At 63.7% G+C, this 57,671-nt stretch carries 47 protein-coding genes and 2 pseudogenes (2 of these 49 cut by a window edge); 15 read left to right on the top strand and 34 right to left on the bottom strand.

What is annotated here, in order from left to right; all coding sequences use genetic code 11:
* The 7 genes from E5S69_RS09435 to E5S69_RS09405 all read left to right on the top strand — a co-directional run.
* Window positions 1-955, top strand: partial view of an acyl-CoA dehydrogenase family protein gene (locus E5S69_RS09435; protein WP_058697536.1) — the 3' portion only. Its footprint begins 212 nt before the window's first position; the window shows 955 of its 1,167 coding nt (coding positions 213-1,167); its start codon lies off the left edge, out of view; the stop codon is at window positions 953-955.
* A 9-nt stretch (window positions 956-964) separates the two neighbouring features.
* Window positions 965-1,840: a 3-hydroxyacyl-CoA dehydrogenase family protein gene (locus tag E5S69_RS32795; RefSeq protein ID WP_081050224.1), complete on the top strand. Its 876-nt coding sequence runs from the start codon at window positions 965-967 to the stop codon at window positions 1,838-1,840.
* A 1-nt stretch (window position 1,841) separates the two neighbouring features.
* The gene (locus E5S69_RS09425; protein WP_058697535.1) at window positions 1,842-2,507 is read left to right on the top strand and encodes a 3-hydroxyacyl-CoA dehydrogenase family protein; all 666 of its coding nucleotides are present in this window, start codon (window positions 1,842-1,844) and stop codon (window positions 2,505-2,507) included.
* 5 nt (window positions 2,508-2,512) lie between these two features.
* Window positions 2,513-3,625, top strand: a complete 1,113-nt coding sequence (locus tag E5S69_RS09420) for a CaiB/BaiF CoA transferase family protein (RefSeq protein ID WP_058697669.1) — start codon at window positions 2,513-2,515, stop codon at window positions 3,623-3,625.
* A gap of 12 nt (window positions 3,626-3,637) precedes the next feature.
* Window positions 3,638-4,627, top strand: a complete 990-nt coding sequence (locus E5S69_RS09415; RefSeq protein WP_058697534.1) for an NADPH:quinone oxidoreductase family protein — start codon at window positions 3,638-3,640, stop codon at window positions 4,625-4,627.
* A 111-nt stretch (window positions 4,628-4,738) separates the two neighbouring features.
* Window positions 4,739-6,283, top strand: coding sequence for a 3-hydroxyacyl-CoA dehydrogenase (locus E5S69_RS09410; RefSeq protein ID WP_058697533.1), 1,545 nt, complete (start codon window positions 4,739-4,741; stop codon window positions 6,281-6,283).
* Window positions 6,280-6,912, top strand: a complete 633-nt coding sequence (locus E5S69_RS09405; protein WP_143010700.1) for a hypothetical protein — start codon at window positions 6,280-6,282, stop codon at window positions 6,910-6,912. The genes E5S69_RS09410 and E5S69_RS09405 overlap by 4 nt, the downstream gene beginning before the upstream one ends.
* 82 nt (window positions 6,913-6,994) lie before the next feature.
* Here the strand turns inward: E5S69_RS09405 and E5S69_RS09400 are convergent, their stop codons facing one another.
* The 6 genes and pseudogenes from E5S69_RS09400 to E5S69_RS09375 form a co-directional block, all read right to left on the bottom strand.
* Window positions 6,995-8,029 carry a branched-chain amino acid ABC transporter permease gene (locus E5S69_RS09400; protein WP_081050223.1) on the bottom strand — a complete coding sequence of 345 codons (1,035 nt, stop codon included), beginning with the start codon at window positions 8,027-8,029 and terminating at the stop codon, window positions 6,995-6,997.
* The gene (locus tag E5S69_RS09395) at window positions 8,029-8,916 is read right to left on the bottom strand and encodes a branched-chain amino acid ABC transporter permease (RefSeq protein WP_058697531.1); all 888 of its coding nucleotides are present in this window, start codon (window positions 8,914-8,916) and stop codon (window positions 8,029-8,031) included. The genes E5S69_RS09400 and E5S69_RS09395 overlap by 1 nt, the downstream gene beginning before the upstream one ends.
* Before the next feature lie 14 nt (window positions 8,917-8,930).
* Complete coding sequence (locus tag E5S69_RS09390; RefSeq protein ID WP_058697530.1) at window positions 8,931-9,656, bottom strand: ABC transporter ATP-binding protein; 726 nt, start codon at window positions 9,654-9,656, stop codon at window positions 8,931-8,933.
* Window positions 9,657-9,669: 13 nt separating this feature from the next.
* Window positions 9,670-10,440, bottom strand: a complete 771-nt coding sequence (locus tag E5S69_RS09385) for an ABC transporter ATP-binding protein (RefSeq protein ID WP_058697529.1) — start codon at window positions 10,438-10,440, stop codon at window positions 9,670-9,672.
* A gap of 136 nt (window positions 10,441-10,576) precedes the next feature.
* Window positions 10,577-11,776, bottom strand: coding sequence for an ABC transporter substrate-binding protein (locus E5S69_RS09380; protein ID WP_058697528.1), 1,200 nt, complete (start codon window positions 11,774-11,776; stop codon window positions 10,577-10,579).
* A gap of 288 nt (window positions 11,777-12,064) precedes the next feature.
* A pseudogene (locus E5S69_RS09375) lies at window positions 12,065-12,245 on the bottom strand (electron transfer flavoprotein-ubiquinone oxidoreductase); the annotation flags it as partial.
* Here E5S69_RS09375 and E5S69_RS32785 point away from each other — a divergent pair.
* Entirely contained in the window at window positions 12,239-12,658 is a 420-nt protein-coding gene (locus tag E5S69_RS32785) for a tripartite tricarboxylate transporter substrate-binding protein (RefSeq protein WP_412459398.1), read from the top strand. The pseudogene E5S69_RS09375 and the gene E5S69_RS32785 sit on opposite strands and share 7 nt — an antisense overlap.
* A 297-nt stretch (window positions 12,659-12,955) precedes the next feature.
* On the opposite strand, the gene E5S69_RS09365 is transcribed toward E5S69_RS32785, so the two are convergent.
* The 3 genes from E5S69_RS09365 to E5S69_RS09355 all read right to left on the bottom strand — a co-directional run bounded on the left by E5S69_RS09365 (window position 12,956) and on the right by E5S69_RS09355 (window position 17,599).
* Window positions 12,956-14,617 carry a thiamine pyrophosphate-binding protein gene (locus E5S69_RS09365; RefSeq protein ID WP_143010699.1) on the bottom strand — a complete coding sequence of 554 codons (1,662 nt, stop codon included), beginning with the start codon at window positions 14,615-14,617 and terminating at the stop codon, window positions 12,956-12,958.
* 388 nt (window positions 14,618-15,005) lie between these two features.
* Window positions 15,006-16,124 carry a branched-chain amino acid ABC transporter substrate-binding protein gene (locus E5S69_RS09360; protein WP_058697525.1) on the bottom strand — a complete coding sequence of 373 codons (1,119 nt, stop codon included), beginning with the start codon at window positions 16,122-16,124 and terminating at the stop codon, window positions 15,006-15,008.
* A gap of 236 nt (window positions 16,125-16,360) precedes the next feature.
* Window positions 16,361-17,599: a PLP-dependent aminotransferase family protein gene (locus tag E5S69_RS09355; protein WP_058697524.1), complete on the bottom strand. Its 1,239-nt coding sequence runs from the start codon at window positions 17,597-17,599 to the stop codon at window positions 16,361-16,363.
* 687 nt (window positions 17,600-18,286) lie between these two features.
* Between E5S69_RS09355 and E5S69_RS09350 the strand changes: the two genes are divergently transcribed.
* On the top strand, window positions 18,287-19,186 hold the full coding sequence (locus E5S69_RS09350) for a helix-turn-helix domain-containing protein (RefSeq protein ID WP_058697523.1): 900 nt from the start codon (window positions 18,287-18,289) through the stop codon (window positions 19,184-19,186).
* Between the two features lie 118 nt (window positions 19,187-19,304).
* Here E5S69_RS09350 and pntB read toward each other — a convergent pair whose 3' ends face one another.
* The 11 genes from pntB to E5S69_RS09295 all read right to left on the bottom strand — a co-directional run bounded on the left by pntB (window position 19,305) and on the right by E5S69_RS09295 (window position 34,337).
* A complete protein-coding gene (pntB, locus tag E5S69_RS09345; protein ID WP_058697522.1) occupies window positions 19,305-20,762 on the bottom strand; it encodes a Re/Si-specific NAD(P)(+) transhydrogenase subunit beta in 1,458 nt (485 codons plus the stop codon).
* Between the two features lie 24 nt (window positions 20,763-20,786).
* Complete coding sequence (locus E5S69_RS09340) at window positions 20,787-22,409, bottom strand: Re/Si-specific NAD(P)(+) transhydrogenase subunit alpha (protein ID WP_058697521.1); 1,623 nt, start codon at window positions 22,407-22,409, stop codon at window positions 20,787-20,789.
* A gap of 434 nt (window positions 22,410-22,843) precedes the next feature.
* Window positions 22,844-24,637: an acyl-CoA dehydrogenase gene (locus tag E5S69_RS09335; protein ID WP_058697520.1), complete on the bottom strand. Its 1,794-nt coding sequence runs from the start codon at window positions 24,635-24,637 to the stop codon at window positions 22,844-22,846.
* Window positions 24,638-24,784: 147 nt separating this feature from the next.
* A complete protein-coding gene (locus E5S69_RS09330) occupies window positions 24,785-25,579 on the bottom strand; it encodes an enoyl-CoA hydratase-related protein (RefSeq protein WP_058697519.1) in 795 nt (264 codons plus the stop codon).
* A gap of 29 nt (window positions 25,580-25,608) precedes the next feature.
* Window positions 25,609-26,484 carry a DMT family transporter gene (locus E5S69_RS09325; protein WP_058697518.1) on the bottom strand — a complete coding sequence of 292 codons (876 nt, stop codon included), beginning with the start codon at window positions 26,482-26,484 and terminating at the stop codon, window positions 25,609-25,611.
* An 80-nt stretch (window positions 26,485-26,564) separates the two neighbouring features.
* Window positions 26,565-27,338 carry an enoyl-CoA hydratase/isomerase family protein gene (locus E5S69_RS09320; RefSeq protein WP_058697517.1) on the bottom strand — a complete coding sequence of 258 codons (774 nt, stop codon included), beginning with the start codon at window positions 27,336-27,338 and terminating at the stop codon, window positions 26,565-26,567.
* Complete coding sequence (badI, locus tag E5S69_RS09315) at window positions 27,335-28,135, bottom strand: 2-ketocyclohexanecarboxyl-CoA hydrolase (RefSeq protein WP_058697516.1); 801 nt, start codon at window positions 28,133-28,135, stop codon at window positions 27,335-27,337. The genes E5S69_RS09320 and badI overlap by 4 nt, the downstream gene beginning before the upstream one ends.
* 18 nt (window positions 28,136-28,153) lie before the next feature.
* Window positions 28,154-28,921: a glucose 1-dehydrogenase gene (locus tag E5S69_RS09310; protein ID WP_058697515.1), complete on the bottom strand. Its 768-nt coding sequence runs from the start codon at window positions 28,919-28,921 to the stop codon at window positions 28,154-28,156.
* A 27-nt stretch (window positions 28,922-28,948) separates the two neighbouring features.
* Complete coding sequence (locus tag E5S69_RS09305) at window positions 28,949-30,598, bottom strand: AMP-binding protein (RefSeq protein ID WP_058697514.1); 1,650 nt, start codon at window positions 30,596-30,598, stop codon at window positions 28,949-28,951.
* 28 nt (window positions 30,599-30,626) lie between these two features.
* On the bottom strand, window positions 30,627-32,657 hold the full coding sequence (locus tag E5S69_RS09300; protein ID WP_058697513.1) for an NADPH-dependent 2,4-dienoyl-CoA reductase: 2,031 nt from the start codon (window positions 32,655-32,657) through the stop codon (window positions 30,627-30,629).
* Between the two features lie 339 nt (window positions 32,658-32,996).
* Window positions 32,997-34,337: an MFS transporter gene (locus E5S69_RS09295; RefSeq protein ID WP_058697512.1), complete on the bottom strand. Its 1,341-nt coding sequence runs from the start codon at window positions 34,335-34,337 to the stop codon at window positions 32,997-32,999.
* Window positions 34,338-34,682: 345 nt separating this feature from the next.
* On the opposite strand from E5S69_RS09295, the gene E5S69_RS09290 reads away from it, so the two are divergent.
* The 3 genes from E5S69_RS09290 (at window position 34,683) to E5S69_RS09280 (ending at window position 37,295) form a co-directional block, all read left to right on the top strand.
* Window positions 34,683-35,675: an NADPH:quinone oxidoreductase family protein gene (locus E5S69_RS09290; protein WP_058697511.1), complete on the top strand. Its 993-nt coding sequence runs from the start codon at window positions 34,683-34,685 to the stop codon at window positions 35,673-35,675.
* A 78-nt stretch (window positions 35,676-35,753) separates the two neighbouring features.
* Window positions 35,754-36,164, top strand: a complete 411-nt coding sequence (locus E5S69_RS09285; RefSeq protein WP_058697510.1) for an HIT family protein — start codon at window positions 35,754-35,756, stop codon at window positions 36,162-36,164.
* A 207-nt stretch (window positions 36,165-36,371) separates the two neighbouring features.
* Entirely contained in the window at window positions 36,372-37,295 is a 924-nt protein-coding gene (locus tag E5S69_RS09280; RefSeq protein ID WP_058697509.1) for a LysR family transcriptional regulator, read from the top strand.
* A gap of 59 nt (window positions 37,296-37,354) precedes the next feature.
* Here the strand turns inward: E5S69_RS09280 and E5S69_RS09275 are convergent, their stop codons facing one another.
* From E5S69_RS09275 to E5S69_RS09235, 9 genes are all read right to left on the bottom strand, one after another.
* The gene (locus E5S69_RS09275; protein WP_058697508.1) at window positions 37,355-38,452 is read right to left on the bottom strand and encodes a branched-chain amino acid aminotransferase; all 1,098 of its coding nucleotides are present in this window, start codon (window positions 38,450-38,452) and stop codon (window positions 37,355-37,357) included.
* Between the two features lie 172 nt (window positions 38,453-38,624).
* On the bottom strand, window positions 38,625-39,326 hold the full coding sequence (locus E5S69_RS09270) for an ABC transporter ATP-binding protein (protein ID WP_058697507.1): 702 nt from the start codon (window positions 39,324-39,326) through the stop codon (window positions 38,625-38,627).
* Window positions 39,326-40,105, bottom strand: coding sequence for a high-affinity branched-chain amino acid ABC transporter ATP-binding protein LivG (gene livG / locus E5S69_RS09265; protein WP_058697506.1), 780 nt, complete (start codon window positions 40,103-40,105; stop codon window positions 39,326-39,328). Before livG ends, E5S69_RS09270 begins: the two co-directional genes overlap by 1 nt.
* A complete protein-coding gene (locus E5S69_RS09260; RefSeq protein ID WP_058697505.1) occupies window positions 40,102-41,361 on the bottom strand; it encodes a high-affinity branched-chain amino acid ABC transporter permease LivM in 1,260 nt (419 codons plus the stop codon). Before E5S69_RS09260 ends, livG begins: the two co-directional genes overlap by 4 nt.
* A gap of 7 nt (window positions 41,362-41,368) precedes the next feature.
* Window positions 41,369-42,295, bottom strand: a complete 927-nt coding sequence (gene livH, locus E5S69_RS09255; protein ID WP_058697504.1) for a high-affinity branched-chain amino acid ABC transporter permease LivH — start codon at window positions 42,293-42,295, stop codon at window positions 41,369-41,371.
* An 85-nt stretch (window positions 42,296-42,380) separates the two neighbouring features.
* Window positions 42,381-43,499 (bottom strand): branched-chain amino acid ABC transporter substrate-binding protein, encoded by a 1,119-nt coding sequence (locus E5S69_RS09250; protein ID WP_058697503.1) that lies wholly within the window; start codon window positions 43,497-43,499, stop codon window positions 42,381-42,383.
* Between the two features lie 88 nt (window positions 43,500-43,587).
* Entirely contained in the window at window positions 43,588-44,706 is a 1,119-nt protein-coding gene (locus tag E5S69_RS09245; RefSeq protein ID WP_058697502.1) for a branched-chain amino acid ABC transporter substrate-binding protein, read from the bottom strand.
* 149 nt (window positions 44,707-44,855) lie between these two features.
* Window positions 44,856-48,425: an indolepyruvate ferredoxin oxidoreductase family protein gene (locus E5S69_RS09240; protein WP_058697501.1), complete on the bottom strand. Its 3,570-nt coding sequence runs from the start codon at window positions 48,423-48,425 to the stop codon at window positions 44,856-44,858.
* Between the two features lie 25 nt (window positions 48,426-48,450).
* A complete protein-coding gene (locus E5S69_RS09235; protein ID WP_158577652.1) occupies window positions 48,451-49,191 on the bottom strand; it encodes an SDR family oxidoreductase in 741 nt (246 codons plus the stop codon).
* A gap of 263 nt (window positions 49,192-49,454) precedes the next feature.
* Between E5S69_RS09235 and E5S69_RS09230 the strand changes: the two genes are divergently transcribed.
* On the top strand, window positions 49,455-49,754 hold the full coding sequence (locus E5S69_RS09230; protein WP_058697499.1) for a DUF1330 domain-containing protein: 300 nt from the start codon (window positions 49,455-49,457) through the stop codon (window positions 49,752-49,754).
* Window positions 49,755-49,820: 66 nt separating this feature from the next.
* Complete coding sequence (locus E5S69_RS09225; RefSeq protein ID WP_058697498.1) at window positions 49,821-50,324, top strand: Lrp/AsnC family transcriptional regulator; 504 nt, start codon at window positions 49,821-49,823, stop codon at window positions 50,322-50,324.
* Between the two features lie 65 nt (window positions 50,325-50,389).
* Here the strand turns inward: E5S69_RS09225 and E5S69_RS09220 are convergent, their stop codons facing one another.
* Window positions 50,390-50,893, bottom strand: a complete 504-nt coding sequence (locus E5S69_RS09220) for a MarR family winged helix-turn-helix transcriptional regulator (RefSeq protein ID WP_058697497.1) — start codon at window positions 50,891-50,893, stop codon at window positions 50,390-50,392.
* A gap of 386 nt (window positions 50,894-51,279) precedes the next feature.
* Here E5S69_RS09220 and E5S69_RS09215 point away from each other — a divergent pair.
* Window positions 51,280-52,094 (top strand): annotated as a pseudogene (locus E5S69_RS09215) (electron transfer flavoprotein subunit alpha/FixB family protein); the annotation flags it as partial.
* An 88-nt stretch (window positions 52,095-52,182) separates the two neighbouring features.
* Here E5S69_RS09215 and E5S69_RS09210 read toward each other — a convergent pair.
* The 4 genes from E5S69_RS09210 to E5S69_RS09195 form a co-directional block, all read right to left on the bottom strand.
* Complete coding sequence (locus E5S69_RS09210; protein ID WP_058697496.1) at window positions 52,183-53,865, bottom strand: electron transfer flavoprotein-ubiquinone oxidoreductase; 1,683 nt, start codon at window positions 53,863-53,865, stop codon at window positions 52,183-52,185.
* A 99-nt stretch (window positions 53,866-53,964) separates the two neighbouring features.
* On the bottom strand, window positions 53,965-55,173 hold the full coding sequence (pcaF, locus tag E5S69_RS09205; RefSeq protein WP_058697495.1) for a 3-oxoadipyl-CoA thiolase: 1,209 nt from the start codon (window positions 55,171-55,173) through the stop codon (window positions 53,965-53,967).
* Window positions 55,174-55,186: 13 nt separating this feature from the next.
* Complete coding sequence (locus E5S69_RS09200; RefSeq protein WP_058697667.1) at window positions 55,187-57,235, bottom strand: 3-hydroxyacyl-CoA dehydrogenase NAD-binding domain-containing protein; 2,049 nt, start codon at window positions 57,233-57,235, stop codon at window positions 55,187-55,189.
* An 8-nt stretch (window positions 57,236-57,243) separates the two neighbouring features.
* On the bottom strand, window positions 57,244-57,671 hold the final stretch of the coding sequence (locus E5S69_RS09195) for an acyl-CoA dehydrogenase family protein (protein ID WP_058697494.1). The gene runs 733 nt beyond the window's last position; the window shows 428 of its 1,161 coding nt (coding positions 734-1,161); its start codon lies off the right edge, out of view; its stop codon occupies window positions 57,244-57,246.

Raw genomic sequence — 57,671 nt, 5'->3', positions numbered from 1 at the left:
ACTGTCCTTCCTGAGCTATCTCGCTTGCGTGCGGGAGATTTCGAAGGCTTGTGCCTCCACCGGTATTGTCTGGGCCACGAACTTCCACGCCATTAAGCCGCTGATCCAGTACGGGAGCGAAGAACAGAAGAGTCGTCTGCTGCCGCGCATTGCCGAAGGCGGCCTGGCGTCGCTGGCAATCACCGAGCCCTCTGCGGGATCGGATGCCACTGGCATGCGCACCACCTTTACCCCCGACGGTGACGACATCGTCATCAATGGCGGCAAGACCTTCATTACCAACGGCGACGTGGCCGACCTGTATCTGGTGTTCGGCAAATGGTCCGAGATCAGCGATCCGAAGGCCGCCATCTCCGTGCTGATTCTGGAAAAGGGCACGGAGGGTCTGCGCGTGCTCGGCACCGAGCACAAGATGGGCACCCGTGCGTCCAGCACGGCCAGCCTGGCCTTCGACGGCTGCCGCGTGCCACGCGCCAACCTTATCGGCGCTCCCGGCGAGGGCCTGCAGATCCTGTTCGGCTCGCTGAACCGCTCGCGCCCCAGCGTTGCCGCGCATGCCCTGGGCATTGCGCGCGCGGCGTTCGAGGATGCGGTCGACTACATCAACGAGCGGCGCCAGTCCGGCAAGCGGATCCTCGAGTTCCAGGGCATCCAGTTCATGCTGGCAGACCTGGCCACGGAGCTGGCCTTGTGTGAATCGTGGCTCTGGCGCGTGGCCGAGATGGTCGATGCCGGCGACCAGGATTTCGGCATCGAAGCCTCGATGCTCAAGCAACGCGCCACCGACGCGGCCATGCGCATCACGACCGATGCCGTGCAACTGTTCGGCGGCTATGGCTACTGCAACGACTACCGGGTCGAGCGGCTGATGCGCGACGCCAAGATTACCCAGATCTGGGAAGGAACCAACCAGGTGCACCGGCAGCTGATCGGGCGCAGCTTCCTGAAGAAATAGGAGACGAACGTGACAACCATTCAAACCGTCGGCGTCGCGGGCGCCGGCACCATGGGCGCGGGCATCGCCATCGTTGCGGCCCGCGCGGGCTTCAAGACCATCGTATTCGATGCCCGGCAGGATGCGCTGGACCGCGCCCGCGGCCAGACCGAAGCGTTCCTGAAGAAATCCGAGGAGCGCGGCAAGCTGCCGGCCGGCGCCGCCGCTGAGGCGTTGTCCCGCTGGGAGGGCACTACCTCACTGAGCGACCTGGCCAAATGCGACATCATCATTGAAGCCATCTTCGAGGATCTTGCAGTCAAGCATCAGTTGTTCGGCCAGCTCAATGAGGTCTGCCCGCCGGCTACCCTCTTCGCATCCAATACGTCCACGATCTCTATCACCGAAATCGCCGGCGGTTCCGGCCGGCCGGACCGCTTCGTCGGCATGCATTTCTGCCTGCCTGCGCAGCTGATGAAGCTGATCGAGATGTCGCCAGGCCTGGCCACTTCGGATGAGACCTTCCAGAAAGCGTGGGCCTTTGCCGAGGCAATGGGACAGAAGCCGGTGGCCACACAGGATACGCCGGGCTTCATCCTCAACTACTTCCTGATCCCGTTCAATAACGATGCGATCCGGCTGGTGGAACAAGGCGTCGCCGAGCCGGCCGACATCGACACCGCCATCAAGACTGCGCTGGGCTATCCGATGGGCCCGCTCGAGCTGCTGGACCTGGTCGGCATGGACACCCAGAAGCTGCTGTGCGAAGCCATGCATGGCCTGACCCACGAGCCGCGCGCCGCCTGCCCGCCGCTGGTGCGCCGCATGATCGCCGCCAGGCGCCTGGGCAAGAAGACCGGCAAAGGCTTCCATACCTACGGCGACACCAAGATGTTTGGAGCCTGATATGCGCTACGAAATCATACAAGCTGGCGAGAGCCGTTCCTTTCCCGAATCCCATCCCTTCCTCGAACAGGCAGCGGCGCAAGGCGACGGGCTGGTCTACCTCGGTTCGCAAGCCGGTCGCGCCTACAGCGTAGGCAAAGGACACGAAGCGCGCACCTTTGTCGCCATCGAGCTGGGCACCGAATGCCTGGGCATCCACACAGGCGAGAGCCGCGGCGTCGAAGGCTCCAATGTGGTTGGATTCGCCCGCTTTCGTCTCGGCGACGCCGACCCGAGCCCGCTGGTGGAACTCGTCAGGCAACCGGGCACGACCCCTGGCGCGATCGAAGCCGCCAAGGTGGTGTTCCAGGCTGCGGGGCTGGTTGTCGCGGTATGTCATGACTTTCCGGGTCGCATCGTCGACCGGCTGATCCGCCCGTACTTCAATGCGGCGCTGCGCCGCCTGGACGAGAAACTGGCCAGCGCCGATGACCTGGACAAGACCTTGTGCCTGGGCCTCGGCTACCCGGAGGGTCCGATCTCGCTGCTGGAACGGACTGGCCTGGCGCACCATTTCCGTGTCACTCAAGCCTTGCATGAAGCTCTCGGGCAGGAGCCTTATGCCCCGGCGCGGCGCGCGCGCGTCGCAGCGGAGCGCGAGGAACGCGAAGAGCGGGTAAAGCGATGATTGCCATGAGCCAACCCCTGACCGGTGTGAAGGTGCTGGATTTCAGCACCCTCCTGCCCGGACCGCTGTGCTCGCTGCTGCTGGCCGAGGCGGGAGCCGAAGTCATCAAGTTCGAGCGCCCCGGCCGTGGCGACGAAATGCGCGCGTATGAGCCGAAGGTCGATGACGACAGCGCGAATTTCGTGCTGCTCAACCGCGGCAAGCAATCTGTCGCGATCGACCTGAAGGCGCCTGAGACGCTGAGCCAGTTGACGCCGTTGATCCGCGATGCCGATGTCCTGATCGAGCAGTTCCGTCCCGGCGTCATGGATCGTCTGGGCCTCGGCTATGCAGCGCTTTCGGAAATCAACCCACGGCTGGTCTACTGCTCGATCACCGGCTTCGGACAGTACGGCCCGCGCGCATCAGAAGCCGCGCATGACCTGAACTATGTGGCGGCATCCGGCACGCTGTCGCTGACTGCCGGCAACGATGGTGCGCCGGTCCTGCCGCCTGCCCTCATTGCCGACATTGCTGGCGGCACCTATCCGGCCATGATCAATATCCTGCTCGCCTTGCGTCAGCGCGACCAGACCGGCAGGGGCGTTCACCTGGATGTGGCCATGGCCGACAACCTCTTTACGTTCCAGTACTGGGGGCTTGGCAACGGCGCGCTGGGATCGTGGCCCGCACCGGCGTCGGAGCTGGTCACGGGAGGCACGCCGCGCTACCAGATCTACCGTACCGCCGATGGTGCCTTCCTGGCGGCCGCGCCACTGGAAGACAAGTTCTGGGACAACTTCGTCGCACTGGTCGGGCTGGATGCGGACGCGCTGGCGCGGATGTCACCGGACCAGGCCATCGGTGCCGTTGCGGCGGCCATTTCCCGGCACCCGGTTGCCTATTGGGAAGACCGCTTCGCCGGGCAAGACGTCTGCACCAGCCGTGTGGTCAGTCTGGAAGAAGCCCGGCACGATCCGCATTTCCGGGAACGCGGCCTGTTTGACCGCACCGCTACCACTGCGGCGAACGGGAGCATGCCGGCATTGCCGGTGCCCATCGATGCCGCCTTTCGCAGCCAGGATCGCTCCGCCGCGTCCCCGGCCCTGGGAGCACACAACCAACTTCTGAATCGCTGAGGTCCAGCCGACATGAAAGCCATCGTCATCCAGGAATTCAATGCACCAGACGCCGTCACCATCGGCGACCTTCCCGACCCGCAGGTTGGCGACGGCGACGTGCTCGTCGAAGTCCGAGCCGCCGCGGTCAACTATCCCGACGTGCTGGTGGTGCAGGGCAAGTATCAGATCCTGCCGCAACGCCCGTTCGCACCGGGCAAGGATGCCGCCGGCGTGGTACGCGCCGTCGGTGCCAATGTCACCCATGTCCAACCTGGCGATCGCGTGGTGGCGCAACTGGAATATGGCGCGTTCGCCGAGCTCGTCAGCGTGCCTGCCGATTCATGCTTCCGCATCCCCGATGCCATGCCGTTCGAAGACGCTGCCGCGATGGGGCTGGCATATCAGACCGCCTACTTCGCCCTGGTGGAACGTGGCGGATTCCGTGCCGGCGAGACTGTGCTTGTCACCGGGGCTGCCGGCGGCGTCGGCTCGGCGGCCATCCAGATCGTCAAGGGTCTCGGCGGCATCGCGCTGGCCGGCGTCAGCGGTGCCGAGCACGCGCAGGCGGCACGGGAACTGGGAGCCGACGCAGTGATCGATCTTTCCGCCCCTGACCTGCGCGAATCGCTGCGCGAGCAGGTGCGCAATGCCACCTCGGGCCATGGCGCCGATGTGGTGCTTGACACCCTGGGCGGCGATGTCTTCGATGCCGCACTGCGTGCGATCGCATGGTGCGGCCGCGCGGTGGTCATTGGCTTCGCGGCCGGCCGCATCCCCGAGATCAAGGCCAACTATCTGCTGCTCAAGAACATTGGCGTCAGTGGCCTGCAGTGGAGCGACTATCGCGATCGCCAGCCGGAAAAGGTGCTGGCCGTACAGCAAGAGATCTTCAAGCTGTATCAGCAAGGTGCGCTCAGGCCGAAGATCGCCGGTGCCCTGCCCCTTTCCCGTGCCGGTGAAGCGCTGGCGCAGCTCGCCTCCGGGCAGGTGTCCGGCAAGTACGTGCTGACGCTGAACTGAGGCTTACCGAACAACCCTGGGCGAATGCCATGCCCGTCTGCAGCCGTGGGTTCCTCCTCACGGCTGCAGTGCTTTGCGGCGTCGCCCACCATCTCCTGCGATCCGGACATCATGAACACAACCTCTCCTTCGATCACCGCTATCCAGACACTGGGCATCGTCGGCACCGGCGCCATGGGCCGCGGCATCGCCCAGATCGCCGCGCAGGCAGGCCTGACCGTCAACCTGTACGACGCCAACCCGCAAGCGGTGGAAGCGGCACGCAAGTACCTGCAGGATACGCTCGGCAAGCTGGCCGAAAAGGGCAAGATCTCGGCGGCTGACGCCCAGGCCACGCTGGGCCGCGTGAAGCCGTGCGGCGCGCTGGAAGACCTGGCCGGCTGCGACATGGTGGTGGAAGCCATCGTCGAGAAGCTCGAAGTGAAGCGAGATCTCGTGGCGAAGCTGGAAGCCGTGCTGCGTCCTGACGTGGTCATCGCCTCGAACACCTCGTCGCTGTCGATCACCGCGATCGCCGTGGGCGCAAAGGAACCGGGCCGCGTGGTCGGCTACCACTTCTTCAACCCGGTGCCGCTGATGAAGGTGGTCGAGGTCATCGACGGCCTGTCCGGCAACCCGGCCGTGGGCGATGCGCTGATGGCGCTGTCGCGCCGCATGGGCCATACGCCGGTGCGCTGCAAGGACATGCCGGGCTTTATCGTCAACCATGCCGGCCGCGGCATGAATATCGAAGGCATCAAGGTCGCGCAGGAAGGCGTGGCGGAGTTCGCCGACATCGACAACATCATGCGCGAGCAGGCCGGCTTCCGCATGGGGCCGTTCGAGCTGATGGACCTGACCGGGCTGGACGTGTCGCACCCGGTGATGGAATCGATCTACAACCAGTTCTACCAGGAGCCGCGCTACCGCCCGTCGCCGATCACGGCGATCCGCTCGGTTGGCGGGCTGGTCGGCCGAAAGGCCGGCGCCGGCTTCTACCGCTACGTGGATGGCCAGAAGCAGGTCCCGGCCACGGCCGCGGCCGCGGTCCCGTCGGCCCGTCCGGCCAGCGTGTGGGTCAGCCGCGCCAGCGAACGCGGCCATGCCATGGTGACGAAGCTGCTCGGCGCGCTCGGTATCACGCCTGAAAGTGGCGACCAGCCTTCCGCCGAGGCACTGATCGTCGTCACGCCGCTGGGCCTGGACGCGACCACCACCGCGCTCCAGCAGGGCCTGGACGCCTCGCGCACGGTGGCCATCGACACCCTCCTGCCGTTCGAGGCCACCAAGCGCCGCACGCTGATGACCACGCCGGCCACTGGCGCCGCCGCGCGCGACGCCGCGCACGGCCTGTTCGCGAGCGACGGCGTGCCGGTCACGGTGATCCGCGACTCGGCCGGCTTCGTGGCCCAGCGCGTGCTCTGCTGCATCATCAACATCGCCAGCGATATCGCGCAGCAGCGCATTGCCTCGCCCGCGGACATCGACCTGGCCGTGAACCTGGGCCTGGGCTACCCGAAGGGCCCGCTGGCCCTGGGCGACGCCGTCGGCCCGCAACTGGTGCTGGAGACGCTGCGCAACATGGAAGCCCTGACCGGCGACATGCGCTACCGCCCGAGCCCGTGGCTGTGGCGCCGCGCCGGCCTGGGCCTGTCGCTGCTGACGGACGAGGCTTGATCGCCCCCCGACCATCAAAGACCGCAGTGCAGCCAGAGGTCGCTCCCCTTTCGCTCATTCTCCAATCGCCAGCGTATGCGCGTGTCCATCTGCGCGGGCTGCGTTTCCCGTTCCCCGTGATTGCAGAGGTCATCGAAGGTGATTGTGAGCTCAACGTGCCGGGTCAGATGCGTGCAACCCACGACGGTGGATGGCACGCGATCCGCCCGCTCGAGTCGCCACACCTTGTGCTGGCAGAGCGCGCCCGCGTAGCGTTCCGGCAGCTGCCGTGGTCCGGTCAGCGGATACGGGTAGAAGAGCGATCGCACAAGCCAATTGCGAGTAGCCTGGCTATGGCGGTGTTCCAGGCACCGCAAAAGCCGTGGCGGCTCGCATCGGCGTCGCGAGAGCTCCGCATCGATCAGGCGGGTCAATTGTCCCGAACCTTGTTGAGTGAAGGCGAGAGCTTTGTCGATCTGGTGGCGACGCAGCGCCTGATGCGCGCGCTGTTTGACCTCGCCGGCGCCGACCGGGAAGCTGCAAGGGTCGGATCCTATGGCTTCCCGGATCGCGCTCGCTTCGAAGATGCGATCTTCGATCGATTCGGGGTGAACGCTTCACTGCTGCATCGTCTGCTGAATGGCCGCTAGCAAGGGCGAACAACCTGCCCGCGGCGCCCCGTAGCGATGACTTAGCCGGCCGACCGCGTGCTGCCGGCCGTCTTTCTAGCAATCATCGTCCGGACGGAAGCCGGCCAAGGACCGCCCCAACCAGTCCTTTCCGGAACAACAGAACGCACAGAATGAAAATGACACCGGTCACGAGCGTCACTGACTCGCCAAGGGATGCGAACCAGTCGATCCCGGTGACATTGGCAAGTCCGGCACCTATCTCGCCCAGCTTGTTCTCCAGGATCACAATGACGAGCGCACCGGCGACTGGCCCGCTCAACGTCCCCATCCCGCCCACCAGCGTCATCAGGATGACTGCCCCCGACATGGTCCAATGGACGTCGGCCAGCGTCGCAAAGCCAAGCACCAGCGCTTTCATCGCTCCCGCCAGTCCCGCCAGCGCGGCCGACAGCACGAAGGCCATCAGCTTGAAGCGGTCTGTACTGTAGCCCAGCGAGATGGCGCGACTCTCGTTCTCCTTGACCGCCTGGAGGAGCTGGCCAAACGGGGAACTGACTATGCGGGCAATCAGCACCATCGCTGCGACAAAGACGGCGACAACGACATAGTAGAAGCTGACATCCGATGACAGGTCGATCACCCCGAACAACGCGCCGCGCGGAACGCCTTGCAAGCCGTCCTCGCCGCCCGTTTGCGGTGTCTGCAGGCAAATGAAAAAGAACATCTGTGCCAGCGCGAGCGTGATCATGGCGAAGTAGATGCCCTGGCGGCGGATTGCCAGCACGCCCATCAGAAATCCAATCGCTACGGCGGTTGCCACGCCGATCAGCAGGCTGACCTCCGTCGTGACATGCCAGTTCTTGATCGCATACCCGGCTATGTAGCCCGCGCCGCCGAACAAGGCGGCATGGCCGAACGACAGCAAGCCGGTGTAGCCGAGCAGCAGGTTGAATGCCGCGGCAAACAGCGCAAAGCACAGGATCTTCATCACGAAGACCGGATAGAAGCCAAGATGGGGCGCCAGCAACAGCAGTGCAACCAGCACGATGGAGATGTATGCCGGCGCCCGGCTTCGCACCAACGCGTCCCCACCGGCCGCCGAGGTCACCGTTGAAGGGAGAGAGAATTCGGTCATCACTTTTCCTTGCCAAACAGCCCCGCCGGACGAAGCAGCAGGACAATCACCATTACAACAAAGACCACCGTTGACGACGCTTCCGGGTAGACCACCTTGGTCAGCCCCTCGATCACGCCCAGGCCCAGACCGGTGACGATGGCGCCGAGGATCGAGCCCATTCCACCGATCACTACAACTGCAAACACCACGATGATCAGGTTCTGTCCCATCAGCGGCGACACCTGGATCACCGGCGCGGCCAGCACCCCGGCGAACGCAGCCAGTGCCACGCCGAAGCCGTAGGTCAGGGTGACCATCAGCGGCACATTGACGCCGAACGCCTCGACGACCTTGGGGTTCTCGGTGCCCGCACGCAGGTAGGCGCCCAGCTTGGTCTTCTCGATCACGAACCACGTGCCCAGGCAGACCGTGATGGAAGCCACCACGACCCAGGCGCGATAGTTCGGCAGGTGCATAAAGCCAACGTCGGTAGCGCCCTGCAGCAGCTCGGGCGCGGAGTAAGGCTGGCCCGAGACGCCGTAGATTGACCGGAACACGCCTTCGATCACCAGCGTAATACCCAGCGTGAGCAGCAGACCGTAAATATGGTCTAGCTTGTAGATCCAGCGCAGCATCGTCTTTTCGATCAGCACGCCCAACAAGCCGATGACCAGGGGCGACAGCAGCAGCATTGCCCAGTAGCTCAGCCCGACGTACTCCATGCCGGCCCACGCCAGCAGAGCGCCCAGCATGAACAGCGCACCGTGCGCGAAGTTGATCACGTTGAGCAATCCAAAGATCACCGCCAACCCCAAGCTTAGCATTGCGTAGAACGCGCCATTCGCCAGGCCGAGCAGCAACTGCGACATCAAAGCCGGCAGGGGAATTCCAAAATCAAGGTTCATTGCACTTCCCCTCGTTACACGCCGAGCAGCTCATTGAGCACCGGCATCTTGTCCTGCAGCTCGTCGGCGGCAAAGCGCTCGACGATCGCGCCGTGCTCCATCAGGTAGAAGCGGTCGGCCAGCGGCGCGGCGAATCGGAAATTCTGCTCCACCATTACCACCGTGTAGCCCTTCTTCTTGAGCATCAAGATCATGCGCGCCAGGGCCTGCACAATCACAGGCGCCAGCCCTTCCGAGATCTCGTCAAGCAGGAGCAGGTTCGCCCCGGTACGCAAGATCCGGCCCACGGCAAGCATCTGCTGTTCACCGCCGGAGAGGCGCGTGCCCTGGCTCTGCTTGCGCTCCATCAGGTTCGGGAACATGTCGTAGATCTCGGCCTTGCTCATGCCTTTTCCCGCATTGGCGCTCTTGAGTTCCGGCGGCAGCAGCAGGTTCTCTTCGCAGGACAGGCTTGAGAAGATCGCCCGCTCTTCGGGACAGTAGCCAATGCCGTAGTGCGCGATCTTGTGTGTCGGCAGGCCGATGGTTTCGTGGCCGTTGACCTTGATCGATCCCTTGCGCGTACCGGTGAGTCCCATGATCGCGCGCAGCGTTGTCGTGCGCCCGGCACCATTGCGCCCAAGCAGCGTGACCACTTCGCCACGATTGACGGTCAGGTCCACACCATGCAGGATGTGCGACTCGCCGTACCAGGCATGCAGGTCCCTGATCTCGAGGGCCGGGGTGTTGTCGTTTGCCATTACTTTTTCCCCCTCAATGCGCGCCTTGCAGCTCGGCGTCGGCCGTACCCATGTAGGCTTCCATGACGCGCGAATCCTTCGAGACTTCGGCGTAAGGGCCCTCGGCCAGAATCGCACCGCGTTGCAGTACGGTGATCTTGTCGGCAATCGACGACACGACATTCATGTTGTGCTCGACCATCAGGATCGTGCGGCCGGCAGAAACCTGCTTGATCAGCTGGGTCACGCGATCCACGTCCTCATGGCCCATGCCCTGCGTCGGCTCATCGAGCAGCATCAGTTCCGGCTCCATCGCGAGGGTGGTCGCGATCTCGAGCGCACGCTTGCGGCCGTAAGGCAGGTTGACAGTGATGGTCTCGGCGAACTCGGTCAGCCCGACTTGTTCGAGCAAATCCATCGCGCGGGCATTTAGCACGTCGAGCGAACGCTTGCTGCGCCAGAACTGGTAGGCAGTACCCAGTTGACGCTGCAGGCCGATGCGTACGTTCTCGCGTACGGTCAGGTGCGGGAACACCGCGGAAATCTGAAACGAGCGGATCACGCCCCGCCGCGCAATCTGCGCTGGCTTTTCGCGCGTGATGTCGATGCCGTTGAACAGAATGGTGCCGGCGGTCGGCTCCAGGAACTTGGTCAGCAGGTTGAAGCAGGTGGTCTTGCCCGCGCCGTTCGGCCCGATCAAGGCGTGGATCGAGCCGCGGCGTACATTCAGGTCGACTTCACTGACGGCAGTAAAGCCTCTGAATGACTTGGACAACCGCTGCGTCTGCAGAATGAAATCCGGCATAACAGGAGCAAAGCCAATCTGGAGAAAAAGGAAGCGTCTTCCGCGCGGCCGGGGCGACGCAGCGGCCGTGGAAAGACGCCCGGAGAGTGCGTAGAAGCGTGGCCAGCTGCCTGGCCACCTCAAGTTCCCTAGTGCGTCAGCCCTTGAGCGGACAGGCGCTCTTTTCCAGTGGCTCGAAGGCCTTGTCCTTGGGGATGATCTTGCGGATCTTCAGCAGGTCCCATTCGCCCTTGGACTCAGACGGCTTCTTGGCTTCAGCCAGGTACATGTCATGCGCCATCAGCCCGTTTGCCAGAATGCGGCCGTCCTTGGCAAAGAAGTCATTGACCGGCGTCGCGCGCATCTTCGCCATGACCTTGTCGGGGTCCGCGCTACCTGCCGCCTGTACCGCCTTCAGGTAGTGCGTCACCGCGGAGTACATACCGGCCTGAACCATGGTCGGCATCATCTTGGTCTGTGCGAAGAACTTCTTGCCAAAAGCGCGGGTCTCGTCGTTGTAGTCCCAGTAGAATGCCGTGGTGAACTGCAGTCCCTGCGCCGCCTTCAGGCCCATGCCTTTCAGGTCGCTATCGAAAATCAGCAGCGGCGCCACCACCTGCTTGCCAGTCCCGAGTCCGAACTCCGAAGCCTGGCGAACCGCATTCTGTGTATCGCGTCCCGCGTTGGCCAATGCAATCACCTGCGCATTTGACGCCTGTGCCTGCAGCAGGAACGATGCGAAGTCCGATGCCGCAAGCGGATGGCGGACCTTGCCGGCAACCTTCCCGCCCAGCTGCTCCACCACATTGATGGCATTCGACTCGAGCGAATGGCCGAATGCATAGTCGGCGGTGATGAAGAACCAGTCCTTCTTGCCTTCTTCCAGGATTGCGCGTGCCGTGCCGTTTGCCAGCGCGTAGGTGTTGTACACGTAGTGAATACCGTAAGGCGAGCACTGCTTGCCCGTCAGTTCCGTAGTGGCGGAACCCGCGAAGATCGTGATCTTCTTTTTGCTCTCGCCAAGTTTCTGCAGCGCCAGCGCCGAGGCCGAGTCGGTGGACTCGATGATCATTTCGACGTTGTTCCGGTCATACCACTCCCGGGCACGGGTGGAAGCAATATCGACCTTGTTCTGGTAGTCGGCACCCAACACCTCGATGGGCCGGTCCAGAACCTTACCGCCGAAGTCCTGAACCGCCATCTTGACGGCTGCGATACCGCCAGGACCGCCGATGCCGGAATAGACCCCGGACATATCTACCAAGGCGCCGATGCGGAATGGCTCCGCGGCGGAAGCCAACTGGCAAATCGCCGTCAGTGCGGCGAGTGCGCCGAAGCGCAGTGCGGGTGCATTCATGGATGTCTCCAATCGTTCGTTATCATGACGGACAGCGTTTTCCTCGAACACATTCACCGTCCATACCCGCTATCTGCAACTTCGGTGCCAGGTCCAATTACGTCCGTTTTAGCCATAAATATGCCCTTGGAGGTGTATTCGCCCCCCGCTGAGTACACTCGTGCCTGCGAACATGTATTTACCGAAGACAGTCCCAAGGCAGGCCATCGGCTACAAGTCCGGCATGCAAACCTTCTGCAAGCGCACAGCAGCGAACTCTCCTTGAAGCAGTTCTTGAAATTTTGATAGATCCGTGCAGCCAGGTTCCCTCGAAGCTCTCTGAGAAGCCTGTGAGTTCATCGTACTGGCAGCCGGCGGCGATCGCGTCGGAAGCCGCCTCGGCGCACAGCATGCCGCTCTTGATGGCGGCGTGACTGCCCTTGAGGCGCGCCGCATTCAGAAAGCCGGCGTCGCAACCGACGAGTGCGCCGTACGATCCTTTCAAGGACTTCGCCTACCTCACCGTTGCCGTGCAGGCGCCCAACGTCCTTTCGGTGCCAGCAAACTCCCGCTTCAAGACCATTCAGGACAACATCGTTTCCTACGAGAAGGCCAATCCCTGAGACGAAGACGTCCGCATCTGCCGGAAACGGGACAAGCGACCATCTCACCGCGGATCTGTTCTGGCAGAAAGGATCTGTTCTGGCAGAAAACCGGCACAACCGGGATCCACATACGTACATGGGCGGCGCCCCGGCGAAGAACGACCTGCCTGGCGGACAGGTCGACGCCACCTTCATGAATCTCAATACAGCGGTCCCGCACATCAAGGCAGGCAAGCTGCGCGCTCGCCTATCCTGCCCGACGTGCCGACCATGGAAGAGTCCGTCGTCAAGGGCGTGACGGTCTACTCCTGGCAAGCGGTTGCTATGTTCCGTTGACTAACTCGAGCATGAAGATGCTCGGCACTACATCGCAGTTGCATCGCCTGACGGCCGGAAAAGGCTGTATCGCTCAGTGAATCGCTCTGCTCAGCTAGTATCTACATCTGAGCTTCTTTGTGATGCGCCGCCCACTTGCCGGCGGCCGATGGGTTCCCGGCGCGCAGGGGCACCGTCGGAGGCTGCAGCCCGCCCGACGCGGAAAACGAACGCGCAGACCTGCCGCCACAGGAAGAAGGTCCGGCGGCGTGGCGCCGACCTATTTGTCATCGAAGAGCCAACCCACGGGAATCGCCCCGTTGATCTTGACGTCGAGGAGCACAGGCCCCTCGGGGTTCCTGAGCATCGGCGCTGCCTGTTCCAGGTCCTGCATGCTGCGAATGGTGGCCGTCTGGAAGCCCAAGGCCTCGGCAATCGGCGCAAAGTCGATATCCAGGAAAACCGTCTTTGCGGTCGGCATGTTCTGCAGCTTGAGGAAGTGGACTTCCGCGCCATAGGCACAGTCGTTCATCAGGATCACGACGAGCGGAATATCTTCCCGAACCACGGTCTCCAGCTCACCGAGCGTCATCAGCAGGCCACCGTCACCGATCACTAGTACAGTGGTGGCATCGGGTTCGCCGCGCGCGTAACCCAGTGCCGCGCCGATGCCCAGGCCGATCGAGGCGAAGTCTGTGGCCTGGCGGATGCTGCGTGGATCGGGAACGCTCAAGTAGGGCAACGCCTGCAGGAAATTGCCGGCGTCGTACACGACGTTACGGTTGCGCGGCAGGATGTTGTCCAGCGCGAGCGCGGCCGCGCGTGCATCGACGGTTCGGGGGGTGTGCTGCGGCGTGAAGTCCTTGTCCAGCGTGAAGCTGTCGAGCCAGCTCCGGTAGGACTCGCCGTGGAATTCCTTGATCTCCGGGCGGCGAGCGGGAACCGACTCAAGCAGCGCCTGGGCCGCGAGCTTTGCATCGGCCACCATGGCCACGTCGGCATCCAGCCAGCGTCCGATGTTGGCGCGGGTGCTGTCGACGTGAATCACGGGCACCTCGGTCGGTATAGCCGTTCCCATGGAGGTGGTCCGGCCGTTCAGACCGGCGCCGAACGCAAGAATGCAGTCCGCCTGCTCGATCAGCCGGCGTCCGCCGGCATGGGAATAGGAGCCCACCAGCCCGCAGTCCATCGGGTGGCCTTGGAATAGATCCTTGGCCTTGAGCGTCGTGCTGAGTGCCGCCCCCAGGTGTTCGGCCAGGGCGATCAGGTCTTCTCGCGCTCCGGCCTCGTAGGCCCCCCAGCCAGCGATGATCAGGGGGCGCTTGCTCGCGGCCAGCAGTGTGGACGCGGCCGCGAGCGCCGTCTTGCGCGGAGGACGCCTGATTATGGTCGGGGGCGGCGCGAGCGTCGGGGTGGTGGCCGAGAGGTCGACGCTGGCCCGCTGTACGTCGGTTGGCAGCAGCAGTGCCGCCGCGCCGGCATGGGCGGCACTGACCGCCTGCGCGAGCACCTGGCGGGCGCTATGGGCGTCCCTCGCGACGAAGGGCTCGAGTCCGGCTGAACGCAGCGCGCCCACGGCGTCGAAGGCCTTCAGGTCGGGGCCACAGCTGTGAGCGGGCGGCCGAAGCGCCGCGTCACCGAAGATCATCAACACCCCCGAACGGCTGCGTTGCGCATAGGTGGCCGCGTGCATGGAGTTCGCGGCGGCGGGGCCCCGTCCCAGCACCGCGACGCCCAGCTTGCCGGTGGCAGCCGCATAACCGTCGGCCATGGCGATCGCGGTGTTCTCATGTCGGCTGCCATGGAACTGAATGCCTATGGAGTCCAGGGTTGCGACGAAGAGTGCCGTATCGTCGCTAATCAAGCCGAACGCGACCTCCACGCCCATCGTCTTGATGTCCTGAGCCAATGCCTCATACACGGGCACGAGTTTCTGAGTCAATTTATCTACCTCCAACGATTGCCACACACTGCTGCCTGGGCCAGAAGGCCGTGGGTTTCAGTATCGAATGCTTGGTACAGCAACTTGCGTGTGCCACGCGATGACCACGGTGAATCTGTTGGACACTCTTTGCATCCCAGCCTATGGCGTGCGAGGCAGTGTATTCCGTGAACACAACCTGTCCATGTCGCGGACATGAAGTCGCCATGCGTGTCGCTGCCGCTTCAGGTCATCAGCACACGGCCCGAGCTGATCGATGCTCGCGCTTCCGGTGCGAGCGCGTGCGCCCGATCCATGAGGCTCTTGATCAAGCCCCCATCCCGCATGCTCGATACCAAACGCCCCGCTCGCCGAATGAGTAGCGGGGCGTTTCGGCAAAGGCGCTGGCTCAGTTGACAGCTGTCTTCGTGGCATCCTTATGCCAGGTGAAGACCACGAACTGGAACGACTTCAGGTCGCCCTGGGCATCGTATTCGACCTTGCCGATCGGGGTCTGGAAGGTCTTCTGGTGCATGAAGGCCGCAACCTTGGCGGGATCGGTGCTCTTGGTTTCACTGATCGCATCGGCGATGATCTTCACGCCCGCGTATGCGGACATCTGGAACGGACCATTGACGTCACGCTTCTTGTCGGCAAAGGCCTTGACAAGCGCAGCATTGGCCGGATCGGCCGAGAAATTGGCCGGCAGCGTCACCAGCATACCCTCGGAGGCCGCTCCGCCAATCGATGTCACATCCTTGTTGCCCACGCCCTCCGGTCCCATGAAGGTTGCCTTCACGCTCTGCTCCCGCGCCTGGCGCAGCAGCAGCCCCATTTCGGGGTGGTAGCCGCCGAAGTAGACGAAGTCCACACCCTGCGACTTGAGCTTGGTGATGATGGCCGAGTAGTCGGTATCACCTGCATTGAGGCCCTCGAACAGAACCACCGGTACCTTGGCAGCATCCAGCTCTTTTTTCACCGCAGCAGCAATGCCCTGACCATAGGACTGCTTGTCGTGCAGCACGGCCACCTTCTTGGGCTTGACCTTGGCGATGATGTACTGGGCGGCGACAGGCGCCTGCTGGTCGTCACGGCCGATGGTGCGGAAGATGAGCTTGCGCTTCTTGCCCTCGGTGATTTGCGGCGCAGTGGCAGTCGGAGTCACCATCACAACGCCTTCGTTCTCGTAGATCTCGGAAGTCGGGATAGTCGAGCCGGAGCAGACATGTCCGATGACGAACTTGATGCCCTGGCTCACGATCTTGTTCGCCACTGCTACGGCCTGCTTCGGTTCGCAGGCATCGTCCATGATGACAGGTTCGAGCTTGTTCCCACCGGCTCCGCCAGCGGCATTGATCAGTTCGATAGCGGTCAGGGCTCCGGCTTTGATCATGTCGCCGTTCTGGGCCATGGGACCGTTCATGGGGCCGGCAATGGCAATTTTGACCGTCTGGGCCTGTGCCGACAGGCCAAGGAAGGTCAACACAACTGCCGTCCCGATCGAGCGAAGGTTCTTTGTGGATTTCATGGATGTCTCCTGGGTTGAAAAAGTCAAGGGTGCTCGACTGGTGTGCGGCTTTCATTGCGCCGCTTCCAAGGTGTACCCTGAAGCGAAGGCACGCGCTCAGGTCAGAGCATCAGCACGAGGCAGCCGGCCGTGTGGCGGCGTTCTAGCGCGCGACCACCAGGGGTGTGGATGCTGACTACTTGAGCCATTGATGTTCTCCTAGTGGCTCTTGTTGCGGACACTGTCCGGGCTTGAGGTCACACGCCCGCAGACTTCAGTTTTCGAACTGCCTGGGCCAGACGGCGCACCCCTTCGGCGAGCCGCTCAGGAGAATTGGCGGTGAAGTTCAGTCGAAGCGCGTTGCGGCTTTTCACCCAAGGATCAAATGCGCTACCCGGCCCTGCAAGGACACCGACTTCGGTGCCGACGGACACAAGGCGATCAGTGTCCATCGAAGGATCCCGCGCGGTGGCCCACACGAACATTCCACCAACAGGCACCTCCCACACAAACCATTCGGCAAGGTGTTCCGCCATGGCAGCGCAGAGTGCGTCGCGCCGCTCCCGATACAATTCGACCATCCGAGGGCTCAGCCGCTCCATCAGACCGCTGTCAATGGCGGCCAGGGCAATCCGCTGATTGAGGCCGCTCGAGCAGAGATCCGCACCTTGCTTTGCCGCGGACAGCATCTGGATCATCTGGGGGGCTGCGATGATCCAGCCAACACGAAGCCCCGGCGCCAACTCCTTCGAGACGCTGCCCAGATGGATGATGGGACCTTCGTACCCTCCCTTCCCCAAGCGCTCAGCCGAGAGTTCGATCATCCGAGGCAAAGGCACTCCCTCGTATTGGAGGGCGCAGTAGGGATCGTCCTCGACTAGCCACACTCCCGTCCGGTGGGCGGCATCGACCATCGCATTGCGGACCGAGACGCCAACCAACCTGCCTGTAGGGTTGGAGAAGTTCGGCACCGAGTAGACGAACTGCGCACCCTCGAAGGAGGACAGGGGGTCGAACGCGTCGTCTTCCAGCACAAGATTGCGATACCGAGGTGCCCGTGGCCTCCAGGCGTCCATAGCGCCGACATAGCTGGGGAACTGGGCAGCAATGACGTCCCCCTGCTCGATCAGCACCTTCCCAATGAGATCCAGACTCTGGGTGCCGCTGGCGGTAAGCAGGACGTTTTCACGCCGCAACCGCAGCACAGGCGAGCTGTAGCGCGTGGCAATCGCATCGCGCAGCTCCGGAAGACCATCGGTGGGAGCATACCCGAGGCAATCCTGCGGATGCTTCAAGATCACCTCCCGAGCGTAAGTGGCCAACTCCTCAGTCGGAAAAACTGTCGGCTCGGGCAATCCCCCGGCAAGATTGATCAAACCCGGAATACGCCCGGCGGCGACAAAGCGAGCCGTCAGGTCGTTCCTTGTCGCCAGCCACGCGGCGTAGCGGGGTCCCTTGACAGCGACCACGAGGGATTGGTGCGCCAGTTTAGTCATCCTGGAAGCCTTTCTCGGGCGCCATGGACGCTTCGACAGGGTCCGTGGCGAATACGAACTCACACTCACCCCAACCGTCGGGGGGCGGCCGGTGCCAACAACCATCCTGCCACCTCTTCAAGCGGGGTCTCTCTGTCTTCGAAAACGCATGATCCAAGCGGAACTGTCCGCGTCGAATACACATGGGTGACAGTACCGACAACAGTACCGCTGGCTAACACCATCCGTATTGCTCTGATTTGCGGAGCCGTTGCACCACCTTGGGAATATTTCGGGCGCCGGACAACCCATCCAAATCGCTCAGGCCACTTGATGTCAGCCTTGACAGGGCACACAAAATGGCCTGCCCGATTGTTTTGCGATACGGCATCACCATGGGCCGGGCGACGTTGCCTGTCAGATCAGATCTGAGAGTCCCGACCGACGAAATGACTGCCCGACAGGGATCCCGTACGATACTGTTTCTCAACGCCAAGATCGGGCGCCAATGCACGACAACGGCAAGGCCGAAGCGGCACATCTTTTGCATGTGACTGGCTGACCGTGAGCCTCCCTGCGTCCCAACAAACCGCCCTTGAGTCCGTAAATGACAGAGCAGCCAACGCACCGATGTATCAAAATGCCTTTACAGACTCCCGATGGATGGGCTCAACCGTGCGATGCCCGAGTAAACTAGGGGTGAAAAAAATGGAGACTTCCGCGATCCATGTGAGCGAGGTCCTTTCTCAGACCAGCGCTCGTCTTTGGCGCAAGGGAACGGCCGCGTGCGGCCTTGCCTTTGCGGAATGGGAGTGGCGGGACGCTGAAGGTTGGGCGAACTACGACCAGCCGGATCACCATACGCTGAGCGTGTATCTTGACGGTGGAGACAAGATCGTCCGTGCGGACAGGCAACTGCTTGGAGGAGGTCCCGACAAGTTTTGTTTGATGCCTGCGGGACATGCAAGCCGGTGGCACGTCGGGGGACCGATTCGAATGTTCCATCTCTACATCGATCCGGCTGTTCTCGCCTACCAGGCCCATGCAGCATTCGACATCACCCCGCGCCGGATCGATCTGCAGGATCTCACGTTCGTTGATGACCCGGCGCTCGCAATGATCGTGAGAGGAGCCGTCCTTCCCCTCGACTGGTCCGATCTCGCCGATCGAATGGCGCTCGAATCAGCCTGCCATTTGCTTCTTCATCGCCTGCTGCGCCACCACACCAACCGAGCAACAACAGAGGTCATAAAAGGCCGCTTGGCTCCCGCTGTCCAGAGAAACATTATCGAGTACATCGAAGCGAATCTGAGCTCTGCCCTCAAGCTCGAAGAGTTGGCTTGCCGAGCCAAGCTCAGCACCTTTCACTTTGCAAAGATGTTCCGTGCAAGCGTGGGATTGCCCCCCCACGCTTATGTCGCAAAGCGGCGTGTCGATCGGGCAAAGTCTCTTCTTCACGACGGCAAGTTGGAGCTCGCGCAAATCGCCCTGGCCTGTGGCTACGCTTCGCAGAGCCATTTCACGAGAGCCTTCAAAGGGGAAGCAGGCATGACCCCCGGTGCGTGGCGACGCGTCCAGGAGGTGAGACTCAGGGGCCTGGGGGATTGAATTCCGAGTTGGCGCCCGGGCGGGAGGAAGTCTATGGCGTCCGCGGGAATTCACCCGCCCCAACGCGCCGTCATCGAACAGCTCAAGGACGAGGTCTCCATTCGGATCAAATACGAGCCTATCCAGCCGATGGATCAATCCAAGGAGCCGACTTCTGCATTCGGCCTCCTTTGAGCGCGGCCAGCCCTTCGTCCAGCATCTTCTTGGCGTCGCCGAACAGCATTCGGTTGTTCTCCTTGTAGAACAGCGGGTTATCCACGCCGGCGTATCCCGAAGCCATGGAGCGTTTCATGACGATCGAGTGCTTGGCCTTCCAGACCTCCAGCACCGGCATGCCCGCGATCGGGCTGGTCGGATCGTCCTGCGCCGCCGGGTTCACGATGTCGTTGGCGCCGATGACCATCGCCACGTCGGTGTCCGGGAAGTCCTCGTTGATCTCGTCCATCTCCATCACGATGTCGTAGGGCACCTTGGCCTCGGCCAGCAGCACGTTCATGTGGCCCGGCATGCGGCCGGCCACCGGGTGGATGGCGAAGCGCACATCCACGCCCTTCTCGCGCAGCGCCTTGGTGATCTCGTTGACCGTGTGCTGGGCCTGCGCGACGGCCATGCCGTAGCCCGGCACGATGACCACGCTCTTTGCCTCGCGCAGCATCTCGGCGGTTTCGGCGGCGCTAATGGGCGTGACCTCGCCTTGTGGCGAGGCGGCTTCGCCCTTCTTGGCCGACTTGCCCGCGCCGGAGCCGAAGCCGCCGGCGATCACGCTGATGAAGTTGCGGTTCATCGCGTTGCACATGATGTAGCTCAGGCTCGCGCCCGACGAGCCCACCAGCGCGCCTGTGACGATCAGCAGGTCGTTGTTCAGCATGAAACCGGTGGCGGCCGCGGCCCAGCCCGAGTAGCTGTTGAGCATGGACACCACCACCGGCATGTCAGCGCCGCCGATGGCCATCACCATGTGCACACCGAATAGCAACGCGATCACGGTCATCACGACCAGGGCCGTCATGCCGGCGCCGCTTTCGTGGGTGCCCAGGAACTGCTTGCCGAACCAGATCACCACCAGCAGCGCAACGAGGTTGAGCCAGTGGCGCGCGGGCAGCAGCAGTGGCTTGCCGCCGATCTTGCCGTTGAGCTTGCCGAAGGCGATCAGCGAGCCCGAGAAGGTGACGGCGCCGATCAGGATGCCGACGTAGATCTCCACCTCATGGATGGCCTTCTCGGCGCCGCTGAACTGCACCGAGGTATCGACATAGCTGGCAAAACCCACCAGGCAGGCCGCCAGGCCCACCAGGCTGTGCATGAGCGCGACCAGTTCGGGCATCTGGGTCATCTTTACGATCTTCGCGGCGTAGAAGCCGATGCCGCCGCCGATGACCAGCGCGATGACGATCCAGGCAATGCCGCCCGAGCTCACACGCGGGCCGAACACCGTGGCCAGCACGGCCAGCGCCATGCCGACCATGCCCAGCAGGTTGCCGCGGCGCGAGGTTTCGGGGTTCGAGAGCCCGCCCAGGCTCAGGATGAAAAGTATGGCGGCGCCCAGGTAGGCCACCGTCGACAAGCTGTGGGACATGTTCCGTTCTCCTCGTCGTTCTGGTTATTTGCGAAACATGGCCAGCATGCGGCGCGTGACGGCAAAGCCGCCGAACATGTTGACGGCCGTGAGCACCAGCGCAGCAAAGGCCAGCCAGCGGATCAGCTCGTCCGGCCGCCCGCCGCCCACGCCGTCGGGCGGCGCGATCTGCACCAGCGCGCCGATGGCGATGATGCTGGAGATGGCGTTGGTCACGCTCATCAACGGCGTGTGCAGCGCGGGCGTGACGTTCCACACCACCATGTAGCCGATGAAGCAGGCCAGCGCGAACACCGTGAAGTGGCTCAGGAAGGCCGCGGGCGCATAGGCGCCGATACACCAGAACAGCACGGCCGCCACGCAGAAGATGAGGGTCAGCGCCTTGGCGGACATGGGCGCGCCGGCGCCATGGCCGTGGCCGTTCTTCTTCTCGGCGACGGGGACCGCCGCCGCCTTGGGCGCCGGCACGGGCGCAGCCTTGAGCGGCGGGGCCGGCCAGGTGATAGCGCCATCCTTGATGAGGGTCAGGCCGCGGATCGCGTCGTCCTCCATGTTGACCACGGCCACGCCGTCCTTGGCCTTGCACAGTTCCTCGGTCAGGCGCAGCAGGTTGGTGGCGTACAGCGTGGACGATTGCTTGGCCAAGCGCGACGCGAGGTCCGTGTAGCCGATGATGGTCACGCCATGGCGCACCACGGCCTCGCCGGGCACCGTGAGTTCGCAGTTGCCGCCCTGCTCGGCGGCCATATCCACGATCACGCTGCCGGGGTTCATGCTCTGCACCATCTCGGCGGTGATGAGCTTGGGTGCGGGCTTGCCGGGGATCAGCGCGGTGGTGATGATGATGTCCGCGTCCTGGGCCTGCTGGGCGTACATCTGGCGCTGCGCGGCCTGGAAGCCTTCGCTCATGACCTTGGCGTAGCCGCCGCCGCCGGAGCCGTCTTCCTCGTAGTCCACCTTGACGAACTCGCCGCCCAGCGACTTGACCTGGTCGGCCACCTCGGCACGCGTGTCGTTGGCCCGCACGATGGCGCCCAGATTGGCCGCCGTGCCGATGGCGGCGAGGCCCGCCACGCCGGCACCGGCGATGAACACCTTGGCAGGCGGTACTTTGCCCGCCGCCGTGATCTGGCCATTGAAGTAGCGGCCGAAGGCATGGGCCGCCTCGATGACGGCGCGGTAACCGGAGACGCCAGCCGTAGAGGTCAGCGCATCCATCTTCTGGGCGCGCGAAAGTGTGCGCGGCAGGCAGTCGATGGCGAGGACCGTGGCCTTCCTGGCGGCGAGCTGCTGCATCAGCTCGGGGTTCTGCGCCGGCCAGATGAAGTCGATCAGTGTGCCGCCTTGGCGCATCAGGCCCACTTCCTCGGGGCAGGGCGGGCGCACCTTGAAGACAATGTCCGAGGCGGCCCACAGCGCCGCGGCATCCGGCAGCACTTCGGCCCCGGCGGCGCGATAGGCTTCGTCGCTGAAGTTGGCGGCCTCGCCCGCGCCCGATTCGATGGCGACCGAAAAGCCCAGCTTGATGAGTTTTTCCACCACGTCGGGCACGGTGGCTACACGTTTTTCGCCGGGGAAAGTTTCGCGGGGGACGCCGATGCGCTGGGTGTCACTGCGCTGCGCTGCCAAGCTTGGGTCTGTCTGCATGAAAGATCCTCTCCTGATATTTGGTAATCCTTCTGGTATGGCCCTATGCCCGTTGGGCTGGGGATCCGAGCGAAACCTCGCCGAGTGACCGCTTGCAACGGCAAGCGGCCCCAAAGAAGCCAGGAGCCGACTGAGATATGGCGCCGCACCAGCCCTCGAAGGAACGTTTGAAGACACTACCCCGTAATACCTTCTCTTTCATGAAGATCCGCCGACCCAAATCGCCACGGTGCACGGACGAGTATTCGGAACTAACACCTACAGCAGCGTGAAAAATAGGCAGCGTGGTTTTCGCATACGACCTTCCTCGCCGGAAGCCTTGCCAAGGCTTCCCGTAGAGTCAGGCCACTCGACCACGCGATCACAACGCTCGCGCATTTACAGCACAAAACACTAACTGTGTTCGCGCAATGGCATTGCAAGTCGTCGCCTCTTCAAAACGCCGCTTCAGGGAACGCCAGCGTGGCGCCAGCGCCAGAAACGATGGTATGACGCAGCCCCGCCGACTTGGAAAGAACGTGGTCAACGTAGAAGCGGCAACTCAGTATCTTGCTGCTCAAAAATTCCGAACCTGGATCCGATTCAAGGAGCCGGTTCGCAGCCAATGCGGCGCGACCCATCTGCCACCCACCCGCCACGATACCCAAGAGCTCCAGGAACGGCCCAGATCCCGCCAGAGCAGGCTTGGGGCCGCCTGCCCACGACTTCACGAGCGATTCGACTGCCGCCTCGAGATCGCCGATGCCCTTGTTCAGCTGAGCCCCGATAGCGCGCAGTTCGGCATGCGCGTGGGATGCCAGGTCGGCCTGCACCTGCCGCATGCGCACGATCACCGCGCCGATCGCGTGTCCGCCATCGCGACCGATCTTGCGTCCAACCAGATCCATCGCCTGGATGCCCGTGGTACCTTCATAGATCGTCGTGATGCGAGCGTCGCGCAGATACTGGGCCGCCCCGGTTTCCTCAATAAAGCCCACGCCGCCGTGAACCTGGATGCCCATGGAGGCAACATCCAGCCCGGTTTCCGTGAACCATCCCTTGGCGATAGGCATCATCAGTTCGACGAAAGCCTGGTGGGCATCCCGGACTTCCGCATCCGGATTGAGCGCCGCCTGGTCCATGCTTCCCGCCATCACCGCCGCCAGCGCGCGCATGGCCTCGATCCGGGATTTCATGCTCAACAGCATGCGGCGCACATCAGGGTGGCGGATGATCGGAACCTTGGCGCCAGTCTCGCCGCCCTGCTCCACACCTTGAACCCGCTCCCGTGCATAATCCCTGGCTTTCTGGTACGCGCGTTCGGCCAAGCCGATGCCCTCCAGACCCACGGCGAAACGCGCCGAGTTCATCATGATGAACATGTATTCCAGCCCGCGGTTCTCCTCGCCGACCAGATGGGCCACCGCTCCCGCCCCATCGCCAAAGGCCATGACGCAAGTGGGCGTGGCGTGCAGGCCAAGCTTGCGCTCGATCGACACCGCCCGGACGTCGTTGTGCTCGCCCAGCGAACCATCGTCGTTGACCAGGACCTTGGGCACCGCGAACAGCGAGATCCCCTTGGTTCCGGCCGGGGCGCCTTCGACCCTGGCAAGCACCAGATGCACCACGTTAGGGACGAGATCATGGTCCCCATAGGTGATGAAGATCTTGGTGCCGTGCAGCCGATAAGCGCCATCGGCTGCGCGGGTAGCGCGGGTACGCACAGCGGACAGGTCGGAGCCTGCCTGGGGCTCGGTTAGCACCATCGTGCCGGTCCATTCGCCGCTGATCATGCGCGGCAAGTACCGCTGCTGCAGTTCGGGCGAGCCCGCGTGCCGCAATACGTTCACCGCCCCCCGTGACAGCAGGCTCAGCAGGCCGAACGCCACGCTCCCGCTGTTCCACATTTCTTCGACCGCAGCGGCCAGCACACCGGGAAGGTTCTGTCCGCCCAGTTCTTCGGGGGCGGCCAGTGCCGGCCAGCCAGCTTCGACAAAGCGCGCATAGGCCTGCGCCCATCCGGCAGGCATGCGCGGGAGGCCGTCTTCCAGGCGAACACCTTCGACGTCGCCCGAATGATTCAGAGGCGCGATGACCTCGGAGGCAAAAACCCCAGCCTCTTCCAGCACGGCTCGAGCGACATCTGGAGTGGCCTCGCCATAGCCGGGCAGCGCCGCAATTTCGTGCAGGTCCGCCAGTTCATTCAGCACGAACTGCATGTCCTGCATGGGTGGTGTGTAGTGACTCATAGGGCCTCCTATGGCGAAGCGTTTGCGTCCATCAATGCAAACAGGTGGAAAAATTTCTTGTTCGTCTCCCCAACTGGGTTGGGTGCCTGGTTCCGGCAGAGCCAGCGCCTGAGACATTGGCAGGGACTGGCTGCGACAACATGCCGGTCACTCGCCGGTGAAGTTCGGAGCCCGCTTTTCTGTAAATGCCTGCAAGCCTTCGCGATAGTCGGCACTCCATCCCATTTCGCGAATGAAGCTGGCCTCCATGAACAGTTGCTGCTCCAAGGTATGGCCGGTGGCCGCATGCATCAGTTGCCGAGTGCGTACCAGCGCCTTCGTCGGCATCCGGGCGATCCGTGCTGCCAGAGCGTCGATGGCGCTTGCGAATTCCGAGTCGTCGACCACCTGCCAGATGAGTCCCCATTCGGCCGCCTTGGTGGCCGGCAGCTTCTCGGCGAGCATTGCCAGACCGAGCGCACGCACAGTGCCAACGGATCGCGTGAGGAACCACGTACTCCCGGTATCCGGCGTCAGCCCGATCCTGGAGAAGGCCTGCAGGAAATACGCGGATTGCGCTGCGACCACCAGATCGCAGGCCAGGGCAATGGAGGCACCGCCTCCGGCAGCCAACCCTTGAACCGCCGCGACCGTGGGGACATGCAGGTTCTGCAAGCGCATCACCAGCGGCTTGAAATACCGCTCCACGAGATTGCCGATGTCCGGCAACTTGCCATCGACGGCCTGCATGGCGGGATCGGCGAGATCCTGTCCCGCGCAGAAGGCGCGCCCCGCCCCGCCGAGCACCAGAACCCGCAACTGGCGATCGGCTTCAATGCGGGACATGGCCTCATGGATCTCAACCATGGTCGCCGCGTCGAGGCTGTTGAGTTTTTCCGGCCGGTTCAGGACGATGCGAGCCACACCGCTTTCGACCGTGAACAGAATGTTCTTGAATGTCATGGTCCTTCTCCTTCGGGAAGTGATCGAACTTAGTTCTGCTTACGCACGACGATTCCCACGCCGATTGCAGTGGCCACCGTACCGGCGACCGTCAGGCCCGTGATCGGCTCACCAAAAAGCATCCACGCCATCACCGCTGTGGTCGGAGGCACGAGGTAGAAAAGACTGGTGACGGAGGTTGCGGCGCCACGCTGGATCAGCAGGTACAGCAGAGAACTGCCCCCCAACGTCAGCCCCAGCACCGACCAGGCCATGGCCCCTGCCAATTCGGAATTCAGTCCTCCTGCGGCATCGACCCACTGCATCGGCTCCGTTTCCAGCAACGCCAGGGGCGTGGTGACCGCAAACGCCGCCAGCAGTTGGATGAAGCTGGCAGTGCGGACATCGCAGGGCGTCACGAACCGCTTTTGGTAAAGCGTTCCCGCCGTGATGCCCAGCAGGGCCAGCAGCGCACCACCCAAGCTGGCAGGGCCGACCTCTCCGAAGCCCAGCTTCGCCCACACCACCAGCAGCAAGCCCAGCAGTCCGAGAAAAAGGCCAACCCATTGCGCCCCTGTCACTCGGCCGCCTCGGCGGGAGAGCCAGATCGCTGTCAGAACCGGCTGCAACCCGACGAGCAGTGCAGTCAGACCCGCGCCCATCCCCAGCTTCACCGCGCTCCAGACGCCGCCAAGGTAGATGGCGTGCATCAGCATCCCGGTGACGCTCAGGTGCAGCCAACCCCGCGCGCCCTGCGGCCAGGTCGCCCGCGCGGCAAGCGCCCAGACGCCAAAGCAGCCGACCGACAAGGCATAGCGCGCCGCCAGGAATTTCATCGGCGGTGCATGCGGCATGCCGTATCGGGCAACCACAAAGCCCGTGGCCCAGATGACCACAAACACAAAGGGCATCGAGCGCACCAGCATCGGACTCGCCGCCGCATGCACCGGCTCCGGGAGATGAAGGTCGCTGGAAATAAGGGACTCCTGGTCTGAAGGCGACGCGCTCAATGTCCGGCGAACTGAGGCTTGCGCTTGCCCAGGAAGGCGGTGACGCCTTCATCGGCATCCCAGGTCTGGGTCGCCGCCGAGAAGCACTCTGCCTCCTCCTGCAGCCCATCCTCCAGGCGCATGGACTGCGAATGCCGGATGGCCTCGAGTGCATGGCCCAGCGATGCCGGAAACGGCTCTCCGAGGCTTTTCAGGTAAGCGGCTCCCGCATCGACCGGGTCTTCGGCTTCGACGATGCGATGGATGAGACCGATGCGTTCAGCTTCCTGGGCATCGATCGCACGGCCGCTGGCAATCAGCTCGACGGCTCGCCCAACGCCAACCAAGCGGGGCAGACGCTGCGTGCCTCCGTAGCCGGGAATCAGGCCCAGCTTGATTTCGGGGAGCCCGAGGCGCGACGTGGGCGTCGCGATGCGAAAGGTGCAGGCCATCGCCAGTTCGAGCCCGCCCCCGAACGCCACCCCGGTAATAACGGCGACCGAGGGGATGCGCAGCCTGTCCAGCTTGGCAAACACCAACTGACCACGCCGTGCGGTTTTGCGCTGCTGGTCGGCATTCTTGCCCTGCAGTTCGCCCACGTCGGCGCCGGCGCAAAAGGCCTTGCCACCGCCTGCGCCAACGATGAGCAGCGCCCGAGCCTTCGACACAGCAACCTCGTCAAGGCGCTCCGCGATCTCGCCCACCATTTCGGCGTTCAAGGCATTCAATGCCTTCGGACGGTTCAGCGTCAGTACCGCGACATCCTCACGGTAGGTCAGTTCGGCACTCATGCCTGGCTGCCTTCGTCAGGCTGGGGACGGAAGCGGGGCTTGCGCTTTTCCATGAAGGCCTTGACGCCCTCGTGCGACTCCTCGGTGCCGTAGTACAGCGCCAGCGCCTGCATGCCCAGGCCGCCGATACCGCGGATCGAATCCGAGTCGGCATTGAAGGAGCGCTTGGCGATGGCGATAGCCGTGGGGCTCAGCGCCAGGATTTCATCGCACCACTTCTGCACTTCGGCATCGAGCTGGTCGGCGGGCACCACGGCATTGACCAGGCCCATGGCCAGCGCATCCTGCGCCTTGTAGCGACGGCACAGGTACCAGATCTCACGGGCCTTCTTCTCACCGACCACGCGGGCCAGGAACGCCGTGCCGAAGCCGGGATCCACCGAGCCGACCTTGGGGCCGACCTGGCCGAACTGCGCCGTCTCGGAAGCAATCGCCAGATCACAGCAGGTCACCAGCACGTTGCCGCCGCCGATCGCATAGCCGTTGACGCGGGCGATCACGGGCTTTGGCACCTCGCGGATCAAGCCCTGCAGCTCCTCGACCGGCAGGCCGACCAGACCACGGCCGTCGTAACCACCGTCATGCGCGGACTGGTCGCCGCCGGTGCAGAACGCCTTGTCGCCCACGCCGGTCAGCACGATGACGCCAACAGCCTTGTTCCAGCCGGCGCGGTGCAGCGCGTCGATCAGCTCATCGCAGGTCTTGCCACGGAAGGCGTTGTACTTCTCGGGGCGGTTGATCGTGATGCGGGCAACGCCGCCCTTTTCTTCGTAGAGAATGTCGGTGTAGTCGCTCATGTTCGTCTCCTGATGGGGTTAGCCGTGCATGGTCAGGCCACCGGACACCGACATGACCTGGCCGGTGATGAAGTTGGCATCGTCACTCGAGAGGAACGCCACGGCGCCGGGAATGTCCTCGGGCTGGCCGAGGCGTTTGAGGGGGATGGCACGCTTCAGGCCGTCGTAGATCTTCTGGCCGAACTCACCGCCACCCGTGAAGGACTGCAGCAGCGCGGTGTCGGTCGGACCGGGACACACCACGTTGACGCGCACGTTGTTGCGCGCGGTCTCGCGTGCCAGCGTCTTGCTGAAGGCGATGATGCCGCCCTTGCAAGCAGCGTAGACCGATTCTCCCGACGAGCCGACGCGGCCCGCATCGGAGGCGATGTTGACGATCTTGCCGCCACCAGCCTCCACCATGAGAGGAACCACGGCGTGCTGCAGGCTCAGCGGCCCCTTGAGGTTGATCGCGATCAGCTTGTCCCACAGATCGGGAGTGGTCTCGACGAACTGCATGGCCACGTCCCAGCCAGCGTTGTTGACCAGGATGTCGATCTGCTTGAGGTCGGCATGGATCCTCTGCACGGCCTTGGCAACCGCATCGTGATCCGTGATGTCCAGCTGAACCGTGGCCAGTTGACCCGCGTACTGCTGGAACTGGCCCTTGAGTTCATCGAGGCCGGCCTGGTTCAGATCCAGGGCGGCAACGCGCGCGCCCTCTTCCAGGAAGCGTTGCACCAGGCTGCGCCCGATGCCGCCGGCTGCGCCAGTGATGATGGCGACTTTGTCTTTGAGTCCACGCATAGGAATGCTCTCCTGTAGTAAAACGAGTCAGTAGTTGCGGTTGGCGATGACCTGAGCGACATGGTCGCGCAGCTTGAATTTCTGGAGCTTGCCGGTCGCGGTGCGCACGATCGGCTCGAAGATCACGTGCTTGGGTGTCTTGAAGCCCGGAAGCCTGGAGCGGCAGAACTGGATGACCTCCTCCTGCGTCAGCGTGCCTACGTACTGCGGATGCAGTTCCAGCACAGCACAGGGCACTTCACCCCACTTCGCATCAGGCACAGCGACCACTGCGACCTGGAACACCGCCGGATGCGTGAACAGCACTTCTTCGACCTCGATGGACGAGACGTTCTCGCCACCGGAGATGATGATGTCCTTGGAGCGGTCCTTGATCTCGATGTAGCCGTCCTCGTGCACCACGGCCAGGTCACCGCTGTGCATCCAGCCGCCCTGGAAGGCCTCGCGTGTGGCCTCGGGATTCTTGAGGTAGCCCTTCATGCCCAGGTTCCCGCGGAACAACACCTCGCCAATCGTCTTGCCGTCCCGCGACACCGGCTGGAGGGTATGGGGATTGGCCACGATCATGTCTCCCGCCACGGCCGTGCGCACGCCCTGGCGGCCCATGTGGCGCGACCTCTCCTCCGGCGCCATGGCGGCCCAGGAATCCTGGGTCACGCACACCGTGTTGACGCCGTGCTGTTCGGTCATGCCATATACATGCAGCACCTCGAAACCCAGCGCCTCGGTTTGCGCGATCACTGACACCGGCGGCGAGGCACCGGCGCAAGCAACCAGAATGGGTGAGCTTGGATTGCTCCAGTTCTGCGGCTTGCCAGCCACCAGCGAACTCAGCACCGCCGGCGCACCACAGAAATGCGTCACGCCATGTCGGCCGATGGCTTCGTAGATGTCTTCGGCGACAACCTTGCGCAAGCACACGTTCGTGCCGCCCACGGCTGCCATGGCCCAGGCATAGCACCAGCCGTTGCAATGGAACAAGGGCAAGGTCCACAGATAGACCGGCGTTCCGATGTTCAGCCGCGCATAGATGGCGGTGCCCAGGGCATTGAGATAGGCCGCGCGGTGGTGGTAGACCACCCCCTTCGGATTGCCCGTGGTTCCCGAGGTGTAGTTCAACGCGACGGCATCCCACTCGTCCTCGGGGTACCGCAGCTGCGCATCAGCCGGCGCATTAGCCAAGAAGCTCTCGTAGTCGATCACGCCGACCGGCTCGGCATCGGGGACGTCGCTGCCACGGATGTCCACGACATCCATCTGCATGCCGGAAAGCTTCACCGCCGCACGCGCCACATCTGCAAACTGCTGATCCACCAACAGCAAACGGGTCTCCGAGTGCTGCAGGATGAAGGCGATCGCTGCCGCATCCAGGCGGATATTGATGGAGTTGACGACCGCGCCCGCCATCGGCACGCCAAATTGCGCCTCCAGCATCTCCGGGATATTGGCCGCGAGGATGGCGACCGTGTCGCCGCGCTCAATGCCCGCACCGATCAGGGCACGCGCCAGGCTGCGGCAGCGCTCGGCATACGCGGCCCAGGTATAGCGCCGCTCGCCGTGGATGACGGCGATGCGGTCTGGATAGACATCCGCCGCACGGTCGAGAAACCCCAGCGGGGTCAGCGGCCGGTAGTTGCCGGGATTCTTATCGAGGTCTTGCTTGAACTTGTTCGTCATGCTTTTCTCCGGGTGGGACTGGTGAAGATCAGAACGAAACCGCCAAGCGCGTTGCCTGGTCGATGGCGCGCAATGCGTCCAACTCAGCCGCGACATCCGCTCCGCCGATCACGTGGGCCTTGACACCCCGCTTGGCCAAGCCATCGAACAGCGCCCGGTTCGACAGCTGTCCCGCGCAGAGAATGACGGTGTCCGCGTCCAAGACGCGAGCCTCGCCATTCACGCTGTAGTGCAGGCCCTGATCGTCGACCGCCCGGTAGCTCGCACCGGCAGTCATGGCCACATCGGCCTTGCGCAGCTTGGCCTTGAGAATCCAGCCCGTGGACTTGCCCAGGTTCTTGCCCAGTGATTCGGGCTTGCGCTGGAACATGTGGATGACGCGCTCAGTCGCGTGCTGCGCAGGCGCCTTGAGGCCTCCCGCGCTGCGGATACCCGTATCCACCCCCCAGGCATCCATGAACACCTGTGGCTTGAGCGACTCCTCGGCATTGCCGACCAGGTACTCGGCCACGTCAAAGCCAATGCCGCCCGCGCCGATGATGGCTACCTTGTTGCCCACCGGCGCGCCGTTGGCCAGCACATCCAGGTAGCTGACCACCTTCGAGTGATCGAGCCCGCGGATATCGGGCTCCCTCGGCACCACGCCGGTCGCAATCACCACCTCGTCGAACTCTCCCGAGCGCACACGCCCGGCCAGATCTCCGGCCTCGACACGCGTTTGCAGATGCACGGCCACCTGCAAGCGTTCCAGCGTGACCCGGAAGTACCGCAACATCTCGTTGAACTCGTTCTTGCCGGGCACCTTGCGGGCCATGTTCAGTTGGCCGCCCAACTGGTCGCCCGCCTCGAACAGCGTGACCCGATGTCCGCGCTGGGCGGCGTTGATCGCGAACGCCATGCCCGCGGGCCCACCGCCGACAACGGCGAAATGCTTGGGAGTGGCGGTCTTGCTGTTGTCGAACTCGATCTCGCGCCCCGCTCTGGGGTTGACCAGGCAAGTCGCCACGCGGTCAGTGAAGATGCGATCCAGACAGGCCTGGTTGCAGGCAATGCAGGTGTTGATTTCGTCGGCACGGTCTTCGCGCGTCTTGCGGGCGAACTCAGGGTCGGCCAGCAACGGGCGGGCCATCGAAACCAGATCCGCCGCGCCGGAGGCAATGATCTCCTCGGCCACATCGGGCGCGTTGATGCGGTTGGACGCCATGACCGGAATGCCAACCGCGCGCTTGACGTTGCGGATCGCGTCGATCCAGGCAGCACGCGGCACCGGGGCCGCCATCGTCGGCACGGACGACTCATGCCAGCCAATGCCGGTGTTGATCATGTCCGCGCCCGCAGCCTCGACACGGCGGGCAAATTCGGCAACTTCCTCGCCGGTCATGCCCCCGTCCATCAGGTCGATGGACGAGATGCGATAGATGACCATGAACTGCGGGGAGACCCGCGCCCGCACGGCCTTGACGATTTCGAGCGGGAAGCGGATCCGACGCTCGAAGTCCCCGCCGAACTCGTCGTCGCGCTGGTTGGTCAACGCTGCCGTGAACTCATTGATCAGGTAGCCCTCGGAACCCATGATCTCGATGCCTGCATATCCGGCCTGCTCCGCCAGCGCCGATGTGTGAGCAAAGCTCTCGACGGTTGTCCAGACCTCCGCGGTCGTCAGCGGACGCGGTGGATGAACGTTGATCCGCGCCTTGCCGGCCGAAGGTGCGACGCAGGTGGGCACCTTGGCATAGCGGCCCGCGTGAAGAATCTGCAGGACGATGTGGCCACCGGCCTCGTTCACCGCCGATGTGATGACGCGGTGCTCGTCCAGCTGCTCGGGCTTGTCCAGCACCAAACCGCCTTCGTCCATCACCCCTTCGGGCACGGGAGAGTAGCCACCGGTGAGGATGAGGCCGATCTCACCCGCGGCGCGGGCTGCGTAGAAGGCAGCCAGTCTTTCGTGGGGACGATCCAGCGTTTCCAGGCGCGTATGCATCGCGCCCATCACCATGCGGTTCGGCAGATCTACCCCAGCGACGCGCAGGGGGCTGAGGAGGTGTGGATAAGCGGGCATGCTTGTCTCTCGTGGTGGGCCTAGGGTGGTCTCAATGATCTCGGGTTCGCCCATTTACGTCAAGATCATGATGTATATTATTTCAATGATCTGGGGTTTATACCTACTTTTGCGGTCATTAGTCATCACAAAAGATCAATATCACTACACAAATAGGTGTGCGAGTGAGATCTCCAGCGGCAGCGCCGGCGCTGCGCGGCATCCGGGACATGCGGGGTTCGCAAGGGATCCCTTGCCCCCCCGGCTGTGCCGTTCGGGATCCGGCTCAGGGCAAGGCGGGACTCGAAGCGCAATAGCGCAGCCAACGGCTGGGCCGCCAAGGCCCAGCCGTTGGCGCACTCACACGGCGGTACCCGTTTTGAGGGTCAGTTCTGACGCCGATCGGCCATGGTTGATGCATGCGAGCGCAGCGGCTCCCAGGACGCCTGCGGCACCAATGACCAGGAAGTTCTGCTCAAGCGGAAGTTGCAGCGACACGATCAGCCCGATCAGCAAGGGAGCCGCGATCGCGCCAAGGCGCCCGATGCCCGACGCCATGCCGATCCCGGTCGAGCGGATGTCCGACGGGTAGTACTGGCCGCTGTAGGCATAGACGACGATTTGCGCGCCCGTGGAGCAGGCACCGACGGCAGCGATGATGAAATAGAGCACCTCGGTCGAGGTCTTGAGCGTCATCATGTACAGGAAAACGCCCCCAAGCGCGTACATGCAGACGACCACCCACTTGATGTGGAACCGGTCCGCGAGCCAGCCGCCGCCGATCGAGCCAATCACCGCCCCCACATTGAGTGCGATGACGAAACTCAACGCGGAACCCAGGCTGTAGCCCGACATGGCCATCAGCTTCGTCAGCCAGGTACTGAGCGCGTAGATCATGAACAAGCCGGTGAAGAAGGCCACCCAGAACATCACCGTGCTCAGCCCCCGGCCATCCTGAAACAGCTGCGCCACCGTCACGCCCGATTCCGAATGAGCCGCCTGAGGCGGGCGGAACGTGTCGTTCGTGCCGACCTTGAACGCCGGGTCGATGGACTGGACAAGCTGACGCAGCTGCCCGCTGTCGCGCCGGGACACCAGAAACGACAGCGATTCCGGCATCGACTTCAGGATGAAGGGAATCAACAGCACCGGAGCGCCGGCAGCGAAAAAGACAATCTGCCAGCCGAACTGCGCGATGAACTGCTTGCCCAGCACTGCGGCCAGGATTCCGCCGATGGCGTAGCCGGAGAACATGACGGTCGTCAGGAAGCTGCGGATCCGCTTCGGGGCGTACTCCGTCATCTGTGCGGTGATGTTCGGCATCACACCGCCAATGCCCAGCCCGGCGATGAAGCGCGCAATGCTGAACGTGACAGGGTCCTTGGTCAAGCCCGCTGCCGCAGTGAACACGCTGAAGAGAAAGACGCACAGCGAGATCGTCCAGCGACGCCCGATCTTGTCGGCCAATGCGCCCAGGAAGATGGCGCCGAACATCATCCCAAACAGCGCCGAGCTGGCCATAAATCCGGCGGTCGCAGCCTGCACGCCCATCTCTTTCATGATGGCTGGAAGCGCCGCTCCAGCGACCGCCAAGTCGTAGCCGTCAAGGATGATGACCAGAAAGCACCAGGCCAGCACCTTGGCGTGGAAGCGGTTGAACTTGGCCTTGTCGGCTAGTTCGTGAACGTTGATCTCTCGCATCGGTCTCGTCTCCTTCATTTCGGTATGAATGCATCGGAACCACGGCCAGGGACCCACTGCGCAGGCACTCTCATGCGAGACACAAGCGGCCTGAACAGACCTGCACGCGGCCCATCGTTTTCACGACGGCGGCATCTTCGCAGAACTTATCATATACATCAATATCTTGATGTATATGCAGCGACAAAACAGGGGTTTACACTAGTTTTTTGGAAATATTGTTATGAGATATGCAATGATGCATACATAATGACGTAGACGCGCGCCCCATTGTCAGCGGAACGGGGTAGCTACAACCGTTGGGTTTGAAGCGCGCACCCGCCACCCCTACCTCGTCCGATCAGCATGAAAGCCGTAGTCATCCGTCAATTCAGCGAAGACCCTCGCATCCATCGCGTCGAAGAGGTGACCGACCCAGTTGTCGGCCCCGACGACGTCCTGATCAGCGTCAAGGCCGCGTCGATCAACTTCCCCGATCTCCTGGTGATGAGCGGGAAATACCAAGTCCTGCCTGAGCCGCCCTTCATCCCTGGGAAGGATGCGGCGGGGATCGTGGAGGCGGTCGGTGCGAACGTGAGCTCACTCAAGAGCGGGGACCACGTCGTGGCGCAGGTGGAAAACGGCTGCTTTGCAAGTCGTCTGTCCGTTCCGCAGGCGAGCGCGCACAAGATTCCGACCGAAATGCCCTTCGTCGATGCGGCTGCGATGGGCCTCGTGTACCAGACGGCGTTCTTTGCGCTCACTGATCGCGGCGGCTTCCGCAAAGGCGAGACCGTACTGATCAGTGGCGCCGCCGGAGGCGTCGGCCTGGCCGCCGTGCAGATCGCCAAGGGGCTTGGTGCCAAAGTCCTCGCAGGCGTGACTTCGGAAGCCCAGGCGGAAGCGGTGCGCCAATCCGGAGCCGACGAGGTGATCGACCTGTCCGTCCCCAACCTTCCCGAGTCCGTTCGCGCACAAGTGCATCGCGCTACAGACGGCAAAGGTGCCGACGTATTTCTGGACCCCGTGGGTGGCGACGTGTTCGATGCGTGCATTCGACAGCTCGCTCGGCGCGGCCGGGCCGTGATCATCGGATTTGCCGCCGGCAAGATTCCGGTGATCAAGGGCTCCTACCTGCTGCTCAAGAACATCTCCGTCGCCGGCATGCAGTGGACGGACTATCCGATGCACTCGCCCGAGCTCGTCGCAGAGGCCCAGGCGAAGCTCAACCAACTCTACCAGCAGGGGTTCGTGCGCCCGCGCGTCATGCAAACGTTCCCTCTCGAATCCTTCGCTGACGCAGCGGCCCGGCTCGCGTCAAGAGGGGTGATCGGGAAGCTCGTCCTCACCATCCGATAGGACGGTTCCCCTCAAAGCAAGCCGGACACACGGCCCTCGCCGACAGCCGTCTGGCACAACATTCATGCAGGAACATATATGGGTGCCACGATTTTTACCCGCATCATTCAGCGCGAGATTCCCGCTGCCATCGTCTATGAAGACGATTTAACGATCGCTTTCATGGACGCAGGCCAGGTCAACCCCGGCCATGTGATTGTGGCCACCAAGGCGCAGGTCGAGACAATTCTCGATCTCGACGACGAGACAGCTGGCGCGCTGTTCCGGACGGCAACACGCATCGCCCGCGCCGTCGAAGCTGCCTTCCATCCGGACGGCATCACCGTGCTGCAGACGAACAAGCCAGCAGGTTGGCAGACGGTTCCGCATGTGCATCTGCACGTGCTGCCGCGCCAGCACGGTGATGGCGTGACATTGGGATGGCCACGCAAGGAGCCGTCGTTGACAGAACTGCAGTCATTGGCCTCCCGGCTGACTGGCTTTGTATAGCGCCAAGCAGCCGCAAACCCCATCGCGGATGTTCCGACGCAAGGCAAGTCGAACACCGTGAGCCATGCCGCACCGAGGATGATTTTTGAATTGATCGCCTATGCCGTCATCGGAAACCACCTTTGTTGATGCCTCGGCCAGGTTTCGGCAAGGCATTCTTGGCCGCTGCCGGTTGAGCCGGGCAAGACCAAAGCCAGCGAGGACAACATGGCCGTAGCGGATCCATCGAGCCCCTACAACTGGTCGCTGGGTGAGTTGCATGCTTTCTGCCTCATCTGCGAGTCCCGAAATCTGAGCCAGGTCGCCCTGCGGCTGGACATGAGCCAGTCCGCCGTTTCACTCATGGTGCGGCGCTGGCGCGACGTGGTGGGAGACCCGCTTTTCGTGCGGTCTCGCTATGGGGTGGCCCCGACCGATACAGCCCTCGCCCTGTACAAAAGGATCCAGCCGCTTCTTGAAGGCCTGAGACAGGCGCTCGTCCAGCCGACGGGTTTCGACCCCGCAAGATCGACGCGGGTCTTCAAGCTCCATATGTCCGACATCGGCCAACTGGTGTTTCTCCCGGAACTCCACGGGCACCTCAATCGCAAGGCACCGGGTGTTCGCCTTGCCATTCAGTCGCTTCGGTGGGAGGAAGTCGAGAACGGACTGGCCTCGGGAGCTGTCGACATCGCCATGGGTTCACTACCCATGATCAAGGGCAGAGTGCATGCCCGCACCGTGCGCAAGGACCGGTTCTTCACCATCATGCGCCGCGAGCACCACATGGCGCAGCGCAAGCTTGATCTGGCCAAGTTCGCCGAGGCAGAGCACCTGGTCATCGATGCGGCGAGCAGCGGGCATGCCCTGGTGGAGGGCGTGCTCCGCTCCAAAGGGGTGTTCCGCCGTATCGGATTGAGTGTGCCGCACTACCTGGCAGCCGAAAGCCTGCTGACCAAGAGCGACTACTTGCTGACGCTGCCCGAAGGCGGCCTGTCCATCATTCAACACCTCGACAGATTCCACGTGACCCCTACACCGCTCCAACTGCCCACCTTCGACATCCGCGTTCACTGGCATGAGAGAAGCCGCAGCGATGCAGGAATCCAATGGCTGCGCGATTCGATCATGGAGCTCTTTTCCAAGGGCTAGCCGCAAGGATGAAGACAGGAAGAAGCCCGCGGGTTTGGCAGACCTGCGGGCGGAGTGCTTCAGCCGATCCGTTCCATCCAGCCATGCGTGTCGGGAGCACGCCCCTGCTGGATATCGAGCAGGGCCGATTTCAAGCGGCTCGCCACCGGCCCCACATCACCGTCGCCAACCGTGAAGTTGTGCTGGCGTCCTTTCACGGTGCCGATCGGCGTCACCACGGCAGCCGTGCCGCAGGCAAACGCTTCGGTCAGGCGGCCGCTTTGGGCATCTGCCTGCCACTGGTCAATGGCATAGGGCTCTTCACGCACGGTCATTCCCATGTCGCCCGCCAGCACCATCAAGGACTCGCGCGTGATGCCGGGCAGGATCGTGCCGGTCAGGGGCGGAGTCTGGATCGATCCGTCGTTGAAGACAAAGAAGATATTCATCGCGCCCAGCTCCTCCACCCAGCACCGATCGACGGCATCGAGGAACACCACCTGGTCGCAGCCCTGGCGGGCCGCTTCCGCCTGCGCGGCCAGGCTCGCGGCATAGTTGCCGCCGCATTTGGCATCGCCGGTTCCGCCGGGCCCGGCACGGGTGAAGTCCTCGGAAACCCATACCGTCACGGCAGATGAGCCCGCCTTGAAGTAGGAGCCCACAGGCGACGCGATGGCGCAATACAGATACTCGGCCGAAGGCTTCATGCCCACCAACACCTCGGTGGCGATCATGAAAGGCCGCAGATAGAGTGCCGCGCCATCCGCCGCCGGGATCCAGTCGCGGTCGATACGCACCAGTTCCCGCACGGACTCCAGGAACAGGGATTCCGGCAGCGGCGCCATCGCCAGCCGGTTCGCGGAATTGCGAAAGCGGCGGGCATTGGCGTCGGGGCGGAACAGCGCCACGCTACCGTCTGGCTGGCGATAGGCCTTCATGCCCTCGAAGATTTCCTGAGCGTAGTGAAAGACCAGCGACGCCGGATCGAAGTTGAAGCCACCGCGCGGCTCAATCTTGGCGTCGTGCCAGCCGCGTTCCGCCGAGTACCGAGCGGTCGCCATGTGATCGCTGAACTGGCGCCCGAACGCCGGATTCTCCAGCAGCTTCGCGCGCACCTCTGGCGCAGTCGGCGACAGACTTCTCTCGATCGAAACCTTCAAATCGGCATCGTTGCCCATTTTTTACTCCTTGTGTAAACCCCAAACTCAACGGTCAGAAAATCCTGACCAACTCTTCGTGGCACTGGATGGCGAAGTGGCAAGCCGAGGCCGCGGCCATTGGCATTGGAGGACGCCCATTCGGCCTTTCAGAGAATCCCGTGCCAAAGCATTGCCACCCAGGGTGCCGCCCCTATCCACCCAGATAGGCTTGCTTAATGCGGTCATTGGTGAGCAGATTCCTGCCGGTGTCAGCGAGAACGACGCGCCCGGTTTCCAGCACGTAGCCCCGATCGGCCACTTGCAGTGCCTTGTTGGCGTTCTGCTCGACCAGAAAGACCGTGACCCCTTCTTCCCGGATCGTGCGGATGATGTCGAAGATCTGCGCAATGACCAGCGGCGCCAGACCCAACGTGGGTTCGTCCAGCAGCAGCAGACGTGGACGGCTCATCAGGGCGCGGCCGATCGCCAGCATCTGCTGCTCGCCGCCTGACATCGTTCCGGCGCGCTGAGCCGAACGCTCGCGCAGCCGCGGAAAGAGCTTGAACACATGCTCGATCCCGGCCTCGATTTCATGGCGATCGGCGAAGAAGCCGCCCATCTTCAGGTTGTCCACCACGGTCAGACTGGGAAACACCCGCCTGCCCTCCGGCGAGATCGCCATGCCCATGCGCATGATGTCGTGGGTGTTGCGGTTGGTAATGTCCCGCCCCTCGAACAGCACGCGCCCGCTGCTGGCGCGCGGGGAACCGCACACCGTCATCATCAGCGTCGTCTTGCCCGCGCCATTGCTGCCGATCAGGGTGACGATCTCCCCCTTCTTGACCTCGATCGATACCCCGGAAAGTGCCTCGATGGCGCCATAGTGGGTGTGGATTTTCTCCAGCTTTAGCATCACTCCTCCCCCAGGTAGGCCTTGATCACGCGCGGGTCGTTCCGCACCTCTTCGGGCCTGGCTGTGACGATTGGCCGCCCGTGCTCCATCACGAGAATGCGGTCGGAGACGCCCATGACCAGCCCCATGTCGTGTTCGATCAGCAGCACGGAGATCCCGAACTCGTGGCGCAGCCGCTTGATCAGGTGCTGGAGCTCGAGCTTTTCCTGCGGGTTCAGGCCCGCCGCGGGCTCGTCCAGCAACAGCAGCCGGGGTTTGGTGATCATGCAGCGGGCGATTTCCAGGCGGCGCTGGTGGCCGTAGGAGAGCGTCCCGGCCTCGCGATTGGCGACCTCGGTCAACTCCATCCGATCCAGCCATTGCGCGGCACGCACCAGCGCCTCCCGCTCGGCGCGGCGGTATGCGGGCGTCGCCAGCAACCCATGCAGCAGCCCCGTCTTGACCTGCAGATGCTGCGCGACCATCAGGTTTTCCACGACCGTCAGACGCTTGAACAGGCGGATGTTCTGGAAGGTGCGCACCAGGCCCTTGCGTGCCACGAGGTGGCTGGGCAGCCCTGCGATGCGGTGGCCATCCAGGATCACGTCCCCGCCGGTCGGCTTGTAGAACCCGCCGACGCAGTTGAACACCGTGGTCTTGCCCGCACCGTTCGGCCCGATGATGGCGAAGACCTCGTTGCGGCGGACCTGGAAGTCGATGCCGTTGACCGCCATCAGGCCACCAAAGCGCATCTGCAAGCCGGAGACTGTGAGCAATTCGGAAGATGCAATGGCAGTCATCGCGGCAACTCCAGATGGGGGCGGCTGGTGGGCAGCAGCCCTTGGGGGCGCCAGATCATCATCAGGATCATCACCAGGCCAAAGATCAGCATGCGGTACTCCGCAAACTCGCGCGTGAGTTCCGGCAGCACCGTCAGCAGAATGGCCGCCAGCGCCACGCCGAGCTGCGAGCCCATGCCGCCGAGCACAACGACCGCGAGGATCAACGCCGACTCGATGAAGGTGAAGGACTCGGGATTGACCAGCCCTTGGCGTGCCGCGAAGAAGGCGCCGCCGATGCCCGCGAAGGAAGCGCCCAGCGTGAAGGCCGACAGCTTCACGCGGGTCGGGCTCAGGCCCAGCGAGCGGCAGGCGATCTCATCCTCGCGCAGCGCCTCCCAGGCCCGGCCCATCGGCATGCGGATCAACCGGCTGGTGACGAAGAGCGTGAAGCCCACCAGCAACAGCGCCAGCAAGTACAGGAAGAGCACCATGTGGTCCCCTCTGTAGGTCAGGCCCAGCAGTTCATGGAAGGTCTGCGCGCCTGCCGTCTTAGCGGCGCGCGCAATCTCGAACCCGAAGGCCGTCGGCTTGGGGATGCCCGAGATGCCATCGGGACCGCCTGTCACGCTGGTGAGATTATTCAGCAACAGCCGGATGATCTCGCCAAAGCCCAAGGTGACGATGGCCAGATAGTCGCCGCGCAGGCGCAGCACCGGAAATCCGAGCAGGAAGCCGAATGTGGCCGACATCGCCGCCGCGATCGGGAGGCACTCCCAGAAACTCAATCCGAAATACTGGTTGAGCAACGCATAGGTGTATCCGCCGACGGCGTAGAAGCCCACGTAGCCCAGATCGAGCAGCCCGGCGAAGCCCACCACGATGTTCAGGCCCAGGCCCAAGATCACGTAGATCAGCGCCAGCGTGGCGATGTCGAGCGCCCCGCGCGAGCCGAAGAACGACCACGCGAACCCCGCCAGCAGCAAGAACCAGATCGCCACGCGCTGCTGATGCGGCCCCGGCATCGGAATGGCTGGCAGCCGCACGACGCCGCGCGCGCCTGCCAGCATCGGCTTGCACAACTGGAACAGGAACACCACGATCACGGCAATCCACACGGGACGCCAGTGCGGCTCCAGGACCATCTTGTACCCGTCGAGCTTGAGTTGGAGCCCAAGCGCCGGGATGGTCAACACCGCGGTCAACAGGGCCGCGATCGCCGCGTCCTTGAGGACGGCGGGGAACGGCGACGCTTTCATTGCAATGGCTTGTGTCATGTCGTCCTCACACTTTCTCCACATCCGGCTTGCCCAGCAGGCCGGTCGGCCGGAACAGCAATACGAGAACGAGCAGGCTGAATGCCACCACGTCCTTGTATTCCGCAGGCATGTAGCCGGTCGCGAACGTTTCCGCCAACCCCAGCACAATGCCGCCCAGCATGGCACCGGGAATGCTGCCGATACCGCCCAGCACCGCGGCCGTGAAGGCCTTGATGCCAGCGATGAAACCGATGAAGGGGTTGAGCTTGCCGATGGTCAGCCCGATCAGCACCCCGCCCACGGCGGCGAGAATGGCCCCGAGCACGAAGGTGAAAGAGATCACCTTGTTGGTGTCGATGCCCAGCAGATTGGCCATGCGCATATCCTCGGCGCAGGCACGGCAGGCGCGCCCCGTGCGCGAACGCGCGATGAACAGCGTCAGCAGGATCATCAGCGCCACGGTCACGCCCACGATGAGCAAGCGTGCGTAGGGCACGGTGACGGTGAAGTCCCCGCCCATGTCCAGCTCCAGTGCGCCAGACACCAGCACAGGCACGGAAACGTCCCGCGCGCCTTGCGCGATCTGCATGTAGTTCTGCAGGAAGATGGACATGCCAATCGCCGAGATCAGCGGCACCAGCCTCGGCCCGCCCCGCAAGGGGCGGTAAGCCACGCGCTCGACGACAAAGCCGTACGTGCCGGTGACCACCACCGACACCAGCAGCGCTGCGCCGAGCACCAGCGGCAGCGGATAGCCCGCCTGCGTCCCGATGGCGGTGAGCGTGACCAGACCGAGATACGCACCGATCATGTAGATCTCGCCGTGGGCGAAGTTGATCATGCCGATGATCCCGTACACCATGGTGTAGCCGATGGCGATCAGCGCATAGATAGAGCCCAGCGTCAGGCCATTGACCAGTTGCTGGGTGAATTGGGGAAGGAAGTCGCTCATCCAGGATGCCTCGCAACAAGAGCGTTCAAAGCAGGCCGGCAGCATCCGATCCTTGAACCGGACGCCGGCCTAGCCACGTGCTGCATCAGTTGGCAGCGGTCTTGGTGGCATCCTTGTGCCAGGTGTAGACCACGAACTTGAACGACTTGAGGTCTCCCTGGGCGTCGTACTGGACCGTGCCGATCGGGGTCTGGAAAGTGTTCTGGTGCATGAAGGCAGCGACCTTTTCCGGGTCCGTGCTCTTGGAGCCGGACATCGCATCGGCGATGATCTTGACCGCAGCGTAGGCCGGCATCTGGAACGCGCCGCCCGCGTCACGCTTTTTCTCGGCAAAGGCCTTCACGAGCCCGGCGTTCGCGGGGTCTGCAGAGAAATCAACAGGCAGCGTGAGCAGCATGCCCTCGGAAGCCGCGCCCGCGATGGCCGTCACCTCCTTGCTGCTCACAGCCTCCGGCCCCATGAAGACCGCTTTCACGCCCTGCTCCCGCGACTGGCGCATGAGGAGCCCGATCTCCGGGTGGTAGCCGCCGAAGTAGACGAAGTCGATGCCCTGGGACTTCAGCTTCGTGATGACGGCGGAATAGTCGGGCTCGCCGGCATTGATGCCCTCGTAGAACACCACCGGCACCTTGGCGGCATCCAGCTCCTTCTTGACCGTGGCGGCAATGCCTTGGCCGTAGGACTGCTTGTCGTGCAGCACCGCCACCTTTTTCGGCTTGACCGTATTGATGATGTAGCCTGCGGCCACGGGCCCCTGCTGATCGTCCCGGCCGATCGTTCGGAAGATGAGCTTGCGCTTCTTGCTCTCGGTCAGCTGCGGCGCCGTGGCCGTCGGCGTCACCATGAGCACGCCTTCGTTCTCGTAGATCTCCGAAGCGGGAATGGTCGATCCGGAGCACACATGGCCGATGACGTACTTGATGCCCTGGCTGACGATCTTGTTGGCGACTGCCACGGCCTGCTTGGGCTCACAGGCGTCGTCCATGATGACGGGCTCCAATTTCTTCCCATTCACCCCACCTGCGGCATTGACCTGCTCGATGGCGGTCAGGGCGCCTGCCTTCATCATGTCGCCGTACTGGGCCACCGAACCCGTCATGGCGCCAGCAATGGCGATCTTGACGGTCTGGGCTTGCGCGGACAGCCCCAGGACGGCGAGGACGGCAGCCGCAGCAAGCCGATGAGGACGAATCGTGGATTTCATGGCAGTCTCCATTGTTGAAATAGGTAGGGATGGGCAAAGCACCGAGGCCCGCCCCGCCCTCCCGGAGCGTGACGGACCCAGCGGAAAATCAGTTGGCGGGCGTCTTGGTGGCGTCCTTGTGCCAGGTGAAGACGGTGAACCGGAAAGACTTCAAGTCACCCTGGGCGTCGTACTCGACCTTGCCAATGGGCGTCTGGAAACTGTTCTGGTGCATGAACGCAGCCACTTTGGCGGGGTCGGTGCTCTTGGCGCCGGCAATGGCATCCGCAAGCACCTTGACGCCGGCATAGGACGGCAGCTGGAACGGACCATTGATGTCACGCTTCTTGTCTGCAAAGGCTTTCACCACGGCCGCATTGGCGGGGTCGGTCGAAAAATCCGCAGGCAGCGTGACCAGCATCCCCTCGGAAGCCGCACCGGCAATCGCGGTCACGTCCTTGTTGCCAACGCCTTCCGGCCCCATGAAGACGGCCTTGATGCCTTGCTCGCGCGCCTGACGCAGCAGCAGTCCCATTTCCGGGTGGTAGCCGCCGTAATAGACAAAGTCGATCTTCTGCGACTTGAGCTTGGTGATGATGGCCGAGTAGTCGGTATCGCCCGCGTTGATGCCTTCAAACAATGCGACGGGAACCTTGGCCGCATCGAGGTTCTTTTTCACAGTGGCGGCAATGCCCTGGCCGTAGGATTGCTTGTCGTGCAGGACGGCCACCGCCTTGATGCCTTTCTGGGCAATGACGTACCGGGCCGCCGCAGGGCCCTGCTGGTCGTCGCGACCGATGGTGCGGAAGATGAACTTGCGCTTCTTGCCCTCGGTCAGCTGCGGCGCGGTCGCGGAAGGCGTCACCATCACCACGCCCTCGTTCTCGTAGATCTCCGAGGCGGGAATCGTCGATCCCGAACAGAGGTGGCCGATCACGAACCGGATCCCCTGGCTGACGATCTTGTTGGCGACCGCCACGGCCTGCTTGGGTTCGCAGGCATCGTCCATCATGACGACCTCAAGCTTGCGCCCGCCGGTGCCGCCTGCAGCATTGATCTGCTCGACCGCCGTCAACACACCGGCCTTTGCCATGTCTCCGTACTGCGCGACGGGGCCGCTCACGGGGCCAGCCAAAGCGATCTTCACCGTTTCCGCGTGCGCGGACGGGCCAAAGCATGCAAGCACGGCCGCAGCCGGAATCGCAAGGAATGAGCGAGTTGTTTTCATGGTTGCTATGCCGGTGTTGTCCGGAATCGATCTGAATTTCGAGGAAAGAACTACGCAGGTCGGTCTGGCCTGCGTGGCCTGACCGGAGAAACCGGCGATGACGCAATGCCCGGTGTTTCGGGCACCGCGTCATGCCGAAGGCTGGTGAATCAGGCGACCTCCTTCGCCACGGTCCCGTTGCGCCACTGGTGGCGAAGGGCCGCCCACTTCTCGCGTGCCGCCGCAAGATGGCGCTCCTTCACGTGGCCATACCCCCGGATCTCTTCGGGAATGCGGGCGATTTCCACGGCGAGGGAGAGCTTCTCCGGCGACAGCATGGGAAGCAGCTCCTCGACGCTGGCGCGATAGTCCTGGATCAGGGCGCGCTCCGTCCTGCGTTCCTCGGTCCGGCCAAAGGGATCGAGCGCCGTGCCGCGCAGGCTCTTCATCTTGGCGAGGATTCCGAAAGCGCGGCGCATCCAGGGGCCGAAGGGTTGCTTGACCAGTTCACCCTTGTCGTTGCGTTTGGCAAACGTCGGGGGCGCGAGGTGGTGCACTACCTTGAAGTCGCCTTCAAACATGTCGGCCAGCTTCTGCGTGAATGCCGCATCGGTGTGCAGCCGCGCCACTTCGTACTCGTCCTTGTAGGCCATCAGCTTGAACAGGTAGCGCGCCACCGCCTCGGTCAGGCGAGTGCTCTTTAGGCGTGTTTCAGACGAGCGAACCTTCTCAACGAAGGACTGGTAGTCGGCCGCATAGGCTGCGTTCTGATACGCCGTCAGGAACTCGACGCGCTTGCGGATGACCTGGTCGAGCGACGGCTTGCGCACGATCTCGATCACGGCCGCGGCCTGGTACAAGGCCTGCACCGCCTTGAGGTCATGGGCGCACCGGCGTCCCCACTCGAAGGCCGCCTTGTTGTTCTCGATCTGCACCCCATTGAGTTCCATGGCACGCATCAAGGCAGCGTGCGAGAGCGGCACCTTGCCCATCTGCCACGCATAGCCCAGCATCAGCGGATTGGTGTAGATCGAATCGCCCAGCAACTGCACCGCAGCCTGCTCCGCGTCGAAGCTGGACACCATCTGCGCACCCGCCGCGGCGGCCAGCACCGCTTCGCAGTTGCCGCCGGGGAACTGCCAGTCGGGGTTCTGCGTGAAGGCAGCGGTCGGTGTGCCATGCGTGTTCAGCGCAACGAACGTGCGCCCTTCGCGGATCAGCCCCGTTGCGTACTTGTTCGCACCGACGATGGCGTCGCACGCGATCAGGAGGTCCGCGTTGGCCGTATCGATCTTGGTTGTGTGGATGGCTTCCGGCCGGTTGGCAATCTGGACATGGCTCCAGGTCGATCCGCCCTTCTGCGCCAGGCCCGCCGCGTCCTGCGTGACAATGCCCTTGCCCTCAAGGTGCGCGGCCATGCCCAGCACTTGCCCGATGGTGATCACGCCGGTTCCGCCAACGCCTGCGACGAGAATGCCCCAGGCCTCCTCGGCGACCGGCAGCACGGGCTCGGGAATGCGGGGCAGCGCGGCGAGGTCCCCCTTCTTCTCTTTCTTGGGCTTCTTGAGCTCGCCACCCTCGATGGTGACGAAGCTCGGGCAGAAGCCCTTGACGCAGCTGTAGTCCTTGTTGCAGGAGTTCTGGTTGATGCGGCGCTTGCGGCCGAACTCGGTTTCCAGGGGCTCGACCGACAGGCAGTTGGACTGCACCGAGCAGTCGCCGCAACCCTCGCAGACCAACTCGTTGATGACCACGGTCTTGGCCGGCGTGGCGAGCTTGCCGCGCTTGCGGCGGCGGCGCTTTTCGGTGGCACAGGTCTGGTCGTAGATGATCGCCGTGCAGCCCGCGATCTCGCGCAGCTCGCGCTGGATCTTGTCGAGGTCATCGCGGTGATGCACGGTGACCCCCGCCTCCAGCGTCACGCCGTCGTATTTCTGCGGCTCATCGGTGACGATGACCAGCTTCTTCACGCCTTCCGCGACCAGGCTCTTCTGGATCTGCAGCACGCTGTGGCCTTCGGGGCGCTCGCCCACCTGCTGGCCGCCGGTCATGGCCACCGCATCGTTGTAGAGCACCTTGTAGGTGATGTTCACCCCGGCCGCGATCGATTGGCGAATGGCCAGCAGGCCGCTGTGGAAGTAGGTGCCGTCACCCACGTTGGCGAACACGTGCTTGTCGGTCGTGAACGGGGCCTGCCCCACCCAAGCCACGCCCTCGCCGCCCATCTGGCTGAAGGTGCTGGTGCTGCGGTCCATCCACTGCGACATGTAATGGCAGCCGATGCCCGCCAGCGCGCGCGAGCCTTCCGGCACGCGGGTGCTGGTGTTGTGCGGGCAGCCGCTGCAGAACCACGGCATGCGATCCCCGGTGTCGATCTTCATCTCCGCCATGGCTCGCTCGCGCTGATCGATCACGGCCAGTCGCGCATCCATGCGCGCGGCGATGTCGCTGCCTTCCGGCGCCATGCCGATCTTGCGCAAGCGCTTGGCGATCGCCTTCGCGATGATGGCCGGCGTGAGGTCGGCCTTGGCACGCAGCAGCCAGTTCTCGCTGGGGTTGGGCATGGACCACTCGCCGCCGGTGTGGTCACCTTCCTGCTCGTCGAACTTGCCGAGCACATTCGGCCGCACGTCGGGACGCCAGTTGTAGAGCGCCTCCTTGATCTGGTACTCGATGACCTGGCGCTTTTCCTCCACCACCAGCACCTCCTGCAAGCCCATCGCGAACTCGCGGGTGGCGGTCGCCTCCAGCGGCCAGACGACGTTGACCTTGTGCAGGCGAATGCCCAGGCGGCGGCAGGTATCGTCGTCCAGGCCCAGATCGACCAGGGCCTGCCGGGTATCGTTGTACGCCTTGCCGCTGGCGATGATGCCGAAGCGATCCTGAGGGCCCTCGATCACATTGCGATTGAGGCGGTTGGCGCGCATGTACGCGAGCGCGGCATACCATTTGTAGTCCATCAGCCGGGCTTCCTGCTCCAGCGGCGGATCCGGCCAGCGGATGTGAACGCCGCCGGGGGGCATGGCGAAATCCTCCGGCAGAGCGATCTGCACCCGATCCGGATCGACGCTGACCGAGGTCGTGGACTCGACCACTTCCTGAATCGTCTTCATGCCCATCCACACGCCGGAGAAGCGGCTCATGGCAAAGGCGTGCAGGCCGAGATCAAGGATCTCCTGCACGCTCGAGGGAAAGAAGACCGGCATCCCGCAGGCCTTGAAGATGTGGTCGCTCTGGTGCGCCGCCGTGCTGCTCTTGGATGCGTGGTCGTCGCCCGCGATGGCGATCACGCCGCCGTGCTTCGCGGTTCCGGCCATGTTGGCATGCTTGAAGACGTCCGAGCAGCGATCCACCCCCGGCCCCTTGCCATACCAGAGACCGAAGACCCCGTCGTACTTCTTGGTCTGGGGATACAGATCCAGTTGCTGCGACCCCCACAGCGCGGTGGCGGCCAGTTCCTCGTTCAGCCCCGGCTGGAAGACCACGTGGTTCGCCTGCAGGTGCTTCTTCGCGGCCCAGAGTGCCTGGTCGTAGCCGCCCAGCGGGCTGCCGCGGTAGCCGCTGATGAAGCCGCTGGTATTCAAGCCAGCGGCAAGGTCGCGCTGGCGCTGCAACATCGGCAGGCGAACCAGCGCCTGTACGCCGCTCATGAATGCCCGGCCGCGATCCAGGCTGTATTTGTCGTCGAGCGTGACTTTTTCGAGAGACTTGCGGATCGCCTCGGGAAGTGGACTGTTCATGTGATTTCCTCTGTCCTAAACGGCGTCAATGCCCTGCTCCGGTCGCCGGGCGAGGCCCGCCGTGCCCATGGCCCCATCCCCCGTCGCACAGGAGAACCTGGCCTGTCACGTACCCGGCAGACTCCGATGCGAGAAAGGCCGCGCCGGCACCAAACTCCGCTGTCGTCCCCAACCGCCCCACCGGTATCTGGCCCAGGATCGATTGCGGCACGCCGAGTTGACGCATCCGGTCGGTCTCGTGGTAACCCGGTGCAATCGCGTTCACCGTCACGCCGCTTCCCGCGTACTCGGCGCTCAGCGTTTGGACGAGGCCGTGTAACCCGGCCCGCAAAGAGGTGGAGATCGCCATCTCAGGGACGTAGTGCATGCATGCGACCGACGTCACCCAGACGACGCGCCCCCAGCCGCGCTCCTCCATCGATGGCAGCAGCGTGCGAACCAACGTCAAGGGTGCGGCCCAGAGCGTTTCAAATGCCTCAAACCACGCGCTCTCAGGTACCTCGGCAGTACGCCCCTTGGCCGGGCCTGGCCCATTCAGCACCAGAATGTCCGGGCGGATCCCAGCTCGCTCCAGTGCCTGAACACATCCCGCAATCGAGCGTCTGTCCGTGAAGTCGAGATGGGCTACGCCATCGACCACACCGGCGGCGGGATTCGCTCGCGAGCTGGTGGCGACCACGCGCACACCTTGATCCCGCAAAGCCTGCGCGACGCCGCCGCCAAGCCCTCCTGTCCCACCGCATACGAGTGCTGTTCTTGTCTCCATGGCATGTGCCCCTAGTTCAATTGCATTGCGGCAAATGGTAGGAAGGCGCATGGGCCAGTGCGAGTCGGGGGTGCTTCTATCAGATATGAGCGCCCCTTATAACTGAACGCGACGACTGCGACGCCCCTCGGTGTTCTCGGGCACCCCGCGCTGCATCGCGCCAGATATTGATTTCAGAAAAGTCCGGTATGTCCCCATCTGAAGGACAACCGGGCCCGCGCCTCCTAGAGTGATGCACTCCAAAACACACTTCGGAGACCCGGATGAAAGCCTATGTGCTCGCATTCATTGACGTGGAAGACCCGTCAAGCTATGCCCCCTATGCAGCAGGCGCTCCCGCAACGATCGCGGCCCATGGCGGCAAGTACCTCATCCGCAATGGCGCCAAGGAACTGCGCGAAGGCACACTTCCGGCCGACCGCCTCGTCGTGCTGGAGTTCCCATCCGTGGCGCAAGCCCGCGCCTGGTACGAGTCACCCGAATACCAGGCGCTGGTACCGATTCGCCAAGGCGCCTCGAAAGGTTCGCTGGTGATCGTGGAGGGCTTTGGCGAAGCGCCGTGACATCGGCTTGACGATCCTCAGGTTCACGTCCACGCCCGTACCACGCGAAGAAGGATTCCTGCGTCCATGCCGGTCCTTGACACCATAGATCGGCGCATCCTCGCTGCCTTGCAGCGTGATGGGCGGATCTCGAACAACGATTTGGCCTTGGAAGTGGGGCTGTCTCCTTCTCCCTGCCTGCGCCGGCTGCGCATGCTGGAGGACACAGGAGTGATCCGCCGCTACACTGCCGTGCTGGCTCCATCCGAAGTGGGCTTGCCTCACACCTTCTTCGCACGGATCTCGCTGCGAGCGCAAGACGGGGACACCACCCAGCAGTTCGCCGCTGCGATGTCGGAACTGCCCCAGGTGCTGGAGTGCTATCTGATGTTCGGCGACTGCGATGCGCTGTTGCGGGTCGTCGCCAGCGATCTCGAAGACTATCGACGATTCCTGGCCCAACACCTGACCCCTGCCAACGGAGTTCGGCGCGTCCAGACCGAAATTCCCTGCACGGTGGTCAAGCAAACGCTTGAACTACCGTTGCATTGGCACGGAGCCCCTTCAGGCGAGGGGGGCCGGCAGCCATGATTTCCTACCAGCCCGCGACGTTCAACGCAACTCACGAAGGCTTGCCTTCGAACCTCGCCCTGGCTCTAGCCTTCCATCTCTCCAGGTTTGGCGCCAGCCCCAAGGTCAACCTTCGACATGCCATCATTGAGCAGGTTGATGTGGTGCAGCAGGGCGATCTTGTCGTCGAAGCGAAAGCTTGCAACCGCCTGGCGATAGAACTCGTAGATTCTTGGCTGGATATCGCTCCAGAACGCTCGCCCCGAGGGCAGCAACACCACTTTTTTGGCACGCCTGTCGGCGGGATCGACGACGCGCTCCACGTGCCCCTCACGCTCGAGACGCTTGAGAACCCCATCCAGACTTTGACGGCTCACGACCAGATAGTCCGCGAGATCGGAAAACGACATTCCGTCCTTCACCTGCGGGCGCGACAGAGCCCCCAGCGTAGCCCACTGAACTGTCGTGATGCCAAGCTCCTTGACGGACTGGCGATCCAAGGTATTGCCAGCCTGGAACAGGCGAAAAAACAATCGGTTGTGAACCGCGGAGACCGATTGATCGTAGTTGTCGTTATCGGATATGGGCATGTATGTATTCAGACAGTTTCAAAGACTCTGACAGGTAGGGCCAACGTCAGCTTTATCCGTCTGCGTGGAAACCTCAGTTTCTAGATCCTGAACACCTGGAATCCGAGTCAGATGCTCGATCTGGAACTGCCGACACTTCCCAAAAGCGGCGGCCCCCACTCGGAGCATGAAAGTTCAGGCCTCAGCCATCAGGTAACAGATCGCCGCACGCGGACGACGGATGGCCACCGTGCCGCGATTCATCGAGGCGCGTCTCGCCTATGCCCTGCGAGCATCGACAGCCCCTCGCTCATCTTAGCGGCATTACGCGAGGATATTGACATAATTTTTGACGCATTTGAAGGCCACGCCCTAAGCCCCGCCAGGTGCTCGCCCAGCCATTCAGCGCTGCTCATGCCGCCGCGGCGGCAGCCCAGATCGCCGGCGTTGCCAAGGTGATCCACGCCGACGGCGCCAGCCTCAAGGACGGCCTGGCCGAAAACCTGGCCGCCCAGGTGCTCGCCATCGCCAGCGGCTACAGCCATGTCCTGTTCCCCGCCACCGCCTGCGGCAAGAACGTGGCCCCCCGCGTCGCCGCCAAGCAGACGTGGCGCAGATCAGCGACATCACCAAGGTCGACAGCGCCGACACCTTCGAGCGCCCCATCTACGCAGGCAACGCCATCGCCACCGTGCGGAGCAGCGACGCCGTGAAAGTCATCACGGTGCGCACCACGGGCTTTGACGCCGCGGTCCCCACGGGCGGCAGCGCCGCCGTCGAAACCGTCGCAGCGGCCGCCGACAGCGGCAAGAGCAGCTTCGTGGGCCGCGAAGTGACCAAGAGCGACCGCCCCGAACTCACCGCCGCCAAGATCATCGTCTCGGGTGGCCGGGCCCTCGGCAGCGCCGAAAAGTTCACGGAAGTCATGACCCCGCTGGCCGACAAGCTGGGCGCGGCCATCGGCGCGAGCCGCGCGGCCGTGGACGCGGGCTACGCCCCGAACGACCTGCAGGTGGGCCAGACGGGCAAGATCGTTGCGCCGCAGCTCTACATCGCTGCCGGCATCTCGGGTACGATCCAGCACTTGGCGGGCATGAAGGACTCCAAGGTGATCGTGGCGATCAACAAGGACCCCGAGGCGCCGACCTTCTCGGTGGCCGACTACAGCCTGGAAGCGGATCTCTTCGAGGCCGTTCCAGAGCTCGTCAAGCAGTTGGGGTAGCGTACGATGGGCCGCCTGGCCTGCGCGACAGGCGGCAGTAGTCCTTGCATCCGAGCCGAGACTCCCTCGGCCAGTACTCGGGCGGGAGCTACATCCCCGCGTAGTTCGGCCCGCCACCGCCCTCGGGTGAGACCCAGACGATGTTCTGGGTCGGATCCTTGATGTCGCAGGTCTTGCAGTGCACGCAGTTCTGCGCGTTGATCACCAACTGGTCGGCTCCGTCCTTGTTGACGAACTCGTACACGCCGGCCGGACAGTAGCGGCTTTCGGGGCCGCCGAACTTGGCCAGGTTGACGCTGACCGGCACGCCGGCATCCTTGAGCGTCAGGTGCGCGGGCTGGTCCTCGGCGTGGTTGGTGTTGCTGATAAACACGCTGGAGAGCCGGTCGAAGGTCAGCACCCCGTCGGGCTTGGGATAGCTAATCTTGGGGCAATCGGCCGCCGGCTTGAGGTACAGGTGGTCGGCCTGCGTGCGGTGGATGGTCCAGGGCGGGGTACTCACGCCGACCTTGGGCAGGAACCACTGCTCGATGCCGGTCATCAGCGCGCCGATGGTGCTGCCCTTCTTGAACCACTGCTTGAAGTTGCGCGACTGGTGCAACTCGGTGCGCAGCCAACTCTGCTCGAAGGCCGCCGGGTAGGCTGCCAGTTCGTCACCGGCGCGGCCCACCGTCACAGCCTCGAAGGCCGCCTCGGCGCACAGCATACCGGTCTTGATGGCCGCGTGGCTGCCCTTGATGCGCGCTGCGTTCAGAAAGCCCGCGTCACAGCCGACCAGCGCGCCGCCCGGGAACACGGTCTTGGGCAGGCTCAGCAACCCGCCGGCAGTGATGGCGCGCGCGCCGTAGCCCACGCGCTTGCCGCCCTCGATGTGCGCCTTGATCGCCGAGTGCCTCTTCCAGCGCTGCATCTCCTCAAACGGCGAGAGCCAGGGGTTCTTGTAGTCCAGCCCGGTCACGAAGCCCAGCGTGACCTTGTTGCCTTCGAGGTGGTAGAGGAAGCCGCCGCCATAGGTGTCGTTGCCCATCGGCCAGCCGGCGGTGTGCACCACCAACCCGGGCTTGGCTTTGTCGGCTGGGATCTCCCACAGCTCCTTGATGCCAATGGCGTAGCTTTGCGGGTCCTTGCCCTCGTCGAGCTTGAAGCGGGCAATGATCTGCTTGCCCAGATGGCCTCGCGCGCCCTCGGCGAAAACCGTGTACTTGGCATGCAGCTCCATGCCGAGTTGGAAGTTCTCGGTCGGCTCGCCGTCCTTGCCGATGCCCATATTGCCGGTGGCCACCCCCTTGACGGAGCCGTCTTCGTTGTAGAGTACCTCGGCGGCCGCGAAGCCGGGGAAGATCTCCACGCCCAGGCCCTCGGCCTGCTGGCCCAGCCATTGCGTGACGGCCCCCAGATTGACGACATAGTTGCCATCATTGTGGAAGTTGCGCGGCACCAGGGCGTCAGGCGTGCGCTTGTGGCCGGTCTCGGAGAGGAATAGCACGTCGTCGCCGGTGACAGGCTGGTTCAGCGGCGCACCCTGTTCCTTCCAGGCCGGAAAAAGCTCGGTGATGGCCTTGGGGTCCATCACGGCGCCACTGAGAATGTGCGCGCCCGGTTCGGAGCCTTTTTCCAGCACGCACACGTTGATTTCGCCGCCCTTGTCGGCGGCCAGCTGCTTCAGGCGGATCGCGGCCGATAGGCCTGCCGGGCCCGCGCCGACGATGACCACGTCGTATTCCATCGCTTCACGCGGGCCGTAGGTGCTCAGAATGTCTTCAGGGCTCATTGGTGGGTAGTCTCCAGCGATTGTTCTTGTGCTGCTGTTCGGAACTCGGAAAAGCGACACGCAGCACAGGACGGTGCGGCGATCGGTCAGCTTGGGGCGTCAGATTTTTTCGAGAATCACGGCAATGCCCTGGCCCACGCCAATGCACATGGTGCACAGCGCATAGTGGCCCCCCAGCGTGTGCAGTTGGTTCACGGCGGTGGTGGCCAGGCGTGCGCCCGAGGCGCCCAGCGGATGGCCCAGCGCAATGGCGCCGCCCCACTGGTTGACGCGCTTGTCGTCGTCGGCGATGTCGAGGTCGCGCAGCACGGCCAGGCCCTGGGCGGCAAAGGCTTCGTTGAGCTCGATCACGTCCATCTGGTCGAGCGTCAGGCCGGTGAGCTGCAGCACCTTGCGCACGGCCGGCGCGGGGCCGAAGCCCATGATGCGCGGCGCCACGCCGGCCGTGGCCATGCCGACCACGCGGGCGCGGGGCACCAGGCCGTATTGCTTGGCGGCTTCCTCATTCGCCAGCAGAAGCGCGCAGGCGCCGTCGTTCACGCCGCTGGCGTTGCCGGCCGTGACCGTGCCATCGGGGCGCACCACGCCCTTGAGTATGGCCAGCGCCTCCAGCGTGGTGGCGCGGGGGTGCTCGTCCTGGCTCACGGCGATGGGGTCGCCCTTCTTCTGGGCAATGGACACGGGCACGATCTCCTGGGCCAGGTAGCCAGCGGCAATGGCAGCGGCAGCGTTCTGCTGGCTGGCCAGGGCCATTCGGTCCTGCGCCTCGCGCTCGATCTTGAAGTCATCGGCCACGTTCTCGGCGGTCTCAGGCATGGAGTCCACGCCAAACTTCGCCTTCATCAGCTTGTTGACGAAGCGCCAGCCGATGGTGGTGTCGTACACCGCGTTGCTGCGACTGAAGGCGCTCTCGGCCTTGGGCATGACGAAGGGCGCGCGGCTCATGCTTTCCACGCCGCCGGCGATCATCAATCGGGCCTCGCCGGCCTTGATGGCGCGCGCGGCCGAGCCCACGGCATCCAGGCCCGAGCCGCACAGGCGGTTGATGGTGGCGCCGGGCACGTCGATGGGCAGGCCGGCCAGCAGCGACGACATGCGTGCCACGTTGCGGTTGTCCTCGCCGGCCTGGTTGGCGCAGCCGTAGAGCACGTCGGCCACGGCGGTCCAGTCCACATTCGGGTTGCGTTCCATCAACGCCTTGATGGGCACAGCACCGAGGTCGTCGGTGCGCACGCCAGCAAGAGCGCCGCCGTAGCGGCCGAAGGGGGTGCGCACGGCGTCGCAGATGAAGGCTTGGGAAGTGTTCATGATGATTTTTGAATCAGGTTGAAAGCAGCGGATCGAGATCGCCCAACGAGAAGCCGTGACCGGCCTCTTCTGCCAAGTGCTTGAGGTCGGCTTCAAGCCGGGCTCGCTCCTGCTGGCGAGCCCAGAACACCGGGCCGCCCTCCCAGCGCGGAAAGCCATAGCCCTGCACCAGCACCACGTCGATGTCGCTGGGGCGGCTTGCCACGCCTTCGGCAAACAGCAAGGCGGCCTCGTTGACCATGGCGAGCAAGGCGCGGCGCTGGATCCCTTCGGGTGCAAGCGTGCGCCGGTTGATGCCGCGCTGCGCGCTCGCCTGCAGGATCACGTCGCGCACAGCCGCATCGGTGGTTTTCACCTGCTTGCCGTCCACGTAGGCGTAGTAGCCCGCGCCAGTCTTGCGCCCCAGGCGCCCGGCCTCGCATAGCCGGTCGAGAATGGCCACGTAGCGCTCGCGCGGATCGCGCGTCGCCGCCTGCGCCTTGCGCATGCGCCAAGCGATGTCAAGGCCGGAAAGATCGGCGACCGCGAATGGCCCCATCGCAAAACCCAGCCCAGTGAGCGCATTGTCCACGTCCTCAGGCCACGCGCCGTCTTCGAGCATGAACTCGCACTGGCGGCGATAGGCATTGTAGATGCGGTTGCCGATGAACCCGAATGCGTTGCCGGTCAGCACCGGCATCTTCTTGAGGGTCGCGCCAAGCGCCATGCCGGTGGCCAGCACATCGGGGGCGGTCTTTGCGCCGCGAACCACCTCCAGCAACTTCATCACGTTGGCCGGACTGAAGAAATGCAGCCCCAGCACGTCCTGCGGGCGTGAAGTCGCCGCGGCAATCGGATCGATATCGAGGTAGGACGTGTTCGTCGCCAGCACCGCGCCCGCCCGCGCATGGGTATCGAACTTGCGGAATACCTCCTGCTTGACGGCCATGTCTTCGAAGACAGCCTCGATCACCAGATCGGCCTGCTGCAGGCGTTCCCATTCGAGGCTGGTCTGCAGGCGTGCCTCATTGGACGACGCGGCCTCGGCGGAGAGCTTGCCCGCCGCCACGCGCTCACGGTAGTGATCGCCAATGTGCTGCCTCCCGCTTTCGAGCGCGGCCTCATCCTGCTCCAGCAGCAGTACGGACAAGCCGGCATCGAGCGCCGAGATGGCAATGCCTGAGCCCATCGTTCCGGCCCCGATCACAGCGATGGAGCGCACCTCGCGCGCGGGTGCCTGGAGCGCCGGCGGCAGCTTCGTAGCTTCCCGTTCAACCTTGAACTGGTAGCGCAGCGCTTGGGCCACCGTCGTGGGCACGAGGGCCAGAAACAGCTCGCGCTCCTTCTGCATGCCTTCGTCGAACGGCAGCGCGGATGCGGCCAGCGCGTCGAGCAGCGCGCCGTATGCTGGCTGCAGCTTTTGGCGGGCCGTGAGCTTTGCGCGTTGCGCGGCCACCGTTGCCTGGACTTCGGTGGCGTCGACCTCGCCATCCAGCGCCCGTGGGTAAGGAAGCCCCTTTTCAGCGAGCATCGTCGCGAGAGCGGCGGCTGCGCCAACCGTGTCCCCAGCCACGACGTCGTCGAACAGGCCCGACTTGGCGAGTTGGCGGGCGCTCTGGGGCTGCCCGCCGGACATCAGCGCATGGGCGGCAGCAATGCCCACCAGCCGGGGCAGCCGCTGGGTTGCACCCGAGCCGGGAATCAGGCCCAGGGTGATCTCCGGCAGACCGATCCGGGCCTTTTCCTGCGCGACGCGCCCATGGCAGCCCAGAGCGAGTTCAAGGCCACCGCCCAGGGCGACACCGGTGATGGCCGCCACGACGGGCTTGCTGCTCGCCTCGATGCGGGTGATGACCGTGCGCAAAATGGGGTCCTGCAGCTGGCGCGGCGTGCCGAACTCGGTGGCGTCCGCACCGGCGGAGAATGTCTTCTCATTGCCGGTCAGCACGATGCCGCGCACTGCGGAATCAGCCAACGCGGCATCGAGTTGCTGCACGATGCGTTCGCGCAGCGCGTGGCCCAGGCTGTTGACGGGCGGGTGGACCAGCGTGATGACGGCGATGCCGTTGCGGATGTCAAGCATGGTCAACCTCACGCGGCCTTCATCAGATGCTTGCCGACGACGAGCTGCTGGATCTGCGTGGTGCCCTCATACAGGCGCAGCAGGCGCACGTCGCGGTAGAAGCGCTCGACTGGGAACTCGTTGATGTAGCCCGAGCCGCCGTGGATCTGCACGCCGCGATCGGCCACGCGACCCACCATCTCGGTCGTGAACAGCTTGGTGCAGGAGGCTTGCATACTCACCTCCGGATCGCTGACGCCGGATGGCTTGGCGTCATAGCGGCGCGCAGTCCCCTGCACCAGCGCCCAGCCTGCCAGCAGCTCGGCCTGGCTGTCGGCCAGCATGGCCTGCACCAGTTGGAAGTCGCCAATGCGCTGGCCGAACTGCTTGCGCTGCTGCGCATAGGCCACGCTCTCTTGCAGAATGCGCTGCGCCATGCCGCACGCCAGGGCCGAGA

Source organism: Cupriavidus necator (genome assembly GCF_013141915.1).
GTDB classification, from domain to species: domain Bacteria; phylum Pseudomonadota; class Gammaproteobacteria; order Burkholderiales; family Burkholderiaceae; genus Cupriavidus; species Cupriavidus necator_B.
This window is presented reverse-complemented; position numbering and strand designations above follow the sequence as displayed.

Coding starts and splice junctions, on each gene's coding strand:
- E5S69_RS09425 (WP_058697535.1), top strand. CDS start 1,842: ATGCGCTACGAAATCATACAAGCTGGCGAGAGCCGTTCCTTTCCCGAA.
- E5S69_RS09420 (WP_058697669.1), top strand. CDS start 2,513: ATGAGCCAACCCCTGACCGGTGTGAAGGTGCTGGATTTCAGCACCCTC.
- E5S69_RS09415 (WP_058697534.1), top strand. CDS start 3,638: ATGAAAGCCATCGTCATCCAGGAATTCAATGCACCAGACGCCGTCACC.
- E5S69_RS09410 (WP_058697533.1), top strand. CDS start 4,739: ATGAACACAACCTCTCCTTCGATCACCGCTATCCAGACACTGGGCATC.
- E5S69_RS09400 (WP_081050223.1), bottom strand. CDS start 8,029: ATGACCGAATTCTCTCTCCCTTCAACGGTGACCTCGGCGGCCGGTGGG.
- E5S69_RS09395 (WP_058697531.1), bottom strand. CDS start 8,916: ATGAACCTTGATTTTGGAATTCCCCTGCCGGCTTTGATGTCGCAGTTG.
- E5S69_RS09390 (WP_058697530.1), bottom strand. CDS start 9,656: ATGGCAAACGACAACACCCCGGCCCTCGAGATCAGGGACCTGCATGCC.
- E5S69_RS09385 (WP_058697529.1), bottom strand. CDS start 10,440: ATGCCGGATTTCATTCTGCAGACGCAGCGGTTGTCCAAGTCATTCAGA.
- E5S69_RS09380 (WP_058697528.1), bottom strand. CDS start 11,776: ATGAATGCACCCGCACTGCGCTTCGGCGCACTCGCCGCACTGACGGCG.
- E5S69_RS09360 (WP_058697525.1), bottom strand. CDS start 16,124: ATGAAATCCACAAAGAACCTTCGCTCGATCGGGACGGCAGTTGTGTTG.
- E5S69_RS09355 (WP_058697524.1), bottom strand. CDS start 17,599: ATGACTAAACTGGCGCACCAATCCCTCGTGGTCGCTGTCAAGGGACCC.
- E5S69_RS09350 (WP_058697523.1), top strand. CDS start 18,287: ATGGAGACTTCCGCGATCCATGTGAGCGAGGTCCTTTCTCAGACCAGC.
- pntB (WP_058697522.1), bottom strand. CDS start 20,762: ATGTCCCACAGCTTGTCGACGGTGGCCTACCTGGGCGCCGCCATACTT.
- E5S69_RS09340 (WP_058697521.1), bottom strand. CDS start 22,409: ATGCAGACAGACCCAAGCTTGGCAGCGCAGCGCAGTGACACCCAGCGC.
- E5S69_RS09335 (WP_058697520.1), bottom strand. CDS start 24,637: ATGAGTCACTACACACCACCCATGCAGGACATGCAGTTCGTGCTGAAT.
- E5S69_RS09330 (WP_058697519.1), bottom strand. CDS start 25,579: ATGACATTCAAGAACATTCTGTTCACGGTCGAAAGCGGTGTGGCTCGC.
- E5S69_RS09325 (WP_058697518.1), bottom strand. CDS start 26,484: ATGCTGGTGCGCTCGATGCCCTTTGTGTTTGTGGTCATCTGGGCCACG.
- E5S69_RS09320 (WP_058697517.1), bottom strand. CDS start 27,338: ATGAGTGCCGAACTGACCTACCGTGAGGATGTCGCGGTACTGACGCTG.
- badI (WP_058697516.1), bottom strand. CDS start 28,135: ATGAGCGACTACACCGACATTCTCTACGAAGAAAAGGGCGGCGTTGCC.
- E5S69_RS09310 (WP_058697515.1), bottom strand. CDS start 28,921: ATGCGTGGACTCAAAGACAAAGTCGCCATCATCACTGGCGCAGCCGGC.
- E5S69_RS09305 (WP_058697514.1), bottom strand. CDS start 30,598: ATGACGAACAAGTTCAAGCAAGACCTCGATAAGAATCCCGGCAACTAC.
- E5S69_RS09300 (WP_058697513.1), bottom strand. CDS start 32,657: ATGCCCGCTTATCCACACCTCCTCAGCCCCCTGCGCGTCGCTGGGGTA.
- E5S69_RS09295 (WP_058697512.1), bottom strand. CDS start 34,337: ATGCGAGAGATCAACGTTCACGAACTAGCCGACAAGGCCAAGTTCAAC.
- E5S69_RS09290 (WP_058697511.1), top strand. CDS start 34,683: ATGAAAGCCGTAGTCATCCGTCAATTCAGCGAAGACCCTCGCATCCAT.
- E5S69_RS09285 (WP_058697510.1), top strand. CDS start 35,754: ATGGGTGCCACGATTTTTACCCGCATCATTCAGCGCGAGATTCCCGCT.
- E5S69_RS09280 (WP_058697509.1), top strand. CDS start 36,372: ATGGCCGTAGCGGATCCATCGAGCCCCTACAACTGGTCGCTGGGTGAG.
- E5S69_RS09275 (WP_058697508.1), bottom strand. CDS start 38,452: ATGGGCAACGATGCCGATTTGAAGGTTTCGATCGAGAGAAGTCTGTCG.
- E5S69_RS09270 (WP_058697507.1), bottom strand. CDS start 39,326: ATGCTAAAGCTGGAGAAAATCCACACCCACTATGGCGCCATCGAGGCA.
- livG (WP_058697506.1), bottom strand. CDS start 40,105: ATGACTGCCATTGCATCTTCCGAATTGCTCACAGTCTCCGGCTTGCAG.
- E5S69_RS09260 (WP_058697505.1), bottom strand. CDS start 41,361: ATGACACAAGCCATTGCAATGAAAGCGTCGCCGTTCCCCGCCGTCCTC.
- livH (WP_058697504.1), bottom strand. CDS start 42,295: ATGAGCGACTTCCTTCCCCAATTCACCCAGCAACTGGTCAATGGCCTG.
- E5S69_RS09250 (WP_058697503.1), bottom strand. CDS start 43,499: ATGAAATCCACGATTCGTCCTCATCGGCTTGCTGCGGCTGCCGTCCTC.
- E5S69_RS09245 (WP_058697502.1), bottom strand. CDS start 44,706: ATGAAAACAACTCGCTCATTCCTTGCGATTCCGGCTGCGGCCGTGCTT.
- E5S69_RS09240 (WP_058697501.1), bottom strand. CDS start 48,425: ATGAACAGTCCACTTCCCGAGGCGATCCGCAAGTCTCTCGAAAAAGTC.
- E5S69_RS09235 (WP_158577652.1), bottom strand. CDS start 49,191: ATGGAGACAAGAACAGCACTCGTATGCGGTGGGACAGGAGGGCTTGGC.
- E5S69_RS09230 (WP_058697499.1), top strand. CDS start 49,455: ATGAAAGCCTATGTGCTCGCATTCATTGACGTGGAAGACCCGTCAAGC.
- E5S69_RS09225 (WP_058697498.1), top strand. CDS start 49,821: ATGCCGGTCCTTGACACCATAGATCGGCGCATCCTCGCTGCCTTGCAG.
- E5S69_RS09220 (WP_058697497.1), bottom strand. CDS start 50,893: ATGCCCATATCCGATAACGACAACTACGATCAATCGGTCTCCGCGGTT.
- E5S69_RS09210 (WP_058697496.1), bottom strand. CDS start 53,865: ATGAGCCCTGAAGACATTCTGAGCACCTACGGCCCGCGTGAAGCGATG.
- pcaF (WP_058697495.1), bottom strand. CDS start 55,173: ATGAACACTTCCCAAGCCTTCATCTGCGACGCCGTGCGCACCCCCTTC.
- E5S69_RS09200 (WP_058697667.1), bottom strand. CDS start 57,235: ATGCTTGACATCCGCAACGGCATCGCCGTCATCACGCTGGTCCACCCG.